Genomic DNA, 57,671 nt, shown 5'->3' with positions numbered 1-57,671 from the left:
GTAATTCAGGGTCAGAAACGGATTTTTGCAGGTATTTAAGCGCTTTTTTCTGCCCCCATTGTTGGATAGTCTTATTCCCCATAAATAAAAGTCCGCGTAGCTCATTGGCCCAATAGATGGCGTGGCGCAAAAGCCGTTGTGTCAACGGAAAACGCCGGAAGAGGCGTTGCTCCCAAGCCCGCACAGCACGGTCGGGCTTGGGCATAATCCAAGGAGCGCTGCGCTGAAACAGGTGTAAGGCCGATACCTTAGGCGCTATCTGAGGCACAAACTGGATGGCACTGGCTCCAGTGCCAATTACAGCGATGCGTTTGCCCTCCAAGTCATATGTGTGGTTCCATTTGGCAGAATGAAACACTTCCCCCTGAAAATCAGCTAACCCTGGTATATCAGGGTAGTGTGGGCGATTGAGCGGACCCAAGGCTGCTACAACAGTTCGAGCCGTGAAAATCTGCCCATCAGCAGCCTGTAGCTTCCAGTAGCCCCCGTCTTGTTCAAAATGAGCAGCAAGCAAGCTTGTCCCAAGGCGCAGGTGTTGGCGCAAACTGTAGTGATCCGTAAACCTTTTGAGATACGCCAGTATTTCGGGTTGTTGGGGGTACATACGCGACCAATGGGGGTTGGGCGCAAACGAAAACGAGTAGAGGTGCGACATAATATCGCAGGCGCAGCCAGGGTAGGTATTGTCGCGCCAAGTACCCCCTACTTCGTTGGCGCGTTCCAAAATCACGAAAGAGCGTTGCCCTGCCTCTTGGAGGCGAGCCGCCATCGCCAAACCCGAAAAACCAGCGCCAATAATGGCGACTTCGTATTGATAAGGAGGGGAAGAAACAGCCATAACTAGAGACTGGGGGGGGAGTAGTATGATGCTTGGCAAGTTCTTATTTTTGAAACAGCTTTCCAAATAAAAATGGGTGAAAAAACATAATACACTATCTTATTTGTGATGAAGTGTGTTGCGAATAAGGGGGGTATTCAAAAAAAGCCACCCAGAGTTAGCTAATTGTGTTTTTTGTAAACGGAGGATAGCTTATTTATTTTGGGTAGTCAGTCTCCAACGGTATTACCCCCTTCGGGGATTTGTTAGCAACGCAGTTGCGGTAACATAGGTAGAAAACAACATTTTTAAAAAAAGCAACGTATTTGCGAGACTATGAGAAGCCAAGGGTATGGCCGCACCACTGGTCGGTTTCCAAACCTCACTGAGGCTTATGTCTCATCCACGCCACTGGATATTTTTCAAACTCCATAGTTAAGAGCTTCTCTAAAAATTCTCCTCATCGACACCAAAACACTGCTTTTTGGCTGCTAATTCATTAAAAATGCTCGCCGTAGCCTTCCCACGATTAAAATCGTGGGCTAAACACAAGGCCTACGCTTTTTGCCTAGTATCAGCACAAAAAGCAGTGTTTTTGAGCGCCACGCTGAAAATTTAGACAAGCGCTAAAACTATGGGCTAAGTCTCATTGTATTCCCAAAATGAGGCCTCACTTGTCTCGGAGCTGGAGCTCCGAGCTACTTTCTCCAAAATGTTCATTGGCGTATAAATTTGGTATAATTTGGATAAGAACCTGAAATTCAGTTTCTTGCTTGTAATCATTATGGGCTAAATAACAATACCGTATGTTTAGAAGCACCATCTTTATACATCTTTGTAGTGTACTATTGGGCTTAGATGTGGTTGCCAGTGCGGCTACCCTAACTTTATCACCCCCAGACTCCTTGGTAGGTATCAGGCAGATAACCAAACACACTCCTGTTGCTTGGACAGACCTGCATCCCCAACCCAATACTGAGTCTGTAAAACAGTTACAGCAGCCTAAGAAAGATATCAAAAGAACAGGCAAGGGTAAAAAACTATTGCAACATAAGTTCTGGTTTAGGGCGCTAATTCTTTGTGGGTTTTTTGGAATGTTTGGATTCCATCGTTATTATCTCGGATATACTTGGCAAGGAGTCGTGCAGACCTTGACCTTTGGGGGTTTACTTATTTGGACGATGATTGACTTTGTCCATATCTTATTCGGCAGATTACATCCCAAAAACGGCGCATATGTGGAGAGTACTTTGAAAAAACTTTTGAAGGAATATAAGGACAGTAGGCAGCACCGACCTTAGATGCCGATGATGAAGGGCAGGCGCAAAGAGCCCTATAAGAACACATCAAACCCACAATGTTTGCGTTCTTTGCTTCAATAACAAAGGGGGAAAATGAGTACAACAACGACGAAAGTCAAAAATGCCCAGCGGCATACAAGAATATTAAATTCTATCCATCTTCAAACCAAGTAAATCGTAAATCTTGATATAAATGTATATCGAGAATCCTGTGCGTCAAAACAAGTACATTAGTGGCAAAAACCAGAAATGCCCCGATGGATGCACCAATTGGCCTCGATTCTTGTTTTGCCTCCACACCTTGAGTTGATTTTATGGCAAAAAGAGAAAAAGTACGTCCTGAGCAGCCCGCTACCGATGCACCCAACTGGCGAGAGAGCCTCGAAGCCTTGCGGCTGATTGTTCCGTTTTTGAAAATGGTATGGCAGGCCTCACCTAGTTTGGCAGGGGCGCATATGTTCCTGCGTTTGTGCAAGTCGGGTTTGCCCTTGGCCATTTTGTGGGTGGGCAAGTTGATTATTGACGAAGTGGTGCGGCTCAGCCCACAAGCCGACTGGACACAAGCCACGGCGCTGTGGCAGTGGGTAATACTGGAAGCCGTATTGGTCGCTTGCTCGGAGTTGCTCAACCGCGCCATTACCCTCACCGATGCCCTGCTGGGCGATTTATTTGCCAATCAAAGTTCAGTACAGCTGATGGAGCACAGCGGCAGGCTAGACTTGGCGCAGCTTGAAGATGCGGTTTTTTATGACAAATTGGAGCGTGCCCGTCGTCAAACTGTTGGGCGGACAGTCTTAATGGGCCAAGTTTTTGGGCAGGTACAGGAGTTGGTTACAGTCGTTTTTCTGTTGGGAGGGCTTTGGGCTTTCAGCCCTTGGTTGGTAGGCCTACTATTACTGGCCGTAATGCCGGCTTTTTGGAACGAAAACTACTTCAACCGTTATGGCTACTCACTGGCCCGCAGCTGGACACCGGAGCGCCGTGAGCTGGACTATCTGCGCTATATCGGTGCAAGCGACGAAACGGCCAAAGAGGTCAAAAACTTCGGCCTATCGGAGTTTATCACGGCGCGTTTCCAGCACCTAGCACATAACTATTACCTCGCCAACCGCGCCCTCGCCATCCGTAGGGCAGCATGGGGGATGCTCTTTAGCTTGCTAACCTTGTTGGCCTACTATGGAGCCTACCTTGTGATTCTGATTGCGGCCTTGGGGGGGAGTATCAGTATCGGCACACTGACTTTTTTGGCGGGGGCTTTCAGCCAAATGCAAACCTTGCTACAGGGTATTTTGAGCCGCTTTTCGGCGATGACCCAAAGCGCTCTATACCTACAAGATTTATTTGATTTTTTGGCCATCGCTCCTACAATGCCTGCTGAAGGAGATTTTTTACCCCTACCACAGCAGATTGACGAAGGGTTTGTGTTCGAAAACGTGGGCTTTTGTTATCCCAACAGTGATATTTGGGCGCTCCGAGGGGTGTCGTTTACACTCAAAGCTGGTGAAAAGCTGGCGTTGGTAGGGGAGAACGGAGCCGGCAAAACAACCCTCATCAAGCTACTCACACGCCTCTATGACCCCAGCGAAGGGCGTATCTTGCTCGATGGGATAGACATACGGCGCTATCAGCCCGATGCATACAGGGCGCTGATAGGGGTTATTTTTCAGGACTTTGTCCGCTTTCAGCTTAACGCTGCCGAAAATATTGCCGTTGGGAAGATTGAGGCGCGTACCGAACAGCCGCGCATCGAAAATGCCGCCCAGCGCAGCCTTGCCGACGAGGTCATCGAGCACTTGCCACAAGGCTATAGCCAGCGGCTGGGCAAACGCTTTGACCAAGGGGTAGATCTCTCAGGGGGGCAGTGGCAAAAGATAGCCCTCGCACGTGCCTATATGCGTGATGCGCCTGTATTGGTGCTCGACGAGCCTACTGCCGCTCTCGATGCTAGAGCTGAGTATGAGGTGTTTGTGAGATTTACTGAGTTAACCAAAGGAAAGACAGCTGTACTGATTTCGCACCGCTTTTCGACGGTTCGGATGGCAGACCGCATTCTTGTTTTGAGAAAGGGAAGTCCGGTAGAACTTGGCTCACACGAAGCCTTGTTGGCACAAAATGGATTATATGCCGAGCTATTTCAGATGCAGGCGCAAGGCTATCAGTAGGGTTCAAGGAGGGCGTAGTGCCTACCATTAGTTGAGAACGCAAAATGGAACAGGCGCTGTGATTTGCCCCCTTCTAAAACAATCAGACTGGCTAGATTCCCCCTGATGCGTGGTTAGGCAAGTAAACACTGACACGTGTACCCTCAAAAAGCTTGCTTTCAATATGAAGCGTGCCGCCTAGCTTTTCGAGTGCCACACCGCTCAGGTAGAGGCCCAGCCCCGCGCCTTTGGAGCGCTCATTGCCCCTATAAAACATATCCGTAACCTTGGGTAGGTGTGCAGGGTCTATTCCCAAGCCGTTGTCTGTGATGGTGATGTGGGCTTGCTCGCTATGCACCCGTAGTTGGATGCGGATATGGCTTTCGTTTTTGTTGAAATCTTGGTATTGGATACTGTTGGCGATAACGCTTCGTAGCGCTATTTCGAGCCGGAAAACATCGCTGTAAAGAGGTAAGGATTGTGGGTCTTCTATCAGCTCTACCCGTATGCGGGTGGCGTAGGGCAGGTATTGCAAGTCATTGACCACACGTTGGACTAGCTCGGCAAAATCAATAGTTTGGTAATGAAGTTTTTTATTCAAGGACTGGGAGTAGGCCAAAATAGTACGGATAAACTTGTCAAGGTTTTGGGCACTCTCCGTGATCATTTTGAGGTATTGGGCGATGCCGGGCTGCTCGTTCTCTTCGCGGGCCAACTCCAGCAGGCCAATGATAGATGCCAGCGGCGCACGCAAGTCGTGGGAGACTTTATATACGAAGTTGTCTAGCTCAAAATTGCGCGATTTAAGCGACTGTAAGGTACGGTTGAGTTTGGCCTCCGACTCGTGTCGTTCGCTTACGTCGCGACTCACCATAATGATGAGGTCTTGGTCATTGAATTTTTCGTGTTTGAGCGATATTTCTGTTGGCAGGCGGCTGTCATCTTTGCGGCGGTGTATGCCATCTACGACCCAGATAAAATTGTTGAGTCTTTTGATATGAGCGACCTCTTGCTGCCATTGTTCGGGGCTTTGGATGGGGTAGGAGACCTCTATTAGGCCGATGGGCTGGTCTAACAGCTCTTCGTGCAAGTAGCCTAAAACTTGGCAGGCGGTTGCGTTGGCATCAAGGATACGGCCAGTTTCTCCATCAATGACCAAAAGCATTTCCCCGATATTGTCCATCACCTTTCGGAAGCGGGAGAGGTTTTGCTCGCTGGCGTGTCTTTGAGAGACATCACGCATAAAAATCAAGGCTTCGCTAAGGTGTTCTTCTTGCATTTCGAGGCAAACCCCACTCAACTCTACATATTTTACATCGCCTTGGGGCAGGCAAAGCCGCGCAAGGTGTACAGGAATTGCTTGACCGGTTTGTTTGATTTCTTGGCAGTGTTGGAGCAGGTTTTGTTGTGATTCGGGGCAGAGCAAATCCAAAAAGAGTTGCCCTGTTCCCGGCAATGGAAATATTAGTTGGTCGAAATAAGGATTACTGCTTTTGATGTAACCTTGGGCTACGTGCAAGATACCGATAGGGGCGTGTTGATGGAGGTAATGCAGAGGCGGCGGGGCTTCCTGAAGTTGTTCGAGCTGCTCCGAGAGGTCTTGGCAAGACACAAACACCCAACGTTGTAGCGGTGTGAGCACACTAGCGGCTTGATACGAGGCGTGTACGAGTACTTGGGTCTTGCCTATCAAGGCGATATGTTGCGGGGTTGTCTCGGCGTTTTCGGGATAGTTTTGTAGGGCTTCGAGGTGGAGCTGTGTCATACTGCGCCCTTGGGGGTGTACAATCTCGCGCCAAGCGCAACCCATTATCTCTAATTCGTGGCTATAACAAAGCAACTTGAGCGCGGCTTCGTTGAGGTATTGAATAACGCCATATCGGATTCCAAAAACAGGGTGTTGCGCAACATCTGCTTTTTGTATTTGTTGCTGAATGGCTGGAGGGATATGGGTCATTGGCTCAAAGCGCAACAACAAAAATCCTTCGGGGGTGGGCTCGCAATGGAAGTATACTTGTAACCAAGCCCCTTGTTTTTGGCGCAGCAAGCCCCGCTTTAGCGCCAATAGAAAGGCTGTGCTTCGTGCTGTGGGCATCCAATAGTGCCAAGCTGTCCCTAGCAGTGCTTCGGCTCCCAGATATGCTTTGGCCAAGGCATTGGCATACACCACCCGGTGCGCTTCTAGCGCTACCACGGCCTCCGTGGCCTGGTCATAATCCGTAAAATAAGGAGGGGTGGGGCTTATCAAGGTCATCGAACACAACGTAAAAAAAGAAAAGCGATAAATCTAGGGGTATGTCTTACCAGCGATGCGGCCAAATTACGCACAAAAAAAGAAATATACTTGCTTGTACTTGCATTTTGTGTGCCGAAAAGTTTCAAATACCTTACTTTTGCAAAGGGATAGACAAAAAATATTTGGACTATACCGACAGCAAGCCTGAGCCCAAAATCAGGGCAAATTCTCATAAAAGACCTTTTTCGTTAGAAAAATGCACAGCAACTCCGCCCTCAAATCACTTGTCGAAGCAGAGCAAAAAGCCGCCCTGCTTTTTACCGAAATCGAAACACGCGGCCTGCTCAGCCCCGGCTTGAGCGAGAAAGAACTCAACACGGCCATCTACTCATTGGCTGATGAGATGTTTGGTATCCAGAAATATTGGCATAAACGCATTGTACGAGCCGGAGTCAATACCCTATGTCCGTACGACGAAAACCCTCCTAATCTTACACTGCAAGATGACGACCTTGTTTTCCTTGATTTTGGCCCTATTTTCGATGAATGGGAGGCCGACTTTGGGCGTACTTATGTATTGGGAGATGACCCTTACAAGTACTGGATTAGCCAAGCGGTGGAGGATATGTGGTATCAACTGCGCGATTTTGTCCATCAACAAGAGCAACTTACCGGCGCGGCCTTGTATGCGCAAGCCCTCACTATGGCCAAAGACTACGGCTTGGAGTTTGGAGGTGAAATAGCCGGACATATCATTGGCCACTTTCCCCACGAGAAACTGCCCCCGGAGCTCAAAAATCATTATATCCATCCCGATAACCACCAAGATATTTTTGAACCCGACAGCAAGGGGCAAACACGCCATTGGATTTTGGAAATTCATTTAGTAGACCGCCAACGACAAATCGGGGGCTTTTTTGAACAGTTGCTGCTCCCACACGGCTTTATGGCCTGAACACAGGCGTAAGGTTGTTGGAAAAGAGCGCCTCCACAAAAGCAAAGCCCTGGCTAGAGGAGAAAATGTTACATCAAAAATAATTTTGTCGTGACCTTTTTGCGTTCTTTGTTGTTTACTTCAAAACTGTAAGGATGTATTCATCCCCAAAAGACACTGTATCAAATTTTATCACACCAAAATTAATGCAACCTATGGCACTGTTTGCGAATATTTTATTTCTCTTTGCGGTTATTATCGGCATTTTGGTGATGCTGCCTACCGTTCCCAAAGCTGTCAAAACTTCTGCCGAAGGTATCAAAGAAGCAGGTGAGAAAATCAAAGAAGTAAAACAACAACTCGACAAAATCAAAATCAAGCGTTAGGCTATCGACTAAAACATCTAACGTTTAGAGGCGTAAACAAGGTTTTGCGTCTCTTTTTTTATGTGCAAAATATACTACCTTTGTCAGCCTAACATTGTCTGAGCGAATTTATGAAACGCATCATTAGCTGGGTCATCCGCTTTATCCCCCGCAAATACCTACAACTCATCAGCCCGCTAGCCTTGCGCATTTTGGGGCTTTTTTATAGAGGCAAAGGCGTACAATGCCCTGTATGTGAGACAGAGTTCCGCAAATTTTTACCCTACGGGCGTGGCAAGGCTGCCCGCGAGCAAGCGCTATGCCCCAGTTGCCAAGCGCTAGAGCGCCATCGGCTGATGTGGCTTTTTTTGAAACAAGAGACCCCATTTTTTGAAAAACCACTGCGTGTACTACATATCGCGCCAGAAGTCTGCTTTATTCACCGATTTGAGCGAATGAAAAACTTAGACTACATCACCGCTGATTTGGAGTCGCCGCTGGCGCAAATCCATATGGATATTCATCAGATGCCTTTTGAAGCAGGGGCTTTTGATGTCGTATTTTGCAATCACGTTATGGAGCACGTAACCGACGACCTACAGGCTATGGGTGAAATTTTGCGTGTGTTGCGTCCACAAGGCTGGGCAATCATCCAATCGCCTATGGACTATAGTCTTGTTACTACTTTCGAAGACCCTGCTATCCAGAGTGCCCAAGCGCGTTTTGAGGCTTATGGCCAAGAAGACCACGTCCGGCTTTATGGGCTAGACTACCCCGAGCGCCTCCGAAAGGCTGGCTTTGAGGTTACCGAAAGGCAATATGCCCAAGAGCTACCCCCCGACCAAGTACAGCAGTATGCCTTGCCTAAGGATGAAATCCTGTATTTTTGTCGCAAACCGGCGTAATGCAGCGCTCACATTCCACTGAGCATTTTCTAACTCGGCTGGCACTTTATCAATAATAAGGAAGGGTATATGACTTTAGCGACAAAATCGCGAAAGCGTCAAAAGGTATACCAAGACTCACAAGATTTGAGATTGACAGGATTTGATTTTCAGTGGATATATTCCCCAAACCAATTTTGTTTGGGTATAATAATTTGATAATCAGGTAGTTAATCAAAATTTATTTTTACTACAAAAACCCTATTGTGGGCGTATCAAGGCCGAGAGCGAAAAAATGCCTACCTTTGTAGGCTTATTGCTGCCCGACCAACCCCCAAGGTCAAGCGCCCGCGTGTATATTCTTGATATTCCCACCCTTATAGTCGATGTTAAACAGAAGATATTTGCGCATCAAAGTGATGCAAGCCTTGTATGCCCTCGCCCAAGCCCGTAAAGCCGATTATCAGATGGCTGCCGATTTGATTGCCCAAAACCTTACTCCTGATTGGGACGAAGATCGCAAGGATGCCGAACAGCTCAAGGCCGAGATAGCAGCGGCTACAACACTTTTTGCCGAAAATTTTGAAAAATCGCAACTCCAACTTGCCCCAGATACCCCACCGGCCATACGCGCCGCAGCTATCGAGGCAATGCAGTTTTATAAGGCTGAACACCGTCAAGGCATCAGCCATTTTGAAAAGCATCTCTCCCGACAAATAGAGCAAATCTACGATATCTACTTGCTTTTATTGCAGCTACCTTTGGAAATTGCCAACTTGGTAAGCGCAGAGGGCGAACGCAATCAAAACAATACGCTGCTCTATACCTACAATCCCAGCGATTTTAAGTTCCAACACAACCCGGTGGTGGCAGCCTTGGCCAAACACAAGCTCCTCAAAACAGAAATCGAACGCCGCCAAGTTACTTGGAAAGCTCAGATGGAGTTTGTCAAGGATTTTTACCGTGTGGCCTTCAAAACCGACGAAGAATACAAAAAATACCAAGCTCTGATACAACCCAGCTTTGAAGAAGAGCTCAATATTGTGTTACACCTGCTGCGCAAGATTGCCTTCAAAAGCGATATAGCGGCCAAGTTTTTCGAGGAAAAAGACCTCTACTGGAGCGAAAACGAAAAAGTGATTCAGAGTATGGTCATCAAGACGCTCAAAACACTTACTCCCGAAGATTTAGAAGATTTCGCCCTGCAACCCTTATCCAAAAACTGGGACGAAGACCAGTTTTTTTATCAAGACCTCTACCGACAGTGCATTAGCCTAGAGAAAGAAATAGACCAGAGTATCAGTGCCCACGCTGCCAACTGGGATTTGGATCGCTTAGCGATGATAGACCGGATTATTGTGCAAATGGCTGTGTGTGAGATGATTCAATTTCAGAGTGTACCCATTAAGGTCAGCATTAACGAGTATATCGAGCTCTCCAAAATGTATAGTACGCCCAAAAGCAAGCAGTTTGTCAATGGACTTTTAGATGCCATCGCCCAAACCTTACAACAGGAGGGGAGAATCAAAAAAAGCGGTCGAGGCTTGATTGACAACAAATAAATCGTTATCTATCTGCTGCAAAAGCAACAAAACCTATACCTCATACCCATCAGTACTTTTCTCTTACAGATATGAAAAAAGCAACTGCTATCATTACCGCATTTCTGGCCGGTACGGCTACCGGAGCTGTGCTCGGTATTTTATATGCTCCTGACAAGGGTCGACAAACCCGCGACAAGCTGAGCTTTCAGCTCTCTAAATCACGGGATAAATTGGCCGACTTTATCGAAGACCTACTCCGCGACAAGGAGGAGGTTATGAACGAAGCCAAGACCGAAGGGCAGAAAATCATTGACGAAACCCGAGAGCAGGCCGAACGCCTGATAGAGGATATCGACGTGTTTATGGATAAAATCAAACAAGGGAAACCCCAAGTCTAGAATCCTTGACAAGAGCCGCCTCTCATACAGGCGGCCTAACTTATCAAAGGCTTGCAAAAGACGGTTGTAACAGCTAAATTTGTCTGTCATCAATAAGTACTTGACAGCACTCTTTGTGGCAACCCAATGTCCAGACCTTATCGTTTATCGTTATTAGATCCTCTTATGAAGAAGTCCTTTGTATATGCCTTGGCCTTGGCCGCCCTGTCCTTTACTTGGCAAGCTTGCGGCAGCGAAGCCCAAAGTGGCGATAACACCCAAGCAGTTGCTAACTCAGAAGCAGCTGATACACAGTCGCCTGCCAACGGAGTAGCAGCTATCAGCTTTGCCGAAAGCAGCCACGACTTTGGCATGATTGGTGCTCAAGACGTAGTCAAACATGTTTTTGTGTTTACTAACAGCGGTGATGCTCCCTTGATTATCAACAATGCGCAAGCCGACTGTGGCTGTACCGTGCCCAAGTGGCCACGTGAGCCAATTGCACCCGGTGCTAGCGGAGAAATAGAGGTAGAGTTTAGCGCCGTAGGCAAGAGTGGCAATCAGATGAAGCGTATCACACTCTATGCCAACACAGACCCTGCCACTACCCAACTGACCATCAAGGCCAACATCAACACTACTGCCGATATGAAAGGCCCTATCAAGGTGGAGTAGTATCTTGTGTAGACCAATTTGATACCCCAAGACCTAAAACCCTGCCCCATATAGCGGCAGGGCTGGTCGTTTGTTCATACTTCATCATTCACTCTTAAAAAATATGACCCTTACTTCTTTACTACTTCAGGCGGCTCCCAATGCCACTCAAAGCCTCATTACCAATTTCGTTTTTATTGGTGGCATCATCTTGGTGTTTTACTTCTTTATGATTCGCCCGCAATCTCAAAAACAAAAAGCACAACAAAAATTCTTGAGTGAATTGACCAAGGGCACTATGGTGATTACCATTGGGGGGGTTCATGGCAAGATTGTAGAGTTGGCAGAAAACACCCTCACCCTAGAAGTAGACAAGGGTACGCGACTGACTATCGAGCGCTCGGCTGTGTCGATGGAAGCCACCCAAAAACTCAATACAGAGAAAAAATAACGTTGCCTATGCGCCAAGTGCTTGTCTTTCATATTACAGATAGGCAAGCACCAGCCTTTTGGAAGGCAGCAAGGCATTTTGGCTGCGTGCCACATCGAGGAGCTTTATGGATAGCGGCGGTTAGTTTATAGCCCATCAGACTTGATTTCGTATGAAGCAATTTTTCAAAAATACCGGCCAACTGCTGGCCTTGTTGCTTCCACTCAAAAACGTGGATTACAGGGCCTTGAGCATCTCCATCTTGGTGGCGGCAGCTCTTTGGATGCTCAATGAGTTGAACAAAAAGCGCGACCTGACCATCCGGTTCCCGATAGAAATCAGCTTCAACAACAATAAGTTTGTGCCTCTACAGGACCTCCCCACCAACTTCGAGGTGCGGGTACAGAGTAGCGGCTGGGCTTTTTTGCGCTATCAAGCAGGGTTATACCTCAACCAAGCAGCCTTGGAAGCTACCATAGACTTAGAAAACTATGGCAAAAAACCTAACAATCACCAACACTACCACCTTTCGCGCAACCCCAAAACAGGGCACTACTTGGTCAAGTTAGACAAGGCAGAGCTCAATGCTGCAATGCTTGGGGGAATGCCCAAGGATATGGTTGTGCAGGATATTCTGAATTTTTCAAGCGTAGAACTACTGACCTTTGACCGGAAAGCACGCAAGTCCCTAGAAATCAAGCTAAACCCCGCTTCTTTACGCCTGTCTTCTAACTATGACATCACCTCCAGTATCCAGATAGACCCCAAGGAAATCACGCTGAGCGGCCCGGCTTCGCTGGTGGGGCAGTATCCCGATGAGCTGTATGTCAACCTGCCCAAACGCAAGATTGACTCTGTCTTTAATGAAGAAGTACCGCTGGAGATATTGTTTGATAACGACAAGAAAAGTTTGCTCCAACTAGAGCAGCAAAGTGTCAAAATCTACTTTGAAGTCGACGAGTTTATTGTAGGGCAGTATACCGTGCCGGTAGTCAAAAATGCCGTCCCTCCCAATGCTACCTTCGAGCTTGAGCGCAACGAACTGCCTGTGATATTTGAATACCGCAAAAAGAATAAAGATAAGATAGATTATGCGGCCTTCAGAGCTGTAGCAGACTTTGAGCGCTACGACCCTGAAAACAAGCAAGTCGAGATCAAACTTCAAGTGCCCTATGGTGTGCGCAACCCGCGCAGCGCTACCTTTATCAAAGTAACAGCTTATGACAAGCGTTAAGAAAATAGGCATCACCGGCGGTATAGGTGCCGGCAAGAGTATCGTTTGTAAGGTATTTGCCGCTCTAGGTATCCCTATCTATAGCGCCGATGAGCGTGCCAAATGGTTGATGAGCCACGACGCAACCTTAGTAGAAGGGGTCAAAGCAGCCTTTGGCACAGAGAGTTACTTCCCTGATGGCACGCTCAACCGTGCATATCTGGCCAAAACGGTTTTTGTAGACACCCAGCACATTGCCACACTCAATGCGCTTGTACACCCAAGGGTAGGGGAAGATTATCGGGCTTGGGTGCAAACCCAAAACAAGGCTCCATATACCCTCAACGAAGCTGCTTTGATGTTTGAGTCGGGGCGCTATCAAGACCTCGACAAGGTCATTACGGTATTTGCTCCCGAAGCGTTACGGATTCGCCGTATTCGCCACCGAGACCCACAGCGCAGCGAAGCCGAAATAGCAGGAATCATTGCCAAGCAGATGAACGAAGCCGATAAGTGTGCGCGTGCGGATTGGATCATCCACAATGACGACCAGCAACTGGTCATTCCTCAGGTACTGGCTATACATCAAGCAATCCTTGCCCTATGATGACGGAACTGCAAGTGCTCTTTGCCAATCACTTGATGGCCACCTTGTTCACGGGGTTTATCTGGTATATCCAAGTAGTACATTATCCTATTTTCCTCAAAATCAGTCCCAAAGATTTCCCCAATTTCCACGCCTTTCATACCCAAGGCACGGGCTATGTCGTAGCCGTTCCGATGGTGATAGAGCTAGGGCTTTCGTTGTTGTTGGTATGGCTGGCAGGCGCTCAGGTGTCTTTAGTTGCGGCACTAGCCTTGTTGGCGCTTACTCTGTTTATTTGGGGTGTTACTTTTTTCTGGGCTATTCCAATACACAACCTACTGGAGACTGAAGGCTTTCACGAAGGGCGCATTCGGGAGTTGATTCGCGCAAATGCTTACCGGACAGCTGCTTGGACTATACGATTTCTGATGCTAAGTGTATTGTTGTACCATTGTCTGCGCTGACCTAAGAGCTTGTCTAAACTTTCAGCGCGGCACTCTCAAAACAGCTGGTTTTTGCGCTGATACTAGGGCAAAAAGCGCAGGCGCGTTATATATAGCCCACGATTTTAATCGTGGGATGGCTACGACGAGTATTTTTAACGAAGTAGCAGCCAAAAAGCGGCGTTTTGGTGTCGATGAAGAGAATTTTAGACAAGCTCTAAAGGCGTACTCAAAAAAGGCTGTATCCCAAGGAAAATACCTTTTATCGGTACAGTGCGTGGATAAGGGCTTCCCGAAAGTTTTCTAAAGCCTGAATTTGTTGGGAAGCGGCTTCATTAAACATAATAATTATTCCAAAGCCCTCATCGGGATACAAATAGGTTTGGCAGAAAAAAGTACCGGCACTACCATTATGAAAACTTACACGGCTGTCGTGTTCGAGCAAAAAGTTGGCCCATCCGAGGCTGTAGGGGCTTAGGCCATAATGTTGATAGGTATAATGTGCTCTGCTGAGGTAGTCATCTTTGTCGTCAAGGCCTAACAGGTTTTGCTGTATAAATCGGGCATAATCGGCGAGGGGCATTGCCAAGTCTCCAGCAGGAGCTACTACCGGAAGTAGGGCATAAAGATGGTCGGGGGCGGTAGGGTTGCCATCGGCAGGCCAATGCCCCCAAGGGTGTACTTGCGAATCGAGCTTGTTGGGAAACCCCCACGTATACCGCCAATTCAGGGTGTTGAATGTGTGCGCTAGCAGTGCTTCATAGTTCATTCCGGAGGCTTTTTCGAGCATCAAAGCCGCCAAAGCGTAGCCTGCGTTGGAGTAAGTATCGGGAGCAGCAGGAGGCTCTTGTAGTACGAAAGCTGCAAAAGCTTGGCGCGTTTGTCGAGCCTCCTCGGGGAGTTTCAAAAACGCCAACCCAGCGGTGTAGGGTTGTATGCGGGCCTTGTGTGCAAGCAAATCCTGTAGGCTGATGTGATGGTAGGCCGTATCGGCGGTGGACATCATTTCGGGGAAAAGCGACAAAAAGCGTGTGTCGAGGTTTATCTTTTGTGTTTCTACTAGTTTGAGTGCCAGCCAAGCCGTGATGGCCTTGGTATTAGAGCCTAAGTGAAACATAGAGGCATCGGTGAGCGGCTGCACGCTTCCTTTGTACAATACGCCGCTTTGGTGCAGTACCAAGTTATTCTCCGTAACCCAAGCGACGGCTAGAGCCGGAATCTGATGCGCTTGGCGAAATTGCTCGCAGAGGCTGTCAAGACTGGCCTTGGGTGTTTGGGCAAAGAGGCCATTCCCCAAAAGCAGCACAACAGCCAGACAGAAGGGAGTAAAATGAAACGGGTAGGCAGTTTTCATAAGCAATGAACACAGATTTGTTGTGAGAGACATATGATGAGAGGTTCTAGAGTGGTGTCGCCTTTGTCAAAAGTAGGCTTTTGGCAGGGCAAAACCAAACAAACACAGCCTGTCGAACGAGGTGCGAAAACCCCGTGTGCTCAGGACATTTATTTTTGCTTGGATGTTACTTTTGCCCTTTAGAGGCTTTTGGTTATCTTTGACTTCGACCGATAGAGAGGCGCTAATACAGCCCACCTCGTCAATTAGGTTGGTAACACTGACTTCTTTGTCATTTCACATAAAACGCGAGATATTTTGACTTTTACAGATTTAGCCCTTCACTCTGAGCTGCTACAAGGACTGGAGGCCATTGGCTTCAAAGAAGCGACTCCTATTCAGGCCGAAGCCATTCCGGTAGTGCTAGCCAAGCACGATTTGGTGGCCTGTGCCCAAACCGGCACAGGCAAAACGGCAGCCTTCTTGCTGCCCATCCTTCATAAGATTGTTACTGGGCGCGACCAACGGCCACAAGGCGGCATCAATACGCTCATCATTGTACCAACGCGGGAGCTGGTCATTCAGATAGACCAAATGCTCGAAGGCTTGTCGTATTTTACCCCTGTCAGTACCATTGCAATGTATGGCGGGAGCGATTCGGCTTCCTTTAGCCAACAGAAAAAAGCTCTTAGCGAAGGGGTTGATATTGTGGTTGCTACGCCGGGTAAGCTCATCTCTCACCTCAACCTAGGCTATGCCCGCTTCGATACCCTAGAGCACCTCGTCTTGGATGAGGCCGACAAGATGCTCGATATGGGTTTTTATGAGGATATTGTCCGCATTATCTCGTTTTTGCCCAAAAATCGCCAGACTTTGCTCTTCTCGGCGACGATGCCCCCAAAAATTCGCACGCTGGCCAACGAAATCCTACAAACACCTCAAGAAATCAGCCTAGCCATCGCCAAGCCTGCGGAGAGTATCACACAGGCCAGCTATTGGGTATATGACCAACAGAAAACCCCGCTGTTGCATCATATCCTGCGGGTACACGAGCACTTCAAGGCCGTCATTGTGTTTAGCAAACGCAAAGAACAAGTCAAGGCCTTGGCTTCGGCCTTGGCTAATCTTGGGCATAGCGTGCGCGGCATTCAGTCCGATTTGGAGCAAAGCGAGCGCGAAGACATTATCCGTGAGTTTAAGAACAAACAGTTTCGGGTATTGGTCGGAACAGACATCATCGCTCGGGGGCTCGATGTGCAGGGCATCGACTTGGTCATCAATTATGAAGTGCCTACCAATATCGACGACTACGTCCATCGTGTAGGGCGTACGGCTCGTGCAGAATCAGAGGGCTATGCCTTTACCTTTGTGGGAGAGCGTGAGCAGCAAGACTTTTATGCCATTGAGGCTTTCCTTGGTAAGGAAATCACCCGCTTCGATTTGCCTGAGTACATTGGTGAGGCGCCGCCTGTACAAGCTCCGGGAGAGCGCCGTAGGGGAGGCAATAAAGGGCATTTTAAGAAAAAGCGCTCAGGCTCGAACGGGAAAAAACCTGGCAATTACCCTCGAAAAAGCAGCTGATGATGCGTAGTATACACCGGCAGACACTCCAGAGAACCAAGCTCGGCACGATGGACTGGTTTCGAGACAGGATAATGGATTGGGGTGCTGCCGGCACAGCCTATGCGCCCGATGGTGCTTCGGAGCAACTACAAAAGTACCACTTTGCTTTTGGCTTCGATAGCGCCATCAGTACGACGGCAGGCAAGTACGTTTTTTTGTACAAAAAACTCGGCACCAAAGGGCTGCTGCTCAAAGAAGGAGAGGTGTTGCGCGAAATCAACCGGAGCTACTACCAAGCCGAGGTATATGAATATCCGGCGGCTTTTATTACAACGGATACTGGGCAGGTGCTGCTCGCACATTGCCCTAAGGACTATAACCGCCTCGATTTTGAGGATGTAGAAACAGGTGAAATCCTGACGGATAGCGTGGAGCGCCAGCCACAAGATATTTTCCACTCACGACTAGAACTAAGCCCCAATGGACGTTACCTCCTCAGCAAGGCTTGGGTATGGCAACCTTGGGATGTAGTAGAAGCTTTTGAGGTGGCGGCCTGCTTGGCCAACCCCTGCCTGCTCGACCAAGGGTTGTTTGTTCCCAACAGCTTTGGCTCCGAAATTTGTACCGCCAGCTTTATCGATGATGAACGTGTGGTGTTGTATGCCTCCGCAGAGGAGGGTTTTGATGATGAGCAACTGCCCACAGTACCGCCTGACCATCTCGCTATCTGGCATTTGCCTACCAATACGGTGAGTGGTGCTGTGCCCGCAGCCTGCCAATTAGGAACACTTTATGCCATCAACGAGCGTTATTGTTGGGATGTATTTGGGTATCCCAAAGTGATAGACCTACACACAGGTGAGGTGGTGGCCAAGGTTGAAGATATTTTCAGTGGCCAACAATGCTCGGCCATCATCCATTATATTGAGCACACGCTTCCGCTCTTGGCCTATAGCCGCCCATTGGGCAAGCTAGCAGTGCAGGGGCCTGACGGATTGGAGATTTTATCGTTTGTTTGAGTACACCTTATTCCATCATATTTTATGATTCGCATCCCCCTTCATATGGTCGCTGTCTTGTGGTGTTGTTGGGCCTTGGGGCTTCAGAGCGCCTGCCAACCATCAGGCCGACAGTCAACACAAGATGATTTTGAACAAGTTGCTTTTCAAGTATTGGAAGCTTTCCGCAACAAAGATACGGTGGCCATTCAATCTTTGGTTGCTGCGGATCAGGGAGTGTATTTGCTTTTCAGGGCGGGGGTATTTGATGAATATACCAAGATGGTCAGCCTCGACTGGGAGAATGTATACCTGCGTGCGGTGTTGTCTTATGAGCTAACCGATGATTTTACCCTACGCTACGAAAGCCTTCCTGCCTTCGACTGTGATAGCCTGTTGTGGAGCAAACAAGGGTTTTATTGTGACACTACTGCTGTCGACAGACTGCTTTCTACCACTACCCGTAATTTGGTAACTTATCGCGAGGACCCTATTAAGCCCAAAACCATAGAGGCGCTCGCCGCTACCGAAAAAAGCGCACGACGCTTGGTATGGGCCTCTAAAAAAGGGCATAGCTTGGTGTTTTACCTAATCAAACATCAGCAAAAATGGTATTTATGGATGATTGATACCGTTACGACAGATTGTAGTGCGTGATGTTATGTTCCAAGCCTTGGGATTGATTATCAAAGAGACATAGAGTTTTTGATTAGGGATAATAAAACCCGTGGCAAGCAACCATTGGCAACCTAAAAGACAGGCTTAGAGGTGTGAAACAAATGCCAAAACGTATAAAAAGCCCCATTTTGGGGTGAGCCCTTGCCTTCGATGGGTCTTGGCAATAGCTTTACGGGTCAAAACTATTTTCCTTAAATCATACTATAATGTCTGAAACTAAGATTTTTTTTGCCGATGGCGAGCATCCAAAAATGTTGGCAGCCTTCCAACAAGCCCAAGATACGTTCAAATATTTTTGGAGAGAGCTGTCGTGGGAGTATCGCCGAATTGTACCAGGGCTGACGATAGCCTGTGTGAAAGTAGCCTTTCAACAAATCCTTGACGACCCCACACCTACTGTAGAGCATATGTGGATTAATGAGATAGATTTTGATGGATTCAATATCAGCGGAACGCTGATTAACGAGCCACAATCTATCGACAATGTCCGATTAGGTGACCGAGTGGCGATACCGCTGACACAAATCAGCGATTGGTTGTTTGCGATTGGCAACCAAACATATGGCGGTTTCAGCATTCACGCAATGCGCTCGGAAATGGATGAAGCAGAGCGAATAACCCACGACGAGGCTTGGGGGTTTGAATTTGGGGATTATGACAATGTCTTGGTGGTGTCTGGGCAAGATATCAATCCCGAAAATCTAGTAGAGCATCCTATGAGCATCAATATGCGTGAGTCCTTGGTGGAGTTTATCCAAAACTATCCTACCGAGCTGACCGCCCGCGATGACTTGGGTTACACTTTGTTGCATCGGGAGACCATCGCCGGCAACAGAACCTCTATAGAGGTATTGTTGGCAATGGGAGCAGACAAACATGCTCAGACTAACAGCGGCCATACCGCCCGTGATTTTGCCGCCCTGCTGGGGTGGAATCATTTGTTGCCTTTGTTGTAAACAGGCATAGCCCACACCAAATACTAAAAAGCATCTCATTGTTCCGAAACTAGGACAATGGGATGCCTTTTTGTTATATACTTGTGTTATTGAACTAAGCTTTATGTTTATCAGAAAGACGGTCTGGGTCATACTGTACATCTCCGAAGATATAAAGCATCAGCGTGCGGGAGTAGCGCAGCGAAAAACGAGACCAAAACAAGGTCGCCATCGTTACAACCAACATATACACCCAAACGGGTGGGTTGGTGCCAAATATGACCATCCCGATGATATATGTAGCCAAGCTAAAGCTAACAAAAGTGGCTACCGAAAAAGCATAACTTATATACATAGCTCCATCAAAAAAGCGAGGTTCTCGCTCATAACGCAATCCGCATTCGCTACAGTGGGTGTGCATCTTCGCAAAATGCGTAAAACTCCAACCGGTATGGGTAAACATATTGCCTTGGCGACAGCGCGGGCATTTTTGTTGCCATAAGGCCGGCAACAAGCCTACACGAGGAGGGTTGTTCATAGTATTTTGGGGAATGAGGTAAATCGGCGTGTAAAGGTACAAAGAAAGCGGTTTTACCAAGGATGTTTGTAACAATACGCACATAAAAGTAGCCCACCCTACAAATTTTGGGTAGTAGGGTGAGCAAATGGGTTTACAAAGCCTCTTGTTTGAAGTTTTGATGAATCCAGCCGCCGCCAACGAGGTCATCGCCTTCATAAAACACTGCAGCTTGTCCCGGAGCAATGGCCTCTACGGGTTCGTGGAAGAGCACGGTCATCTCGTCTTCATCGGTTTGGCTGATGATGGCTGGCGTGCCGTCATCGTTGTAGCGTACCTTGGTGATGGTTTCGAGCTGTCGGCCTTTGAGGTCTGCATATTTGACCAAATTGAGCTGCCGAGCCACCAAACCATCGCGTTCTAGCCCTTGGCGTGTCCCCAATACCACGCGGTTGTGCACCTTGTCAATGGCCGTTACGAATACGGGGTAGCCTAGGGCAATACCCAAACCCTTGCGCTGACCAACAGTGTAGAAGGGATACCCTTCGTGTTTGCCTACGACAGTGCCATCTTCGAGTACAAAATCGCCTCCGGCCACTTCGCGTTCTAAGTTAGGTAGGCGGCGCTTGAGAAAGCCCCGGTAGTCGTTGTCGGGCACAAAACAGATTTCGTAAGATTCCGGCTTATTGACCAATTCCATAAAGCCATGGTCGGCAGCCATTTGGCGGATTTCGGTCTTGCGAAACTTACCCAGAGGCAGTATAGTACGGGCGAGGCTTTCTTGCGAAACACCCCAGAGCGCATAAGACTGATCTTTGTTTTCGTCCAACCCTTTGGAGATAACATAGCGTCCGTTTTCTTGGCGCAGATTGGCATAGTGCCCTGTGGCAATCCATTGGCAATCGAGCTTGTCTGCTCGGCGCAAGAGCGCATCCCACTTGATATGGGTATTACACAATACGCAGGGATTGGGCGTGCGCCCGTCGAGATACTCGTTGGTGAAGTGGTCGATGACATAGTCGCCAAACTCATTCCGAATATCCAAGATATAGTGTGGAAAACCGAGCGAGACCGATACGTTGCGTGCATCGTTGATTGAATCGAGGCTACAGCAACCTGTTTCTTTCTTTGTCCCCCCTGAGGAGGCATAATCCCAAGTTTTCATCGTCATCCCGATGACTTCGTAGCCTTGTTCGTGCAACATTACGGCTGCTAGGGAGCTGTCGATACCGCCGCTCATGGCTACCAACACTCTTCCGTGTTTGCTCATAAGAGAATGTGGTAAAATGATGTGTAAAGAGAATTTGGGGAAATAAAAAAGGGTTCCAAAAGCCCTCGCACATTCCCGTGCTGCTTTGACTTTTCGCCAAAGCTTATCTCTTAGAACAAGTATCGGACTGCTAGGGTTCGTTAGAAATGTCTTTTTTTATCAAGTGTCTGTGGGCATACAGACACAGGCGTGTGTAGGCGTTGGCAAGTGGTCTGGAGCTCAGGTCTCAGGCAGCCAACAGAGAGGAGCTTTGCAAAGGTAATCAGAAGTTTGTAAGTTTGGCCTAGCTAACCTATGCCGTTTCTTTATGTTTCAAACCGAACTACACCACGCCCTACAAACCTTGGCTCATCCTTTTGTGGTGGCTTTTGCCAATGGCATCAATGCTCTAGGCTACAAGACCTTTTATCTACTGATACTTTTTGTGTTGATTTTTGGGGTAGATTTCAAACGAGGCTTTGTGCTCCTACACGTAGTTGTTTGGAATGCCACCATTACGGTATGGCTCAAAGATTGGCTGCGTTTGCCCCGCCCGATAGATGTAGACTACAGCTTGAAAGTACTCGAAACAAACTACAACAATCCCAACACCCAGTTTCTGCGTTCGGGTGCTCCTAGTTTTTGGGCACCGCTCCCTCCCGAGGTTTTGGCGTATTACCAAGCACAAAAGATGGCCTCCTACGGTTTTCCGTCGGGGCACGTCAGTGGCGCTACTGCTTTCTTTGGCGCTTGGGCCTTGGCTTTTAGACAATGGCGTTGGCTGATTTGGCTGGCATTAGGTGTGATTGTACTGATGCCTTGGGCGCGGATGTTTGTTGGGCAACATTTTCTGGCCGATGTATTAGGTGGTTTGGCCATTGGAAGCCTCATTGTGGCCTTGGCTTATACCTTATGCCTTCATCCCAAGGCACAGGAAAGATTGAGTCTTTGGGATAGAGTCAATGCGCTCAAAATCAGTGATATATGGGTTTTGTATCTGCTACTATCTCCTCTAGCGATTGCGCTTTTGGGTCAGGTGGTTATTGGCGGGCAGTTGATGGGAGCCAATTTGGTGTTTTTGTGGTTATCTCATCGAGGGTTTCCGCAAGACAATGCTACTTGGGTACAACGCCTGTTGCGGGTGCTGCTGGCGCTGCTATTGTATGGAGCTTTGGCGCAAATATTCAAGCGCTTAGATGGCCTTGACTGGCTTCAACATCCAGTATGGCAATTTAGCCTCCATGGGTTAAGCTTCGGGCTCCTGTGTGGGCTGGGGGTAGCGTTGGCGCAACAATGGGGGCTATATGGCTACGTAAAAACCACACACGCAAATTAAAACAAGCAATGAACAACACCACCTATACACCTGATACACTAGCTCAAGAGGGGTTTGAGCTCATCGACAAACTCTCGCATATGGATATGCTCCCCTTTATCCAAACGTATATGCGCCAGCCTACTTGGTATGCACGTAGTTTTACGGCGCTCAATATTGGTGCGATTGCTCTTTGGGGAGTGGCGATTGGTTGGAGCGCGGTATCCCTTCACTGGAGTATTATTTTGCTCCATATCGGCTATGGTATTGGCCTATGCTTTATCCCGATTATCCCCATACACGAATACATCCACGCCCTAGCCTATAAAAGCCAAGGCGCACGACACACCTCTTTTGATGTGGATTGGAAAAACTTCATTTTTATGGCGCTAGCCGATAAGTTTGTCATCAATGGAAGGGCATTTCGGGTTGTTGCACTTGCACCTTTCGTATGTATCAGCATCGCTTTACTCCTGTTGTTGCCTTGGGTCAGTGGGCCGTGGGTTTTGACCCTGATTACCATCTTGGCAGCCCATACTTCTTGTTGTGCTGGCGATTTTGGCCTACTCAGCTACTTCGAATACCAACAAAAACAAGGTTACGAAATAGTAACTTATGATGACAAGATACTGAAAGAATCGTACTTTCTAGGGCGCAAACAAGGATAGGACTGCCAAGCTGTTTTTTTGAAAAATAAAATTTCACAAAAACGGCACTTCGCTTGATGTTTGTGTATATTTGCATGCTAATCATACATCTGTATGAGCAATACACGCATATATGAGCAATACACGCATCGTTATTTTGGGAGGTGGAGTTGCAGGGATGAGTGCCGCGCACGAACTGATAGAACGCGGCTTTGAAGTGCTTGTTTATGAAAAACAAGCCCAATATGTAGGCGGTAAAGCTCGCAGTGTCGATTATTTTGGAGAGGGCTCCAGTCCATATGCGTTACCCCTGCCAGGGGAGCACGGATTTCGCTTCTTCCCAGGGTTTTACAAACACATTACAGACACGATGCAACGTACACCTACTGGCAGAGGGGGGCATTGTGCAGATAATTTGGTGTTCTCCCAAACAGCTATGATGGCCAGCTTTGGCAAACCTCCCTTACTAACCTTGGTCAATTTCCCCAAGTCCTTGAAAGACTTGGAGCTGATGCTCTTTGCTTTTGTAGAAGCCCCAGAGGTTACAGGGCTTACACATGAAGATGCTAGCTTTTTTGCCTCCAAACTGTGGCAACTGATGAGCAGCAGCTTTGAGCGTAGAGCTGATGAGTATGAACGCATTTCTTGGTGGGAGTTTACAGAAGCCGCTGCGCGCAGTAAAGCATATCAACAATACTTTGTGGGTGGGCTTACACGCACATTGGTAGCCGCTAAGGCCGAGGAAGTCAGCACCAAAACAGGCGGTAATATCCTGTTACAGTTGTTATTTTTAATGGCCAATCCTAAAGCTCATGCGGACAGGGTGCTCAACCAACCTACCAACGAAGCTTGGCTTTATCCTTGGAGAGACTACCTGCTACAAAAAGGGGTACAGTACCATCACGGCTGTGAAGTAGTTGGGTTGAAATACCAAGATGGCCAGATTCGCTCAGCAACCATCCAAGATAGTGAGGGAGTCAAAGAGGAGATAACCGCCGATTTTTTTATTTCAGCTATGCCCGTAGAGCGCATAGCTGCGCTTCTGAATGAAGACCTGCTGCAAGCTGATCCTAGCCTAGGGCAATTGACACAACTGGCGCAAGATGTAGCTTGGATGACTGGAATACAGTTTTTTTTGAACAAAGACCTGCCTCTCAATAGAGGACATACTATCTATACAGATTCTCCTTGGGCGCTGACTTCTATCTCTCAGTTGCAGTTTTGGCCTAGTTATGACATTAGCAATCGAGGAAATGGACGAGTACGTGGTATTCTTTCTGTCGATATTTCTGATTGGTTTACTCCAGGGTTGAATGGTAAAAAAGCCGCAGATTGCAGCAGTAAAGAAGAGGTTAAGCAGGAGGTGTGGAATGAGCTGAAACTCAGCCTTAATGTAGAAGGTAAAACCCTATTGAGTGATGACATGCTTGAAGACTATTATCTTGACCGAGACATAGGCTTTAATCAAAATAATAGTGTGGCTATGGGTACAACCAACGAAGAACCACTACTAGTCAATAAAATCAATACTTGGGGCTTGCGCCCAGAGGCATATACTGCTATAAAAAACTTTATGTTAGCCTCGGATTATGTGCGCACACATACAGACCTCGCTACTATGGAAGGGGCTAATGAAGCTGCCCGCCGTGCTGTAAATGCAATTTTGAGCCGTCTCAATTACAAAGGGACATATTGTGGGGTATGGCCTCTTCAAGAGCCAGATGTTTTGCGTGTGTATCGTTGGTACGACTATAAACAATACCAAAAAGGCCGTCCATGGGCTGGAGGAAAGCTGCCCTTTCCGTATAATGTGCTTAATTGGGCGAATTTTGTTTGGGATTTTTTAAGAAGTATTTTTAAGCCTAGAAAATCAAAATAACTATTATGTTGCTAAATATTTGGTTTAACCTTCTAGATTACACGCTTACAGAGCACATATTCTTTGCTATTGGTTGTATCGGCTGGGTCGTTGTATATGCCATTGTCATTAGCAATATCCAAAAACATCGATTTGTCGAAGTGCCTTTTATAGCCATTACGGCCAATTTTGCGTGGGAGTTCTTGTGGAGTTTCGTCTTTATGACAAATATGGGGCTAGCCTATGTATGGGGGTATCGTATTTGGTTTTTTATGGACTGTTGGATTGTATATGGAGCATTTAGGTATGGTGCTTCGCAAATGTCTATTGAGCGCTGGAAGCCCTATTTTCATTACATATTCTTAGGCGCATTAGCTGCGTGGTTTGTAATGTTATATGGTTATATCAAAGTGTATGATGCGCCTGTTACCCAAATGGGTGCCAACTCGGGCTATATCCTCAATGTAATGATGTCAGCCTTGTATATTCCCTTGATGTGGCGTTTATTCGGCACGGAGCGCTTCTCTATTCCTGCGGCCTGGGCCAAAGGCTTGGGCACCTTGCTTATCAGCGTGTTTTGTTTTTTAAAATTTTTCGATTTGTTCTTACTCAGTATGTGTGTAGTTACGGCCATACTTGACGGCATCTACATCTGGCTGATTACCCAAAAGCAGCAAAACTAAGACCTATGAAACCAAGCCCAAACCTCCGCTCTTGGCACCCTTTAGGAAGCGCAGGGCTTTTTCGTAAAGACCCTGTGGCGTTTTTCAAAAAACTGGAGGCACTTGATATGCCTTTGGTGGAGTTTCGGCTGGCCATTCTCCGCTGTACCTATCTCAACAGTGCCTCAGCTATAAAGTATGCCATGCAGACCAATCTTCAAAACTTCAGCAAGGGAGGTATTTTTTACCAAACCGCTCAGGAGATTGTAGGAGATGGGTTGGTTTTTTTGAATGGGGAGGTCTGGAAAAATAGGCGTATGGCACTTAATCCGCTGTTTTATAAACAAAGTATCGAAAGCTATTTTGAGGTGATGTGCCAACAAGCCAGCGCATTGTGTCAAAAATGGGATACCGCAGCAGCGCAAAATCAGCCTGTCAACGCAGTAGAAGACATCCACTACAGTGCTTTTAGTATCGGCGCTCAGACATTGTTTGGCACAGGACTATATGAACAAGAGATACAGACTCTTATCCGCGAAATGGATTTCATGTTGGTGGAGGTCAAACGACGAACAGAACAAGGTATCTCGCTGCCCTTATTTGTTCCTACGCCCAAAAATATACGGCTAAAACGCAGTATGCGAACCTTTGATAGCCTAGTAACGGAGCTTATTGCTAGGCAGTCCTCTGAAAATCAACAATATACACTTATATCTTTACTGCAACACATCAAAGATGAAGCAACCGGAAAGCCGGCCTTGTCAGAAAAAAATATCAAGGACGAAATCAAAGTTTTCTTTGTGGCTGGTACCGATACAAGCACTCATTCTTTGGCTTGGACGCTTTACCTTCTGGCCAAACATCCAGTGGTCTTGCGCAAACTACAACAAGAAATAGATACCGTCGTAGGCGCAGAATCCCTTACTTTGGCGCATACGGAGGCTTTGGAGTATACCGAACAGGTACTTCAAGAGGCGATGAGGCTCTACCCACCGGCTTGGTTGATTAGCAGGTCTGTCGAAACCGATGACCAAGTAGAAGGTTTTAGTATTCGTAAACACACCAATGTCTTTATTTCTCCTTATATGCTGCATCGGCATCCCAACTATTGGGTAAACCCCGACGCATTTGAGCCAGAGAGGTTTGCCGCCGAGCAAAAAGCCTCGATACCCAAAGACGCATATATTCCTTTTGGTATCGGCGGGCGTAAATGTATTGGATTTCGGTTTGCAATGTTAGAGATGAAGACTATCTTAACGCTCCTTGTGCAGAGGTTTGAGTGGCAAATCCCTTTGCCTGACCAAGTAAAGGCAGAGTTTTCATCTACATTAAAACCTCAAAACTTACAATTATTGATTCAGTCTAGATTATGAAGCTAAGTATTTCCAAAATATTTCGACTAAATACACTTGACTCCGAAGAACGTATACAGCGGGTTAGCCTGATTAGGATCATCCTGCTTACTTGTTTTTTTGGCATCCCTTATTCTATTATATACATTACAGCTTTTGGTATTTGGGCTGGTTCCTTAGTAGTGGGTACTTACATTACGCTTTCCTTCCTTAACCTCGGTTATTTTTATTTCACCAATCAGTACAATACCTTCCGCACGATACAGTTGGTACTTATTCTACTACTGCCTCTTAGCACACAAGTAGCCTTGGGAGGGTTTATGAGTTCGAGTGCTGTAGGAATCACTTCTTTGCTTGCGCCAGTAGGAGCACTGATGTTTCATCGTGTCCGTGTTGCAAGGATAATGTTTTACCTATACCTTATTTGTTTGATAACTGCGGGGTTGATAGAATACTTCTTGTTGAGTCAGCAAACGTTGGTGAGCAGGGAAATACAGATTATGTTTTTCGTATTCATTATGCTGGCAGCCAGCATCATTATTTATTTTTTGCTAGAATATGTAGTTAGTCAAAAAAACCAGAGTCAGGCAATCGTATTAGCGCAAAATAAAGATTTACTCATCAAGCAAGATGAAATATCGGCTAGCAATGAAGAGCTACAACAACAACGCGAAGAAATGCAGGCCTTGCTTGATGTAGTACAGGGTCAAAACGAGGTTATCAAGCGTAATAATGAAGACCTAACGGCTAGCATCACCTACGCAAGCCGCATACAAGGAGTTTTGCTACCCACCGAGCAAAAAATGCTAGACTTGTTCCAACAACAGTTTTTTGTACTTTACCATCCTCGCGATATCGTTTCTGGAGACTTTTACTGGTGTGAGCAAGTCGAAGATAAAATTATTCTGGCTGTAGGAGACTGCACCGGCCACGGAGTACCAGGCGCATTTATGTCTATGCTTGCCATTGCAGGACTTAACAGTGTGATATTTCAAGAAAAAATAACTTCGCCAGAGTTGATACTCAATGCCCTACACCGATATATCTACCAGTCTTTGCGCCAAGACAATAAGATGAATGTTGATGGGATGGACATCTTGCTAGTATCTATCGAGCCAGAGCAGATTTCGTTTGCAGGAGCGATGAATAGCTTGTTTTATTTGCAAAAAGGGGTTATTTCAGAGATAAAAGGAGATAAAAAACCTATCGGTGGTGAGCAGTATGGCAAAGTCCGCGAGTATACCAAACATCATATTCCCAAACTTGATAGCCCTACCATCTTGTACCTTAGCACAGATGGCTATCGCGATCAATTTGGAGGCCCTCAGGGCAAAAAACTAATGAAAAGTACTTTTGTGGAGTTGCTCGCAAAGCATCATACGCATCCTTTTGATACACAAAAAATCATTCTAGATACTACTATTCAAGAATGGATGAAGGAATCTAACGAGTCTCAGGTGGATGATATCTTGGTGGTTGGCTTATGTGTTTGAGGGCTTTCAAAAAGACTTCCCCCGCCACAAAATCCCGCAAATATTCCAGACACTTAGCTGGTTATGTGGCCAGTGGTGAAGGGTAGATAAAGACTCTTTGAGAAGAGGTTTTTTAAAAGCTTGTGTTTCAGTTGATTACAAAGGAGTACCGCTAACAATATTTTTTTTGCCCTAACACCGCCCAACGCCCGAAAAGTTTGTATAATTGCAGCCTGAAAGCACAGCCAAAAACGCTTATTCCCCTTAATATTCTAACACTTTTCAATTTACCATGAAGTACAGCAATCATCTTGTGCAGCAGTATTATGTCGCAGCCTTGCAAGCCGTGTATATGCGCTTGGTCGTGATGGGCTTGGACGATGAGTTTGAGGACGAGGACTTCGACGATGCCTACGAAGATGCCTATGACCTAGACGACGAGTTTGACTTTGACGACAGCAGCTTTGACCCAGAAGACCTTGAGTCCGAATTTATCAATGATATGGACGAAGATGAGTTGCTGGGCGAGTTTGAGGATGAGTTTGAAGATGAGGACTTCGACGAAAGCTTCAACGACTGGTAAGACTTTTTGCGGAGCATAGGGAATTTCCCTAGCTCCAGCTCTTGTGGTTATTGTCCTATCCGAGCGGCTTCTTCAAATAGAGTGAGCGCTTTTTTGAAAATCTCATCTCGCTCCAACCAAATCGGGAAAAAGCCTTCTTCTTTCCAAACACTGCGGGCTATCCAAGCCTTGAGGTGTTGGGCTATCAGAGTTTGGCTTTGCCGATATTCTCCTGCATCAATCTTGATTCCAGCATCCAAAGCCATTTTTTGTAAAGCTTGGTGCATTTTCTCATTCACAACAAAGCCCTCATAATAAGCGCTATAAGTCTGTGTGCTGAGTGCCTGTTGGTGGTCTTCATAATAGCTCAAGGCGTAGGCCCTGATGATATTAAACTCATAGAGTTGGTTGAGCAGGCGGGTATCTTGGGTGGTATCTAGTGGCACAAACACATCCGGCATAATACCACCGCCGCCATACACTGTGCGGCCTGCTTTGGTGGTATATTGGAGGCCTGGGTCAAACTTGATGCTATCGGCAGTAAACAGCTCGCCGTGGTTGTAGCGCTCGCGCAAGTCGTTTTTGTATTGGGAGCCGTCGGGGTCGTTTTGGTAGGGCTTCTGGATACTTCGCCCACTGGGTGTATAGTACCGAGAAATGGTCAGGCGTAGCTCTGAGCCATCGTTTAGCTCCATTGGAACTTGCACGAGGCCTTTGCCAAAGGAGCGGCGACCGACAATCAGTGCACGGTCATTGTCTTGCAAAGCGCCGGCCATAATCTCGGAAGCAGAGGCACTTCCTTCGTTAATCAGTACTACGATTGCACCGCTTTCAAAAAGCCCCTTGATGTGCGCACGAGACTCTACATCATACTTTGAATTTTTGCCCTTGGTGTATACAATCTTGGCATTGCCCGGTATCAACTCATCGGCCATATCTACAGCCCTATCGAGATAGCCGCCGGGGTTGTCTCTGAGGTCGAGCATCAAGCGTGTCATCCCTTGTTTTTTAAGCTTGCTGAGTGCATCGCGAAATTCCTTATAGGTATTGGCCGAAAAGCGGCTGACTTTGATATAGCCCGTTTGTGCATCAATCATATAACTGACATCAACAGAGTAGCTAGGTATTTTGCCTCTCGTAACAATCACTTTGAAGATCTCGGAGCGTCCTTTGCGGCGAATGTCGAGGGTTACTTTGCTACCTTTCTTGCCGCGCAGATAGCGATATACGGTGGCGTTGTCAAGTGTATGGCCCGAGATACTCTGCCCATCGACGGCGACAATCTTATCGCCGGCGCGCAACCCGGCTGTTTCGGATGGCCCCCCGGGGATGGTAGCCACAACAACCAAGGTATCGCGGTAGATATTGAACTCTATCCCAATACCCTCAAAATCACCTTCTAGCTGTGCGTTGGCCATCTGAACATCCTTAACAGGGATGTAAGAGGTGTGTGGATCCAGCTTTTCGAGCATCTTGGTAATCGAATAGTCTACCAATTGCTCCGTATTGACGGTATCGACGTAGTCGCGATCAATATAAGTCAGAATTTGTTTGAGCTTGGCGTGGCCATTGAGCAAATCTTTTACTTGTTGGCTTCCACCAAACATCGTAGCACCCAAAAGCAATCCACAAGCCAAGGTGATGCCGATAAAAAATGGCAATCGGACTTGTGAGGGGCTGTTCTTAATTTCGGGTTTAGGCTCAATAGGTTCTTCGTGAGGAGGGGGTAGGGCGTTGGGTTCCATTAATCTTTCAGCAAGGCTTGGGTCATTTGGGGTGTTATTGTGCGTAAAAGTTTACAATTTTACAATCTTATGTGCTGACTGACAAATATAATTGGTTTTTTTTGTGTTTTTCTTACTTCAGCACCGCAGATACGCCATAGCTTGGTAAGAAAAGCCGACGCTGCCAAGTCTTCGATAGCGCTGGCAGTGTTGGCGACAACTTTGTGGCTGCCAATGCACAAATGTTGCGTGTATTCGTACATCAAGTGGCTGATTTTGATGGAGACCAAAATTTTTGAGCATCAAAGGTTGTCGAAAAAAAATTAGGCACGATGACCTAAGTATAAGACAAAAAAGTTATATTTGTACAAAACTAACCTGTCAAGCCGCTCCCGAGGCGGCTATCTAGCCACTACAATTCATTATCTGTATGAAATCACAGTATTTTACCGAAGAACACGAGCTGTTTCGCCAGAGTGTTCGTCAGTTTTTTGACAAAGAGGTTGTTCCCAATGCTGACAAATGGGAGCAAGAGCGCCGTATCCCTAAAGAGATTTTTCAGAAAATGGGAGAGCAGGGCTATCTGGGTATCAACTTTTCGGAAGAGTTTGGGGGAATCAATGCTGATTTTTGGTATTCGGTCGTTTTTCTCGAAGAGCTTGGGCGTACCAACCTCGCCGGCTTTACGACTGCCGTCAGCGTACACCAATATATGGCCATCAACCACATAGCCGAAGTTGGTAGCTATGAGCTTAAACAACAATATCTCGCCCCGGCTATCCGAGGGGAGAAGGTGGCCGCTCTCGGCATTACTGAGCCGGGCACAGGCTCTGATGTAGCCAATATCACCACCAAGGCTGAGCGCGACGGCGACCACTACGTCATCAATGGTTCTAAAACCTTTATCAGCAATGGTACCTATGGCGACTTTATCACCTTGGCCTGTAAAACAGCCCCACAAATGGGGATGGGAGGCATCAGCCTTATTGTGGTAGACCTTGACGCACCAGGCGTAACCCGCACTAAGCTCAATAAAATGGGCTGGCATTCTTCTGATACTGCCGAAATCAGTTTTGACAATGTTCGCGTACCCCTCAGCAATATCATCGGGCAAGAGAATATGGGCTTCTACTACCTGATGGGCAGCCTGCAATTAGAGCGCCTTGTGGCGGCTATTATGGCGGTTCCCGGAGCACAAGGCATCGTAGACCATACCCTGCAATACCTCCACGAGCGCCAAGCTTTCAACCGCCCGTTGGCCAAATTTCAGGTCATTCGCCATACCATTGCAGAGCTCAGCACCGAAATCGAAATGGCTCGCCAGATGGTATACAACAGCTGCTGGCTCCATAGCGAGGGTGAGGTGATTGTAAAAGAAGCTTCTATGGCCAAACTCTATGCCTCAGAATTGGTAAACCGCACAGTAGACCGCTGCTTGCAGTTCTTTGGCGGCTATGGATATATGGAAGATTACCCTATATGCCGTATGTACCGCGACGCACGCGTGGGCACAATCGCCGGCGGAACTTCCGAGATTATGAAGGAAATCATCTCCAAAGTCGTAATCGACGGGGTCAAGTTTGGCGCTGTTTACCAAGGCAACAACAAAAAAAGTACAGCCAAATAATCTATACCAAGATTTACAAGCTTTGAGGATTCATAGAATCTGACATTCTTGATTATCGAGGATTTTCAGCACTTATGCTTTCCCAAACCAATCTGAATGTATAGTGCCTTTCTCGCCAAACAAGGCTACACGGGAGCCCTGAAACATTACAATGGTATCAGGGCTTCTGAGTTTTTTCTATAACCCAAAGCTGCTTCAGAAGCTCACCGCGCCTAGGCGGTATCCCATACCAAACTCAAGGTTGTCCACACTGCCGCCCTGTGTGCGCAGGGCAAATAGCCCAAACCAACGCTTATGCCAATAATACTTCCAGCCAAACCGCTGATAAAGCCTAGAGTCGAAGGGCTGGGGTTTGTATATATATAGCCCGAGCGCAATGGTAGTGCTGAACCGCCCCATCACCACATCGATGCCTTGCGTAATGCTTACCCGCCAAGGGCTGTGTCGGCTCTGCTGAAAATCTTCTTGATAAAACAAAAAGCGCTCGTTATACATCCAATCAAGGCCCGAATGCCAAGCCAGTTTCTCGTTGAGGCGGCGCGCTACTATCCAGTGTAAGTTCCATACCGGATATTTGTCTCCTTCGGTAGGATATTGCTCTGTCCAAGCGGCAGCACTATACAGCTCCTGATACCAATAAGGCAAGGTTTTTTCTGCTGCACCAAGGCTGGCGTTGGTCTCCTCCGAGGGCTTGGGGCGATACTGTAGCCCTGCGCCCAGCTGTACGACATTGATACCCCAGTTGGGGAGTTGTGTAGCGCCATTTGAGAAGTGCCTTAGCCCTATACTCAAAGAAGCCTCCCATTGAGAATCCAGCCGGTAGTGGTAGCTTAAGGTACTGATAGACACAGCATTGAGTGAGCTTCCGGTCATCAGGTTTTTGTGATTGCCTACCCTGCGGTATGGGTTACTCACCCATCCCAAACCCATTCCCAGCTCTGTATGAATAGCTTGCTTGCGCCCTCGATATATCACAAAATCACCGGTATAGGTCATAGACAAGCCCTGCCCAAGAGCCTCTGTCTGAAAATCAGTATAGGCCAGCATCAGACCATAGCGTGGTAGGCCATACGCCTGTTCCCAAGCCTTAGCGCCAGCAGTTTGTCGGAGTATTTTCCCCGTGATAGTCCAAGGCGTAGCTTCTGTCAAGTGTGGAGTCAAGACTTTGTCAGGAATCATAGGGCCTATTCCCCATTTCAACCCATAGACCCAATGAGGGCGTGCTTGAGCAAGACCCATAACAGGATAGGCAAGAAAACTCCACAATAAACAAAGCCCCAACAAATGCTGTATTTTGGGGCAAAAGGATGAGTGATATAACGATTTTTTCAAAATATGGCGTGTTTTGTTGTGGGTTTTGCTCCACAAACACTGCAAATATACGCTTTAGTTTGAAACTAGCACCTTATAGTAAGCCCTTCTGTTGGGAAGCAAAAGCAACGCCTGCCAACACAAAGCGCGGCAGGCGTATGCAACCCTACATCAGCAAAAAACAAAGGTTAAGCACGGCGAGCGTCAGGCGGACTTGGAGGGAGTAAGCCCTGAGCGGCTTTGAGCTTTCCACTGCGCCAGCGTGCTTTGAAGGCGTTTAATTCGGCGTTGATGTTGCTTAACTCGGCGTGGAAGTCGCCAAAGATAGTGTTCATCCTCTGTTCCAAGGCGAGCAGTTGATTCGGGGTGAGTGGTGGGTTCATAAGCAGACATAACTTGAGCAATTAAGCAAGGTGATTAAATAATAGGTTTAGTAGGTCAAAAAGCCTTTAGGCCTCTGTTTGTTGGATTTGGTAGTAGTCTAGCAAATCATAGATTTTTTTGTCCAGCCTTTGAACCCGAGCCAAGCGTTGTTGTTGGCGTTGGGTCGTTTTCTGGCTGCGAAGGTGTTTGCTATAATGGAGTAGTGCGTCTGAGATGTGTTCCAAGTCGGCCAAGGTGATGCGTAGTTTCTGCATAGCCAGCGCTTGTGTCTCATCTGAAGTAGTGGACTGATGCGCAATAAGCTCTTCTGGTTCTGGCTCGATTACTTGTGTTGGGTGGCGATCAATGGCCGGAGAATGTGCCCATTCTTGTGCGACCTGATAAAGTACGGTACTTAGTCCTTTCCAATTCAATGTGATTCCGTTCATCTTAGTATATGGTTTAAGAAGTGAATAACAATGCCTGTCTTTACTGCTGTTTTGTTGATACAAAGTAAAGCAAGAGACTGCTAATTTCCTAAACAATTTGCTAAAAATTTTAGCAATCATAACTAAATAGCTGATTTACAAGTAGTTTTTCTTTAATTAAAAATGACTTTGCTCAAAAAATTAACAAACTACTCGTATCACTGAATACTTTCAACCTGCTGGACATTTTTGGAAAAATAGCTCGGAGCTTCAGCTCCGAGACAAGTTGAGGCCTCATTTTGGGGGTACCCTAAGACTTAGCCCATAGTTTTAACTGTGGGAGTTAAAAAGTGTGTAGCGGTGTGATTTCCAACAATACCCATCCTTGAGGCTATTGTTAAGACAGACTGTCTCTGAATTCTTGATCGGAATCAGACATAAAGGCAACGTAATTAATAGCCTCACTTAAATCTTGGTTGGTATCATAATCCCACTTTCCGCACCCCTTAATTTCGGATTACGGAATTAAGATAAAAATAAATTAAATTGATTTTTAATTGTGTTTTCAAATACAGCCCTACAGATGAGTATTTTTTAAAAATAGGTTTTATTATGATGAAACACTGAAAAATACTAATTTACTTGACAATACTTAATCTTGAAAAACAGGGTGCGGAAAGTGGAATAGGTATTAGCCTATCTCCAATTTCAAGTAGTCTCATTTAATACGTTATTTTAAAATTATTGCTACGACACACTCATACCTTCTCCACATTCAGCAATTATTTATTTTTAAACATAAAATAATAAATAAATATTATCAGGTATCCAAACTCTAGCAAGTTTTTTACCTGTTGAAGGTTCGGGGTAGGGTAGGCATCCAACAAAAAACCGCTCCCTGTTAAAAGGAGAGCGGCTCAATCAGTGGGGAAGGCTATTTTTGAGTTGGGGTAGTTGCTTAGGGCTTCTGGTTGCGGGCCTGCAATACTGCGATGATATCTTGCAACCTCATTTCTTGACTTTGGAGCAGTACCAATAGATGGTACAGCAGGTCGGCGGCCTCCTCACGCAGGCGTTCGGGCGTGCCGTTGGTTGCTTCAATAACGGTTTCTACAGCTTCTTCGCCTACTTTTTGGGCAATCTTATTGACTCCCTTTCTAAAAAGCTCTACTGTATAAGACTTGGAGTCTAGGCCTTGGGCGGCCTCTAGGGCGCGGCTGGCGATGAGACCTTGGAGTGATTCGAGAAACCAGAGGTTTTCTTGGTTACTTTCTTTGAAGCAGGTGTCTGTCCCTGTGTGGCATACCGGCCCTACGGGGCGCGCCAAGACAAGCAGGGTGTCCTCGTCGCAGTCGAGCATCATATCGACTACGTGTAGGTAATTGCCAGAGGTTTCGCCTTTTACCCAAAGTCGTTGTTTACTACGACTGAAGAAGGTAATAATACCAGTGGCCTTGGTTTGAGCATAGGCCTCTGCGTTCATATAGCCCAACATCAAGACCTTGCGTGTTTGAGCATCTTGGATGATGGCTGGAATCAGCCCATCCGCATTTTTATCAAAGTTCATATAATCCGTTAATTTTTGTACATCATCCAATACCTCCTGTATTGGGCTTTATCAATTGGCCGGGGGGTAGTTATAGACCAGGGTATAGTCAATCAGCTTGCCCATATCGGCCATCCATCCGCTGATGATGCGGGTATGTTGGGGGGGAACTTGTTGGCGTTCGGCCAGCCCATCCAAAAACTCTTGGTACTTGGGAGCATCAAAAATAAGCACTGTTTTCTGAGGGCGCGCATATAGGTCAAATACTTGGGCAAAGTCTGCGTGTGCTAACCCACGATAATGGCGCGGCACTTGGGTAAGGTAAAAAGGCAAGCTCGGATAAAACGGGCGAGCCATTACTACTTCTGTATCCTTTGTGCTTTCGCTGGCGATGCTCTGAGCGATGCGCTTGGTAGCGCCGCGTGGCTGCTCAAACGAAGGTACTATCAAGAGCCAAGCAAAAAAGACAAACAAGAGCACCTGTAGGGCCGAGGCTTTGATGCCGCGTTCTAAGGCACCACGACGGTATGCTTGCCAAGCGACCAAGCCCAGCCCTGTCCAGAAAACAGCCGTAATGACAGCCATCCCAATGCCCCAAGCATCGAGCAGAAGGCTTGCCCCTACAATCAGACCAACCCCTATCAAGAGGGTGAAGATAAGCAGCAACCATTGCCCCACACGCAAGTCTGTGGTTTGGACAAACCCTTCGGACTCTGTGTCGAGTATCGTCTGAGACAACAAAAGGGCAAAGCCTGCATAGGCTCCCATAGCATAAGAGGGCAGCTTGCTCGGAATAAGCTCATACAAAAACCAACCTGCTACAAACCACACACCTAGGTAGAGGTAGGTTGGCTCGGGCTGCCAACGCACCGCACGGCGGAAAAAACGCCCGATGGCCTTGGGGAAAAATACCGCCCAAGGAAGGAAGGAAATGAAAAACACCAATAAGAAATATCCCGGAGGACCCCATTGCCCAAAAGCAACGCCACCTGAAGCGCGTTTGAGGATATACCAATCAATCATCCAACGGATGTAGACTCCGCCATCGCTGAGCCAAGCCGCCCGCCCCCAAAGCCAAAGCGGCAGAAGGGCCAAGGGCAAGCCTAGCCAAGGGTGTAGTGAAACAAAACGCCAGCGTTTGGGATGAAACAAGACCAACAAGCCCATCATCCCAAAGGTCAAAATCAGAATAGGAGGGCCTTTGACCAGCACTCCCAGCGCTACGGCTGCCCACAACAGCCCTGCCCAGCGCCAACTGGGACGCTCGTAGTGCCGAATGATGGCCAACGCCGCTACGGTCTCAAAAAAGGTCAACAATGCGTCGGTTACGGAGATTTTCCCCAAGTTGGGCAATAAGATAGAGCAGGCCATCAGAAGGGCGGCTCCAAGGGTTACTTCGCGACCAAAAACCTCACGCCCAAGCCAGTAAAGTGTCAGACAGGTCAAAACTACTGACAAAGCGCTGGGAAAACGCACTGCAAATTCGTTTTCGCCAAAAAGCCAATAACTGCCCGCAATCGCCCAAAAATGTAGTGGTGTCTTGCGGTGGGGTTCTGACCACAAAAAGTCAGGAACAACCCAGTTGCCTGTAGTCCGCATCACGTGGGCAAAGCCAGCATAGGCGGCCTCGTCTTCGTCCCAAAGGGAAGTATTGTGATTGTTGAGGAAGACATTGAAAAGGGCTAATCCAAAAAAGACCCACAGAAGGGTGCGGTTGCGCAAAATGGCCTGCATAAATGATGTCGATAGCGTAGTATTTGTTTTGGAATGCAAGTAAGCAATTTTTGACCAAAAAGCCTTTTCAGATTAACGATTTCAGAGTTACGAGTTTGGATTGACGATTTCAGAGCTATGATTCGTGAATCGCAAATTGTCAATCCCAAATCAATATCTCGGCATAGAGTGGTCTATTTGGCTTGCCCAAGCCTCAATACCGCCCGTGAGATTGAGCAATTGCCTAAAGTCCCCTTGTTGGCGGAGGTATTGCAGAGCCTGCATACTGCGGATGCCGTGGTGGCAAATCAAGACTGTGGGCAACTGTGGGTCGAGCGAAGGATGGCGGCTGGGTAACTGCCCAAGAGGCAGGTGTATGCTGCCCGCGAGGTGGCAGATGTCCCATTCAAAAGCCTCCCGCACATCGACCAGCTGTAGCCTCACACCAGCTTCCAATTGAGCTTGGAGCTGTGTAGGGCTGATTTGGACACCATCGGGTAGGGCAGGAGCTAGCCCACAGACGGCGGCATAGTCTGCTTCGAGAGCTTGGCGCTGGAAGTTGTCCTCGTTGCGGCGGATGGAAAAGCTGCGTTGCTGGCCGCTGAGGAGGTCGATGCTGAGTAGCTGGCCGCTAAGTACTTGGCCGATACCCAAAATCATCTTGAGACACTCCGCCGCCATCAGCGTGCCCACCAAGCCCGGCAACACACCCATCACACCGGCTTGAGCGCAGTTGGGCGCTTCTTCGGGCGGGGGTGCTTGGGGGAAGAGGCAGCGGTAGCTAGGCCCTCCCTGATAGTGAAATACGGCCACCTGCCCCTCAAACCGATGGATAGCCCCAAAGACCAAGGGTTTTTGGAGAAGTGTGCAGGCATCGTTGATGAGGTAGCGCGTGGGGAAATTGTCTGTCCCGTCGATGATCCAGTCGTAGTCTTCCATCAAGGGCAGGATGTTGTGTGTGTTGAGGCGCTGCACAATAGGTACTAGGCATATCTCAGGGTTGAGCGCCGACAACCTAGCAGCAGCGACGGCGGCCTTGGGCTGTCCGATGTCGGCAACTTGGTAGAGGACTTGGCGCTGGAGGTTGCTCAGCGCCACGGTGTCGTCGTCTACGATGCCGACAGTGCCCACGCCGGCGGCAGCCAAGTACTGCAATATGGGGCAGCCCAGCCCTCCGGCACCTACTACAAGCACCCGGGCTTGTTTGAGTTGGAGCTGTCCGGCCATCCCTACTTCTGCTAGGGAGAGATGACGGGCATAACGAGTTTGTTCTGAGGAGTTTAACAAGGTATTGCGTAGTTATGGGTTTGGAGTCTGAGTTTGTTAGTGCAATGGGCAATCACATTAACCACAAAGGTCGCAAAGTAGACGCAAAGCACGCAAACTGGAGCTTCGCCTACACCACTCTGGACATTGTTGGAAAAGTAGCTTGGAGTTCCAGCTCCGAGACAAGCTGAGCCCTCATTTAGGGGGTAAAATGAGACTTAACCCACAGCTTTAACTGTGGGATTTGGAAAATGTCTAGGGGTGTGAGCTTCGTCTATGTGAGGACACCGAGCGAAGAGGCTCAGAAATCCCCAATACCTACAGCATTTTTAAAGACCGGCTCATAGCCTTGACGGCGGATGCTTGCGACCACTTCGGTGGTGGGGCGCTTGTCGTCTATTTCAAACTGTTCGAGCGCCATATTGGGATTGGCATAGCCTCCGGGGTCTGTTTTGGAGTCGGCACTCATCGAGGTAATGCCCAGCTTGAGGACATGATCACGGAAATGGGGCGATTCGCGGGTCGAAAGCGACAACTCTACCGTATCGCTCAGCAGGCGGTAAGCACAGATTAACTGCACCAGTTCGCGGTCGCTGAGCTGTACCTTGGGGTTCAGCCCTCCGGCACAAGGCCGCAGGCGGGGAAACGAAATCGAGTACTTGCTTTGCCAGTAGGTCTTTTCGAGGTACTGCAAGTGGGCCGCACAGAAGAAGCTGTCTGTACGCCAGTCTTCTAAACCCAGCAGTACTCCCAGCCCCATTTTTTGGATACCGGCACGCCCCAGACGGTCGTGGGTATCGAGGCGGTAGTCGAAATTAGATTTTTTGCCCTTGGGGTGGTGGGTTTTGTACTCCTCTCGGTGGTAGGTCTCTTGGTATACCAACACGGTATGCAGTCCTTCGCGCCTGAGCAGCGCGTACTCGGCCTGTTCGAGGGGCTGCACCTCCATCGCAATATGGGCAAAGTGTGGCCTGAGTAGGCGGATAGCACACTGTAAGTACTCCACCCCCACAGTTTTGTTAGCCTCACCCGTTACGAGCAGCACGTGCTCGTAACCCATTTGTTTGATGACGGACATCTCGGCCAAAATCTCCTCTTCGCTCAAGGTTTTGCGGGCTATCGGCACATCCAAGCTAAAGCCGCAATAAGTACAGATATTCTGACACTCATTGCTCAAGTACAGGGGGATGTACATCTGTATGGTTTTGCCAAAGCGCTGTTGTGTTTGTTGGTGGCTGCGCTGTGCCATTGGCTCCAGATAAGCCGCCGCCGCAGGCGATACCAAGGCCTTGAAATCTTCCAAATCGAGCCTGCCTGGTTTGGCCAGCGCTCGCACTACATCAGCAGCACTTTTGCGGTAAATATCGTCTTGTATCGCCTGCCACTCATAGTTTGCAATCAAGTCTTTAAAGCTTTGCATAAGGCATTGAGGGGTTTTGAGGGGGTATCATTACAAAAAAGCCGTCAGGGGGCTGCTAGCCACGGCGTGAGCCGTGGGCTGCGCCAGCTGTGCTTCGTAGGCTGTGCGCCCGGCCTGTACAGCTTGGGCAAAAGCCGTGGCCATCGCCACAGGGTCTCCGGCTACGGCGATGGCCGTATTGACCAGCACTGCATCAGCGCCCAGCTCCATCGCCTGGGCGGCGTGCGAAGGCGCTCCCAAGCCTGCATCGATGATGACCGGAACGCGGCTCTGCTCTATGATGATTTCGAGAAAATCGAGTGTACGCAGCCCTTTGTTGCTGCCAATGGGTGCACCCAGAGGCATTACTGCCGCCGTGCCGGCCTCTTCGAGACGCTTACAGAGTACAGGGTCGGCGTGGATATAGGGCAAGACCACAAAGCCTCGTTTGGCCAGCGCTTCGGTAGCCCGCAGCGTTTCGATGGGGTCGGGCATCAGGTACTTGGGGTCGGGGTGGATTTCGAGCTTCACCCAGTTGGTCTGTAGTGCCTCACGCGCCAACTCTGCCGCCAATACGGCCTCTTGAGCATTGCGCACTCCCGAGGTGTTGGGCAGCAGTCGCCACTGGGGGTGTTGGAGATGGGTGAGCAGGTCGTCGCCTTGCTGTTGATGCACATCTACACGCTTGAGGGCTACTGTTACCAGCTCCGTGCCCGAGGCCTGGAGGGCTTCGCGCATGAGCGGGGAGGCACTAAACTTGCCCGTACCAGTGAACAGACGTGAGTGAAATGTGGTATCGGCGATGGTTAGTGGATTTGTTTTCATAGATTGAGTGTGGTGATGATTTTTGATACAAGGTGCTGTTTATCGGGGGGGTGGGTCAGCAGACTCGATACGGCAATGCCATACACTCCTGCTTGTAGCAAGGGAGCAATATCAGCCAGCTGAATGCCCCCAATAGCAATCAGTGGAATGTCCAACCCTTCTTGCTTTAGCGCCTGACTTATTTGGGCATAGCCCTCAACGCCCAGCAAGGGGCTGAGCTTTTCCTTGGTGGTGGTAAAACGCAAAGGGCCTAGCCCTACATAGTCTACCCCGTTGGCGATGTGTCGGCGCACTTGTGCGAGGGTATTGGCCGTTCCGCCGATGATAAAACCGGGCGGAGCCAGCCTTCGGGCCTCTGCCGTGCAGAGGTCGTCTTGCCCAAGGTGTACGCCATCGGCCTGCGCACCAAGGGCGACCTCCAGTTGGTCGTTGATGATGAGCTTTGCGCCATAGTGTTGCGTAATTTCGCGACAGCGCTGCGCCTCCGCCAAGTAGTCGGTGGTGGAGACTTGCTTCATCCGCAATTGTACCCAAGGCACTCCGGCCTTACAAAGCTCCTCACAGTGTTGGGCAGGGCGGTGGTGCGGATGGGCTTGGGTGATGTATTGTAGTCGGGCTATCATTGTTAAGGTTGTAAGACGTGTGATGGGTCGATGGTATACACCACTCCCACAGTTAAAACTGTGGGTTAAGTCTCATTTTGTCCCCAAACAAAAATGGTTTAGGAAATGTATCTACCGAAGAGCCTTGAGAATCAAGAAAATCAAATCCTGTGAATCCTCAAATCTTGTGAACCTTGGTATAAATCCAACAGTGCTTTTAGCGGGTTGGGGCTTTGCCAAACGGCCCCGAGTACGGCTACGCCGTCGAAGCCTAAGGCGGCGCATTGGGCGATGTTTTGCGCATTGATTCCCCCCAAGGCCAGTAGCGGCGTTTGGCGCGGCTGTGCCAAAAAGTGGCGCAGGTCTTGATGGGCAAACCCGGCGGGGTAGCCCTCTTTGGAGATGGAATCAAACACAGGGCTGAGCATCAGGTACTCAAAGCCTTGGCTGTCAAAAGAGCGTACCTCCTCGAAACTATGGCAGCCCGTGCTGACAAAACCCTTGCTGCGTCGGTCTCTGTCGCTGCGGGCGTGGATGCCCCTGAGTGCAAAGTACTGTGTGAGGGCATCGTGGCTGTGCAGCACTATCCGGGGGTGGTACTCTGCCGGAATGTGGGCAAGGTATGCAGCCAGCTGTGCGACTGTCCAGTGGGGTTTGCGCAGATGGAAGCGCTCCAGCCCAAGGGCAAACATTTGTGTCAGGTGCTGCTGCTCTTGGGGCAGCGCCTGCTCCGGCGATATCAGAATCAGTTGCATAGGTTTGTTTGGGTTTGGCGCTTGTCTAAAATTCTCTTCATCGATACCAAAACGTTGCTTTTTGGCTGCTACGTTGTTGAAAATGCTCGCCGTAGTCTTCCTATGATTAAAATCGTGGGCTAAGCATCAGGTCTGCGCTTTTTGCCTAGTATCGGCACAAAAACCGGCTGGTTTGAGTGTCGTGCTGAAAATTTAGACAAGCGTTTAGGGGTTTTTGCGTGCGTAAGCGGCTTAGGGACAGAGCCAAGTAGCTCCCCGCGCCCGCCTGCACGATGAGAAAGCCTACATCGTTGTTCGGGCGCGGGGACTACAGGTGATGGCCCGACCCCGCGCTTGCGCGGGGGAAGCCCCTCCTCTCAGGTCTGACAGGGCTAAAGGTCTTGGGGGTCGAGGTATATCTGCGTACCCTTTTCGACAAACTCCCGCGCCTTGTCGGCCATTCCCTTGCTCAGGGCTTCGGCGGCGGTTAGTCCTTGGGCTTTGGCGTACTCCCGCAAATCTTGGGTGATGCGCATAGAGCAGAAGTTGGGGCCGCACATAGAGCAGAAGTGCGCCACCTTGGCATTGTCGGCGGGGAGGGTTTCGTCGTGAAATTCCCGGGCGGTGTCGGGGTCGAGGGAGAGGTTGAACTGGTCTTCCCATCGGAATTCAAACCGCGCCTTGCTCAGCGCATCGTCGCGGTACTGGGCGCCGGGGTGCCCCTTGGCTAGGTCGGCGGCGTGGGCGGCCAGCTTGTAGGTAATGACCCCTGTTTTTACGTCGTCGCGGTTGGGCAGGCCTAGGTGTTCCTTGGGCGTTACGTAGCAGAGCATCGCACAGCCATACCAGCCTATCATAGCCGCCCCGATGCCCGAGGTGATGTGGTCGTATCCGGGGGCGATGTCGGTCGTGAGCGGCCCGAGGGTGTAGAAGGGTGCTTCGCCACAACTTTGGAGCTGCTTGTCCATATTGACCTTGATGAGGTGCATAGGTACGTGCCCGGGGCCTTCGACCATCACCTGCACGTCGTGCTGCCAGGCGATTTTGGTTAGCTCGCCCAAGGTCTCTAGCTCTGCAAACTGTGCTGCATCGTTGGCATCGGCGATGGAGCCGGGGCGCAGGCCGTCGCCAAGGGAGAAGGACACGTCGTAGGCCTTCATAATCTCACAAATCTCCTCAAAATGGGTATAGAGGAAGTTTTCGCGGTGGTGTGCTAGACACCATTTGGCCATAATAGACCCGCCGCGAGAGACAATACCCGTTACGCGCTTGGCCGTGAGGGGGATATAGCGCAACAACACGCCGGCGTGGATGGTAAAATAATCGACTCCCTGCTCGGCCTGCTCAATGAGCGTATCGCGGAATAGCTCCCAGGTCAGCGCTTCGGCCTTGCCGCCTACCTTTTCGAGGGCTTGGTAAATGGGCACTGTACCGATGGGCACAGGGGAGTTGCGGATAATCCACTCGCGGGTTTCGTGGATATTCTTGCCCGTAGACAGGTCCATCACCGTATCAGCGCCCCAGCGGGTAGCCCAGACCATCTTCTCTACCTCCTCTTCGATGGTAGAGCTGACGGCAGAGTTGCCGATGTTGGCGTTGATTTTAACCAAGAAATTGCGCCCGATTATCATCGGCTCGCTCTCGGGGTGATTGATATTGGCCGGGATGATGGCTCGTCCGGCGGCGACCTCCTGCCGTACAAACTCCGGTGTAATCAGGGGTGGAGTGTTGGCACCGAAGCTTTGGCCGGGGTGCTGTGGAGCGATGGCCTGTTGTGCCTCCAGCCGTTGGTTTTCGCGAATGGCGATGTACTCCATCTCGGGCGTGATGATGCCCTTGCGGGCGTAGTGCAGCTGCGTAACGTTGTGGCCAGCCTTGGCGCGTAGGGGCTGCTGTAGGTGCTCAAAGCGGAGGTGGTCGAGGCTGCGGTCGTGGAGGCGCTGCTGCCCATAGCTAGAGCTGATTTGTGGCAATGCGGCTACATCGGCCCTGTCCATAATCCACTGTTGGCGCAACTTGGGCAGCCCCTTGCGCACATCGATGGCTACGGCAGGGTCGGTATAGGGCCCCGAGGTGTCATAAACGGTAATGGGCGGATTTTCGGACTGCTGCAACGCCCCTTCGGCAAAGATGGGCTTCGAAGCCGTTTGGCTTATCTGACGCATCGCTACGCGGATGTTTGGGTGCAATGTGCCGGGCACATAGACCTTCTGCGAGGCCGGAAAAGGCTCCCGCGTAATGCGCGAAGCTTGGGTGGGGATGTGTTCGTGTTTGGCCATAAGTCTGAAAAATAGTGGGTTTGAGGAAGCTTTGTAGGAGATAGACGGTTTTGTGGGGCTTACCCTGCGCCTTTTCAAGGGGGCTTGCATCAGGAAAACTGGAAAGCGTGGGGGAGAGAAGTATCAGCCGCCCTGTGTGGCCGTAATGACCAAGACCTCGGCATTGGGAGGTAGGGGCGTGTGTGGCCAGTCCTTTTTGGGGATGACCTGCTCATTGAGCGCCACGGCGATGCCCCGCTTGTCGGTCAAGTGCTGCTGACGGAGTAGGGCTTCGAGCGTAGACGCAGCCGTAACCAGCGCCACACCGTTGAAGTGTATCGTCGTCGTTGTCATAAAAAAACTAAGTTGTGGGAATGCCGGCGCAGCAGGAAAAAATGGCCTCAAAGGCTTTTATAGGCAACTACAAACGGGACAAAGCCCTTACCCAAAAATAGCATCGCGGCGTACTTTTCCCTCCGCCCGCATTACCGGGTTCAGGTTCAAAGGGTAATATCTCAGCCCCGGGCCAATAGCCCAAGACACCCCTAAAGTGTGGTACAAATTTAATAAAAATAAATCAAACCCCACAAACACCCAACCGCTTTTCGAAGCCAAACCCACGGAAAAGACGTATTTTTGGGTACTGACAACTAGTAGCTAGGTTAAATGGATGATTACTCGATACAAAATTAGACAATCATATCGGGGCTATCAAGTACTTCGTTTGCCATTATGACCTCCTGAGAAAAACATTATATTTGTAGGACTACCCAAAATTGGTTTGGGGAATATGTCTGCTGAAAATCCTTAATAATCAAAAAAATCAAATCCTGTAAATTTTAGCATAAAAATACCTACTGAGGTAGTGTGCGGCAAAGAACCATTCGTGTTTGACGGTTTTCATTGGCCAGCCTAGAGCGACAGGTACAGTGCCTGTCGCATGTGCTAGGGAGGTTGGTGATTATTTGGGGGGTGATTTTTGGATATTTTTGAGGACGTGGTCTTGGAGTGGCCCAGCTTCGGCAGCGGCTTCGGGGTCTGCCACTATTTTTTTAGACTCTAATTGACTGATGAGCACATCAATGGAGCGTTTTTGTTGTTCGAGGTTTTTGGCCGCGTGGAGCTCTGTTTTTAGGGCTTCCAGAAATTGGTTGTACAAGCGTACTCTTTGGTTGAAGCGCAGTATCTCTTGGTCTTCTATTTCTTTCCCTAGCGAATCCATAGGCAGGTTGCGCTCAGCACGGGGGGTACGGTTGGCATAGAGTGTCTGCATTTGGTTGTAGCTGGGGTTTTCGAGTACAAGCTCATCGTCGAAGCCTTTGAGGAGGGCGAAGTTTTCGGTGATGCGTGTTTGAGCATCTTTAAACTGCTGCTCTAGGGCCGTGCGTTGGCGTTGTAAGGCGGTACGTTGTTGTTGGGTAACCCGCTTTTCGTACTCATTCATCAGGAGTAGTGTCAGGTCTAAGACCTCAAAGCCGATGTACAAATCCTTGAAGCTATCCAGCTCTTCGAAGCTGCTGGTACTATAAAATCGGTTTCCGGCTCCTACTTCTATAAATGGCACTCCTTTGGTAACCATTTGAAAGTCGTTGTTGAACTGTCGGAAGACCCGTCGTCGGAGCAACACGCTGTCTGCCATTATTTTAGAGGTTACAAAATAAAGCCTGTACTGAGGGATACGCTCCGTATTTTTGTCCATCAGAGCATAAATAGCGTCAAGCCAGCGGTCGTTTTTGTTGTCAAAGATGGCCGAGGGGGGCTTGAGGTAATTCTTGATGCGGCGTTTGCTCAAGCCTTTGATGGAGATGCTATATTCCATAAAGCTGGTATTATTGACATCGAGCTTGGCCGCTACCCCTCTGAGGAAGGCTCCTAGTTTGGCATCTGCTTCGGCGTTGAAGCCTTTTTCGATGCGCACCAAATCTTGTATAAGATAATTCTGGACATTGAACTCCTCTTCTTGCCCATCTACAATCCCAAAAGAGGGATTATAATAGGAGGCATTACCATCAAAGAAAATCAGTGTACCCACAGCGAGTTCATTGTCTACTGTCAGCTCGTTGCGGTTGTCTTTGAGTAGGCTTTGCGCATATTTTTCTACCCTTAGGCGTTCTACCATCTGTCCGATGGTTTGGTAGTCATTTTCGTCTTTTTTGTCATAAAATACAAGCTCTATCTCATTGACTCCCTTTCTGTTGAGGTCTCGGATATTGCGTTGTACCATCATCGAAACACGTTTGTCATTGTTTCGGTATTCGGCACGGAAGGCGACGTTTTGGTTCTTATCCAGATTGACACTGATGGCGGCGTTGCTGTTGAGTGTTGTTACGCCATAAGTATTGCCTCTGAAGCCCATCGGTTCTTGGAGGTATACTTCGTAATGGACGACGACCTCGACCCTGTCATCTTCGTTTTTGGCTCTAAAAACAAACTGATAGGGGCGGGGCTTGGCTTCTGTAGCCGTGCTATAGTGGTAGGCTGCGGTAGATAAGGCGGCCTTGGTAGTATCATCGCCTCCCAACCAAAAGGTCAGCAGGCTTAGCAGGGAGAGTAAACATACATTCATACCGTGTGTGATGTGTGGGGGTTTGAGTGCTAAAGAAGTAAAAATACAAAAATGCGCTCAAAAACAAGCGCATTTATGAATTAGTTGATGCCCTCGCTAAAACCTTGGATATTAGCCTTGTTTGAGGGCTGCGATGGTGGCCTTGGGATCAATAGCATTGAACACAAAGCTGCCGGCGACGAGCACGTCAGCACCTGCTTCGATAAGCTTGGGTGCATTCTGTGCGTTTACGCCTCCATCTATCTCGATGAGGGTGTTTGTTTTTTCTACTTGAGAGATGATGTTGCGCAAGGCGGCCACTCTGTCATAGGTTCGTTCGATAAACTGTTGCCCTCCAAACCCTGGATTGACAGACATCATACAAACCACATCGGTCAAGTACAATACATCGGCCAAGGCTTCTACGGGGGTATGGGGGTTGATGGCTACGCCGGCCTTACAGCCTAAGTCTCTGATTTGCTGTAGGGTACGGTGGAGGTGTGGGCAGGCTTCATAGTGTACTGAAATCACCTCTGCGCCTAGTTGTTTGAAGGTTTCGAGGTAGCGCTCTGGCTGTACAATCATCAGGTGTACATCCAAGGGTTTTTGTGCGTGCTTTTGAATGCTGGCTATCACAGGCATCCCAAAGGAGATATTAGGTACAAACACGCCGTCCATTACATCAATATGAATCCAGTCTGCGGCGCTGTTATTGAGCATCTCAACAGCGGGTTGTAAGTTGCCAAAGTCTGCGGCCAAAATCGAAGGGGCAATAATGGGAGTTTTCATCATCAAGGGTTGGTTACCAAATACAGCGTAAAGCTACACAAAAAGCTTTTCTGCTCCGAAAAAGCACGAGAAAGATACACTCTGTGAATATTGTTATACCCTAGCCAAATTGGTGTGGGCAATATATGTGTGCTAAAAAAGCTTGATAATCAAGGCATCTAACCCTGTGAATTCTCAATCCTTGGTAAAAAGTACCCGGCGCTGTATCGAGCCAACCAGCGCACAGAAGCCTCTGTATTGTTTTTCTAGGGCGAAGGTGGTGATGTCATTACGGGTAGGCCAATCAAAATTAACTGTCAACTTCATCGTTTTCTTCTTCGGGCACTGCTGCACGAACGCTGGCCCAGTTTTCATTCCGTTTGATACGGGTGATTTGCATTTCGCTTACACAAAACATATACGCGATTTTGTTTTGCGGGACACCTCGGCGCAGCATCTTACGGATGTGGGACACATCTTCTATACTCAGCTTGGCGTTGGCTGTGGTATTCTCTACAAAGCCTTCTTGCATTTTTTCGGAGTGAGATAGTTGGTGTTCAAAGGCTTCTTTGGTAGTTACCCACTTGAGGTTATCGGCTCGGTTGTTGTGTTTGTCATTATCCAGATGAATGACAATTTTATGTTTGTTGGAGGGTTGTTCACAAAATATCGCTGCTACCAGCTTATGGATGTAGTAGCTTTTGCGCTTACCATCAACACGCAAATCGAGGGCGCGGTATTCGTTGCTGAGCCTACCCTTGATGAGCTCTCCTTTTTCTTTGTTGTGATAAAAGCTCTTGACACGCCCCCAGTTACTGACCTCATAGTGGCGGTCAGTAAAATCGATACGCTTCCAAACTTCGTCTGATGGGTCATGACTCATTTCCATAATTCTTGTGGCGGGTAAGAATGAAAAATGCTTTTTTGTATGAGCGTTTTTTATCTAAATCATCCTATATGTACGCAATATCGAGACAATGGTTGGCTTTAGGAAGAAATTTGTATGTGAATTTTTTGTGTAGTGTATATGTAGGGGAGCCGCAGCCCCTACAACAAAGCTTGGTATATCAAAATGCTATCCATCTGCAAATACTAATCCGCTGAGCACTTTGGGGAAGAAGTAAGTCGATTTTTCTGGCATTAGGTGGCCGCTTTCGCATACTTGGGCTATTTGTGTGAGTGGGATGGGGTGTGTGAGGATAGCTATTTGTGCTTCACGTCGTTTGACTCTTGCGATACAGTCGCCGGAATATTGGGCAAAGTCAAGGTGTTCAAACTTTTGTGTACCTTCCAAACCCAATACTTTTTCGATGATGAAATGATGCATCACCGATATATCCAAGCGTTTGAGAGGTAGGGGCAGCGCCCAAGCGGGGTTTTGTGCTTCGTTATCAAAAGCCAATGGTTTGAGGCGTAAGTAGTAAGCTTGTGCTTCAAACACGAGGCCGAAATTCCAGGGCTCGGTATAGGTGATATCGAAGATAGCTTCGTGTGAGGGCAATGGCTCAAGGTCAAAATACTTGGCCAAGCGGGCAAGCACCCGGCCTTGCTCAAAGTAGGGCAGGCCTTGGATGAGGCGGTGTGTGGCGAGGATGCCGGGGTCGCCTTGGGCGGCGTTGCTGAGCCACATTAGGTGATAGTTGTAAGGCTCATCGCCTTGGTGGTTGGGGTTATGGTGTCGATGCCAGCGCTTATGGTTGAGGGAGGCTGTATAGCGGTGGTGTCCGTCGGCAATGATGATGCTCTTGTCTGCCAAGGTTTGGGCAAATAGTGCTATCACTTGACGGTCGTGGATCACCCCTAGTACGTGGCGCGTGCCATCAGGGTCAGTTACTTCATACAAAGGTGCTTGCATAGCCTCATCCATATAGGCTTCTAGCACCTCTTGGGGAGCAAAATAGAGACCGTGGGTAGGGGTAGTCATCAACTCGGCATGTTTGAGGACATTTGTTCGATACTCTACAGCTTGGCTAAAGGTCTTTTCGTGAGGCAAAATTACCTTAGCTGCCCATTCGCAAGTTTGTACCAAACTGATAAAGCCTTTTCGACACAATTCTTCGGGCTGCTGTGGTAGTCGAAAATATTGATAATAAACATACAACCCTTGCAAGGGGTCTTGCTCTATCACACGGTCGAGCTTCCAATTTTGCACCCTACGTGCTACGTTTTCATAGGGAGGCACGTCGCTAGGGGAGGCAATGTGGAAGTTATGGAACGGCTCTTGGTACAGGGCTGCTTGTTTTTGGCGGAACTTGGTCTCTGATAGGGGCGCGGTCAGATCATACAGTTTTTCGCGCAAAAAATGATTGTACTTCCAAGCTTTAAAGGGTTTGATTTCTGCCATTATTGGGATAGTATGGTATTATTGGAGGGCAAATGTACGTAATCAAGGTAACTTCAGCCTACACCCAAACGGCAAAAATCTCCTTTTCTTGGTGCTGGGGTTGATTGTGTTCGTTGACAGGTCTTTTTTTACAAAGATATGAAATTCTTAGACCTCTGTATACTTTCAAGAAACAGGCTCTGATTGCGAAATAGTGCCCAAGGTTTCTAGTTTTGAGAGCACAGAAGGCTTTATTTTGGCATAAAATGAAAAGCTTGGCGAGTCTAGGTGTATTGCTTTAGTTTGCGAATTATTGAATTCAATAAATCTTTGTTTTATTATATTAATTTTTATAAAAATTATGAAAAATAATGTATAGTACTGATATAAAAAGACTTTCCCAGCTTTAGCTAGGAAAGTCCAGATAGCGATGCTTTATTTTGGTTGTAGAAGCTATTTTGCCTTACGTGCAATAGCCTTTTTAGCAGCTTCTACGATACTGGCAGCGTTGAGACCATATTTTTCCATCAGGGCTTCAGGTGTTCCACTTTCACCGAAGCTATCTTTCACACCTACGAGCTCTAGGGGAGCGGGAGCATTGGCCGAAAGCACGTGAGCGATACTTTCCCCCAATCCACCGTAGATTTGATGTTCTTCGGCACTAACAGCGCAACCAGTTTTGGCTACAGAGGCCAATATGGCAGCTGTGTCGAGAGGTTTGATGGTATGGATATTGATGATTTCGGCGCTGATGCCTTGTTCTTCAAGGATTTGGCAAGCTTCGAGGGCTTTCCAAACCAAGTGCCCGGTAGCGAAGATGCTGACATCTGTTCCTTCGCTGAGCATCAGGGCTTTGCCAATTTCAAAAGGCAGGTCTTCAGGGATGAAGATAGGCACTTTTGGGCGACCAAAACGCAGGTATACCGGGCCATAGTGTTTGGCAATGGCAATCGTAGCTGCTTTGGTTTGGTTATAATCGGCAGGGTTGATGACCGTCATTCCGGGTAGCATTTTCATCAAGCCTATGTCTTCGAGGATTTGGTGGGTAGCGCCATCCTCGCCAAGCGTGAGCCCGGCGTGCGAAGCGCATATTTTGACATTCTTGTGCGAGTAAGCCACCGACTGACGGATTTGGTCGTAGACTCTACCGGTAGAGAAGTTGGCAAAAGTACCAGTGAAGGGAATCAGGCCGTTGATACTCATTCCGGCAGCCACACCAATCATATTCGCCTCAGCAATGCCGACTTGGAAGAAGCGTTCGGGGAATTGTTTTTGGAAGGCATCCATTTTCAGCGAGCCGGTCAAGTCAGCACAGAGGGCTACAACGTTGGGGTTTTGCTCGCCTAGCGCTAGCAGCCCGGCGCCGAATCCGGAGCGGGTATCTTGGTTACCTAACACGGGGTATTGTTTCATAATTTTAGAAAAAGTCAGACCGAGGGTTGGCTCAAACAAAAGGGGGCAGCCCATAGGGGCTGTTTTGCAAAATTAATCAATCTTGTAAAACATTGGTGATAAAAGTGCTTTTTAGCGCCAGCCAAGCTAAGAAAAACAGCAAGGCCCAGCGTAAGTAGACGTGGTAGTGGTCTTGGGTAGCTTTGAAACGTGTTTCGATGATTTCGCTTTTTTCGAGTTGGTCTATTTCTTCGAATACTTTCTCCATTGCCTTGTTGTCTTGGGCGTGGTAAAAGTTTCCTTGTCCTATGCGGGCTATTTCGCGCAGTGTCTCTTCGTCGATGGTATTATCCTCATAGATTATGTTGCCCTCTTTATCTTTGCCAACAGGCACACGGCCTTCTTGCCCTACGATAATGGTATAGAGCTTGATTCCATAGCCATAGGCCAGCTGCGCTGCCGTAATGGGGTCAATATTGCCTGCATTGCTATCCCCATCGCTAATCAGTACCAATACCTTGCTGCGGCTATCAAGCTCACGCATACGATTGGTAGCTACGGCCAAAGCGCTGCCGATAGCGGTGCCGCCTTGCTGAATCATTTCCCAATGGATGTCTTGGATATAGCTACGGAGCATGGCATAGTCATTGGTTAGGGGGGAGAGTGAGTAGGCCTCACCCGAAAAAATGACCATCCCGATGCGGTCAAACTTCCGCCCCTCAATAAAGTTGATAGCAATACGTTTGGTGGCTTCTAGGCGATTAGGTTTGAAATCTTCTATCAGCATCGATTCTGATATATCGAGTACAAGCATAATATCGATACCCTCAGAGTTTTGCTCTACATACTCATTGGTACGCTGTGGGCGGGCGGCGGCTATTAGGAGCAGCATCAAGAAGATACTAAACAACAACGAGGGTAGGTAGCGTAAGCGCGTGAGTGGGTCACTTTGAAGCTGTTCTTCCATAAAGGCTACTTCTATCTGAGAGCTAAAGCGAGCCGCAAAAAGCCAACGAATAAGGGCCATCAGGGGTACTAGTAGCAGAAAATAAAGAAAAACAGGGTTTTCCCATTCAAAATCAGCTAACACAAAGGGCGAAAACCATACCGGCGAGTACCACACAGTCAAAAATACATGGGGCAATAAGTTAAGCATGTTGCAGGCGGGTTTGTTGGTGGCTGAAGCGCTCGACAGAAAAATTGCGCAACACCTCTAGTGCATCGGCCAGCTCTTCGGTAAACTCTTGGCCATAGATAGCACGGTCAATGCGCTTGAGGGATGCAGCCAAGGTTTCGTTGGGGACTTTCTCCCGGATTTCTTTGGAGGTATAGGTGCTGAATGGCTCTGATTCGAGGTGTTCTAGGTGTTTTTTCCAAAGAACGAGGGCTTTTTCCAAGTCTTCGGGTGATTGTTTGATACGGATACGGGTGCTGATGCGGCTGAAGTCTTTGACAAACTTACTATGCTGGGTGCGGAACTGATATAGCCGATAACGCTTCAAAATCCCCTGCCCGAATATGCGCCAACCTCCCCACAACAGCAGCACAACACCCAAGGTGGCAGCGATAAGGTAGGGGTAGTTGAATTGTTCTTCGAGGGTTTGGATATCGGTATAGGCTTTGTATTGCAAGCTATCAAGGTGGCCATACACTAGGGGTTTGAGTTTGACTTCTACTGTATTGGAATACACCTGAGTACAATCAATGGTATTGACCATAAAAACAGGCAAGGCAAGCGCCTGCGATGCGTCCAATTCATAGGTGGTCAGCTGATAGACTACACTATCACGGCTGATTTGTCCTTGGGTTTGGGTAACAAAATACTGCCTGCTGACCCAAGTAAAGGGGCTGAAATTGTAGCTAGAGTCAGGGAAGAGCACGGCTTTATCGGCTTCGTGGCAATAGCTTAACGACACACGCAGGACACTACCGATGCTGATGCTGTCGTGGTGAAAGTAAAGACGAGGGTAGTCGTCGAGGCGCAGCTCTTGTGCGGAGAGTGCTTGGCCGGCCAACAAGATGCCGCCGAGCAAGACAACACCAACAAAGCGCCTCAAAATAAAAAAGGCATAGATAACCTGTATGATGTATTTAGGAAGCATTGGCATTGCTGCGCACTTTTTTGTTGCGTACTTTAAATAGTTTGATAAGCTTGGGCACAAAATCCTCACCTGTTTGGAGGCTCAGGTAGTTGGCGCTATATTGCACACACAGCGCCTCTAGCTCGCGTTTTTTGTGGTTGAATCGCTCTTGCACTTGTGCTTGGAAGCTTGCCGAAGAGGTATTCATCCAAACGGTACGCTGTAGCTCCTTGTCAAATACGGGTACAATACCAAGCCTAGGCAAGTGTGTTTCTTTTTCATCCAAAAGGTGAATCAAAATCAGGTCGTGTTTGCGTGCCAATGCTTTGAGGCTTTGCTCATAGTCTTGGTCAATGAAATCACTGATGACAATGACAATACTGCGGCGTTTGATAAGGTTGAGGGCAAATTTAAAAAATTTGTCTAAATCGGTACGCAAGGAGCGAGGTTGGAGCTTGAAGAGGTTGAAAATAATTTCATACGCCTTTTTTACCCCCTTGTCTGGTTTGATATAGCGCTCCTTCTGGTCGCTAAAGCAAATCAAGCCAATCTGGCTGTCTTCTTTGGCTGCTGATAGCGCCAAAACGCCACACACCTCCTTGCCTAGTTCGAGCTTGGTGTCGTTGCCGCTGCCGATGTCTTGGGAGTGGCTCACATCGAGCAAGAAAAACACGGTTTGCTCTTTTTCTTCTTTGAATATTTTTACAAAAGTACCTGAGCCTTTGGCGCTTACGTTCCAGTCTATGCGCCGTACATCATCTCCATACTGATACAGCCGTACTTCGTCAAACTCCAACCCTGCCCCTTTGAAAATAGAGTTGTAATTGCCCCGCATCTGGCCGTGAACAGCCTTGCGGATACGAATTTCGTAGTTACGGATTTTGGCTAATATTTTTTTCATTGATGATAACCCAAATACGATTTATGCCAAGGGTTACTTGGCCTGATTTTTTTGATTCTCAAGGGGTTTTAGAAAACCAATTTTCCCCAACTAACTTCCATTGAGTGTAGTAAGAAAGCAACACAAGCCGCATCATTCAGTTGATAGTTTTGGTATAGTTGATAAGGTCTAAGAGGAGGTCTATGAGCGTTTCTGGTTTTATTCCTTGGTATTCAGCAAATCGGAAGCTGATAACTTGCTCGTTGTGAGGATAAAAAGAGATTTGGCCTTTGAGTTTATTCGATTGATATTCATAAAACAAAATATTGTAAACCATACAGCCGTGGCTTTCTTCAAATTCGCCTTTGATTTGCCAACGCAGTCGTGGCTGCTCAGCACACAACTTGACGAGTAAGTTGAGTATGGTGATGGAGATTTTCATTGTGCGCACTTGATTTGGGGAGTGCGCATTTTGGGGTAAGCAGTTTGGCCTACATTGATGAGGGGGCAGCACACGCGCTCCGTAGATAATTCTTGATTTTATGAGTTCAAGATACACATAAATCAACAACCTTGCAAACGTAATAGCTTGCAAGGTTGCCTATTTAAGTGCTAGAAGCGAAGTACTGTGTTGGCGGAGAGCTAATCACGCTCTTCGTCCTGTACTTGCGCGAGTTGAGTGCGAAGCTCGTCTAGTTGTTGGTATTTTTCCTCCACCTGTTTTTCAAAGCTTTCCTTGAAGCTGTTGGCTTTTTTGGTGTTGGCAAAAAACTCCAAGTTGTTGCGCAAGATGGCGATGTCATTCTCGATATCTTTGATGCGTTTTTTGAGCTTTGCGCTACGGTCTTGCACTCGTTTGCCGGCTTGGGGATTGCTACCCGTGCGGGCAGACTGCTTGTCCAATGACAAGCGCAAGCGTTGTTTCTCATCATCGGAGACCGGCATACGCAAAATGGTCTCGTTGAGTATGGTTTGAAAACGCTTTTCGATATACTTTTTCTTGTTTTTAGGTACAAAGCCAATCTCATTCCATTGAGCTACAGCCTCACGCACAAGCGCCTCATCGGCGAGTTGCTCGGCGGTATAGGCGGCTAGCTGGTCACAGATAGATTCTTTGGCCTTGAGGTTTTCTTCATAAGAGCGCTCGGCAGAGGCATATTGTTTGCGTCGTTGTTCAAAGAAAGAATCACAAGTAGCTTTGAACCGGTCATAAATACTTTGTCTTTGTTTGGAAGGAGCCGGTCCTATTTCCTTCCACTCCTGCTGTAGGGTTTTGAGCTCGGCAGCGATTTGTTGTGGTTCGGCATCACTATTAACGATTGCCTCGGCGCGTTCGCAGAGTGCTTCTTTGGCTTTGAGGTTTTCTTCTCGTTGGCGCTCTATTTCTTTGAAAAACAAGTTTTTGTTTTGGAAGAAAGTCTTAAAAGCTGTCCAAAACTGCTTGCTAACCTCTTTTACCTTTTCTTTGGGAATCATTCGAATGGCCTCCCATTGGTTTTGGAGTTCGAGTATTTCCTTGGTTTTGGCGTTCCAAGCCGTGATACGGTCAGATTCAAAAGTAGCAAAAGCTTCTACTTGCTGGCAAAGTACTAGTTTGGCTTCGAGGTTTTGTTGTTTTTCAGCCTTGATGGTTTCTACGATAGCGCGTTTTTTATCATAGAGTTGATCAGAGGCGGCTTTGAATCGTTGCCATACGATTTCTTGTTCTTCTTTCGGAACAGGGCCTATGTGTTTGTACTCTTCGTGTAGCTCTTGTAGTTCTTTGATAGCATCGCGTACAGGCTCCTTATCGAGTAGTTTTTCGGCGCGTTCGCAGAGTTCTAGTTTGAGGGCTAGGTTTTTGCGGCGATCAAGTTCTTTGAGTTCAAAGTAGATGCTGCGTTGGTCATAATACATCTCGACCAAGGCGTTGTAGCTTGCCCAGAGGGTGCGGTTGTGTTGGGCGGGCACGGGGCCTACACCGCGCCATTCGGTTTGTAATTTTTTGAATTCCTCAATACTGGTTTCGCTTTCTTCGGCATCAATGAGTTGGCGCAATTTTTCAAGGATAAGCTCCTTGGTTTTGAGGTTTTTCTCCCGCTCTTGTTCGCTTTGTTGGCGTTGGCGGTTGTATTTTTGCTGCACCTCTTGGTAGAGATCAAAAAACTCCTTGGTTTCTGGCTCTTGCTTATAGTCAAAGTCTGCTGCTTCGCCTCCATCGGCCAGAAAAGCTTCGAGAGCTTCTTGGCGCTCTTTTTGGGCTATTTCCTCAAAAAAAGGCTTGAGTTCTTTCAGGATAGCGAGCGCTTTTTTGAAGTTATCTTCTTTTTGCTGGGCTTGGGCGTGTTGGAGCAATTCAGACTTAGTGAGTTGGCTATAATCTACAGCTTCTTCTTCTTCGGCCTCTTCCTCTTGGTTGGCCTCCTCACTGTCCTCGGCCTGTTCGTCTTTGGGCTGAGGGGAAGCCACAGCGTCAGCCTTGGGGGCTTCAGTAGGGGCGGGGGTATGGTCGGCATTGTGCTCATCAGCCGATGCTAGAGGGGCTTCTGAAGAAGGGGTCGCCAGCGTCTCGGCGCTTTTGTTTTCTTCAGAAATGGCTGCATCGGTACGGGTTTCGTCCTTTTCGCTACTCATGGCTACGATGGTTTACGTTTGGCTTGTTTAGAGGTTTAGGAAGGGCTGCCAAGGCAAAATTTGGAGACTCTTCTTTCGACTACTTTTGGCGGTGCTTTGAATAAGCAAATTAAATGTAATTCAAAGATATATCAAAATTATTTGAAAACCTAAGCCAAAAACAAAGAACAGAACCAAGAGGAAAGGAGCATACAGTAGCGATTTCGT

Annotated in this window: 53 protein-coding genes and 1 riboswitch (1 of these 54 only partly in view); of the genes, 24 read left to right on the top strand and 29 right to left on the bottom strand. The window is 48.1% G+C overall.

What is annotated here, in order from left to right; genetic code table 11:
• On the bottom strand, positions 1-838 hold the 5' portion of the coding sequence (locus tag G499_RS0114155; RefSeq protein WP_051296279.1) for a flavin-containing monooxygenase. It extends 671 nt beyond the left edge of the window; 838 of the gene's 1,509 nt are visible here — the first part of the coding sequence; the start codon lies at positions 836-838; its stop codon lies off the left edge, out of view.
• 785 nt (positions 839-1,623) lie between these two features.
• On the opposite strand from G499_RS0114155, the gene G499_RS21275 reads away from it, so the two are divergent.
• Together G499_RS21275 and G499_RS0114145 are read left to right on the top strand one after the other, a co-directional pair.
• On the top strand, positions 1,624-2,118 hold the full coding sequence (locus tag G499_RS21275; RefSeq protein WP_051296278.1) for a TM2 domain-containing protein: 495 nt from the start codon (positions 1,624-1,626) through the stop codon (positions 2,116-2,118).
• Positions 2,119-2,432: 314 nt separating this feature from the next.
• Positions 2,433-4,280, top strand: coding sequence for an ABC transporter ATP-binding protein (locus G499_RS0114145; RefSeq protein WP_027000482.1), 1,848 nt, complete (start codon positions 2,433-2,435; stop codon positions 4,278-4,280).
• A 91-nt stretch (positions 4,281-4,371) separates the two neighbouring features.
• Here the strand turns inward: G499_RS0114145 and G499_RS0114140 are convergent, their stop codons facing one another.
• Positions 4,372-6,513 carry a sensor histidine kinase gene (locus G499_RS0114140; protein ID WP_027000481.1) on the bottom strand — a complete coding sequence of 714 codons (2,142 nt, stop codon included), beginning with the start codon at positions 6,511-6,513 and terminating at the stop codon, positions 4,372-4,374.
• A gap of 238 nt (positions 6,514-6,751) precedes the next feature.
• Here G499_RS0114140 and G499_RS0114135 point away from each other — a divergent pair, with 238 nt between their 5' ends.
• From G499_RS0114135 to G499_RS21270, 10 genes are all read left to right on the top strand, one after another.
• Positions 6,752-7,450 carry a M24 family metallopeptidase gene (locus G499_RS0114135; protein ID WP_027000480.1) on the top strand — a complete coding sequence of 233 codons (699 nt, stop codon included), beginning with the start codon at positions 6,752-6,754 and terminating at the stop codon, positions 7,448-7,450.
• A gap of 194 nt (positions 7,451-7,644) precedes the next feature.
• The gene (locus G499_RS0114130) at positions 7,645-7,815 is read left to right on the top strand and encodes a hypothetical protein (RefSeq protein ID WP_154658471.1); all 171 of its coding nucleotides are present in this window, start codon (positions 7,645-7,647) and stop codon (positions 7,813-7,815) included.
• Between the two features lie 110 nt (positions 7,816-7,925).
• Entirely contained in the window at positions 7,926-8,699 is a 774-nt protein-coding gene (locus G499_RS0114125) for a class I SAM-dependent methyltransferase (RefSeq protein WP_027000478.1), read from the top strand.
• Between the two features lie 365 nt (positions 8,700-9,064).
• Positions 9,065-10,240, top strand: a complete 1,176-nt coding sequence (gene nusB, locus G499_RS0114120) for a transcription antitermination factor NusB (protein WP_027000477.1) — start codon at positions 9,065-9,067, stop codon at positions 10,238-10,240.
• Between the two features lie 71 nt (positions 10,241-10,311).
• Complete coding sequence (locus G499_RS0114115) at positions 10,312-10,620, top strand: YtxH domain-containing protein (protein ID WP_027000476.1); 309 nt, start codon at positions 10,312-10,314, stop codon at positions 10,618-10,620.
• A gap of 165 nt (positions 10,621-10,785) precedes the next feature.
• The gene (locus tag G499_RS20140) at positions 10,786-11,274 is read left to right on the top strand and encodes a DUF1573 domain-containing protein (RefSeq protein ID WP_035727684.1); all 489 of its coding nucleotides are present in this window, start codon (positions 10,786-10,788) and stop codon (positions 11,272-11,274) included.
• A 103-nt stretch (positions 11,275-11,377) separates the two neighbouring features.
• Positions 11,378-11,704 carry a preprotein translocase subunit YajC gene (yajC, locus tag G499_RS0114105; RefSeq protein WP_035727682.1) on the top strand — a complete coding sequence of 109 codons (327 nt, stop codon included), beginning with the start codon at positions 11,378-11,380 and terminating at the stop codon, positions 11,702-11,704.
• 151 nt (positions 11,705-11,855) lie between these two features.
• A complete protein-coding gene (locus G499_RS0114100) occupies positions 11,856-12,917 on the top strand; it encodes a YbbR-like domain-containing protein (protein ID WP_027000474.1) in 1,062 nt (353 codons plus the stop codon).
• Positions 12,904-13,503 (top strand): dephospho-CoA kinase, encoded by a 600-nt coding sequence (gene coaE, locus G499_RS0114095; protein ID WP_027000473.1) that lies wholly within the window; start codon positions 12,904-12,906, stop codon positions 13,501-13,503. Before G499_RS0114100 ends, coaE begins: the two co-directional genes overlap by 14 nt.
• Entirely contained in the window at positions 13,500-13,946 is a 447-nt protein-coding gene (locus G499_RS21270; RefSeq protein WP_154658469.1) for a hypothetical protein, read from the top strand. The genes coaE and G499_RS21270 overlap by 4 nt, the downstream gene beginning before the upstream one ends.
• Positions 13,947-14,187: 241 nt before the next feature.
• On the opposite strand, the gene G499_RS20130 is transcribed toward G499_RS21270, so the two are convergent.
• Positions 14,188-15,279: a serine hydrolase domain-containing protein gene (locus G499_RS20130; protein ID WP_051296275.1), complete on the bottom strand. Its 1,092-nt coding sequence runs from the start codon at positions 15,277-15,279 to the stop codon at positions 14,188-14,190.
• Between the two features lie 297 nt (positions 15,280-15,576).
• On the opposite strand from G499_RS20130, the gene G499_RS20125 reads away from it, so the two are divergent.
• The 4 genes from G499_RS20125 (at position 15,577) to G499_RS0114065 (ending at position 19,453) form a co-directional block, all read left to right on the top strand.
• Positions 15,577-16,839 (top strand): DEAD/DEAH box helicase, encoded by a 1,263-nt coding sequence (locus G499_RS20125; RefSeq protein ID WP_035727679.1) that lies wholly within the window; start codon positions 15,577-15,579, stop codon positions 16,837-16,839.
• The gene (locus G499_RS20120; protein ID WP_154658468.1) at positions 16,839-17,840 is read left to right on the top strand and encodes a hypothetical protein; all 1,002 of its coding nucleotides are present in this window, start codon (positions 16,839-16,841) and stop codon (positions 17,838-17,840) included. The genes G499_RS20125 and G499_RS20120 overlap by 1 nt, the downstream gene beginning before the upstream one ends.
• 24 nt (positions 17,841-17,864) lie before the next feature.
• Positions 17,865-18,476 carry a hypothetical protein gene (locus G499_RS0114070; protein WP_027000472.1) on the top strand — a complete coding sequence of 204 codons (612 nt, stop codon included), beginning with the start codon at positions 17,865-17,867 and terminating at the stop codon, positions 18,474-18,476.
• A gap of 227 nt (positions 18,477-18,703) precedes the next feature.
• Positions 18,704-19,453, top strand: coding sequence for a DUF2314 domain-containing protein (locus G499_RS0114065; RefSeq protein ID WP_027000471.1), 750 nt, complete (start codon positions 18,704-18,706; stop codon positions 19,451-19,453).
• Between the two features lie 94 nt (positions 19,454-19,547).
• Here the strand turns inward: G499_RS0114065 and G499_RS0114060 are convergent, their stop codons facing one another.
• Both G499_RS0114060 and mnmA read right to left on the bottom strand, forming a co-directional pair.
• The gene (locus tag G499_RS0114060; protein WP_035727785.1) at positions 19,548-19,970 is read right to left on the bottom strand and encodes a DUF983 domain-containing protein; all 423 of its coding nucleotides are present in this window, start codon (positions 19,968-19,970) and stop codon (positions 19,548-19,550) included.
• Positions 19,971-20,103: 133 nt separating this feature from the next.
• Positions 20,104-21,219, bottom strand: coding sequence for a tRNA 2-thiouridine(34) synthase MnmA (gene mnmA, locus G499_RS0114055; protein ID WP_027000469.1), 1,116 nt, complete (start codon positions 21,217-21,219; stop codon positions 20,104-20,106).
• 307 nt (positions 21,220-21,526) lie between these two features.
• Between mnmA and G499_RS21265 the strand changes: the two genes are divergently transcribed.
• The 7 genes from G499_RS21265 (at position 21,527) to G499_RS21890 (ending at position 29,087) form a co-directional block, all read left to right on the top strand.
• Positions 21,527-22,534 (top strand): phosphatase PAP2 family protein, encoded by a 1,008-nt coding sequence (locus G499_RS21265; RefSeq protein ID WP_027000468.1) that lies wholly within the window; start codon positions 21,527-21,529, stop codon positions 22,532-22,534.
• Between the two features lie 8 nt (positions 22,535-22,542).
• On the top strand, positions 22,543-23,181 hold the full coding sequence (locus G499_RS0114045) for a DUF3267 domain-containing protein (protein ID WP_027000467.1): 639 nt from the start codon (positions 22,543-22,545) through the stop codon (positions 23,179-23,181).
• Positions 23,182-23,293: 112 nt separating this feature from the next.
• Complete coding sequence (locus tag G499_RS20110) at positions 23,294-25,039, top strand: hydroxysqualene dehydroxylase (RefSeq protein WP_051296273.1); 1,746 nt, start codon at positions 23,294-23,296, stop codon at positions 25,037-25,039.
• Positions 25,040-25,044: 5 nt separating this feature from the next.
• On the top strand, positions 25,045-25,701 hold the full coding sequence (locus tag G499_RS0114035; protein WP_027000466.1) for a transmembrane-type terpene cyclase: 657 nt from the start codon (positions 25,045-25,047) through the stop codon (positions 25,699-25,701).
• A 5-nt stretch (positions 25,702-25,706) separates the two neighbouring features.
• A complete protein-coding gene (locus G499_RS0114030; RefSeq protein WP_027000465.1) occupies positions 25,707-27,053 on the top strand; it encodes a cytochrome P450 in 1,347 nt (448 codons plus the stop codon).
• Complete coding sequence (locus G499_RS0114025) at positions 27,050-28,525, top strand: PP2C family protein-serine/threonine phosphatase (RefSeq protein WP_027000464.1); 1,476 nt, start codon at positions 27,050-27,052, stop codon at positions 28,523-28,525. The genes G499_RS0114030 and G499_RS0114025 overlap by 4 nt, the downstream gene beginning before the upstream one ends.
• A gap of 271 nt (positions 28,526-28,796) precedes the next feature.
• Complete coding sequence (locus G499_RS21890) at positions 28,797-29,087, top strand: hypothetical protein (protein WP_051296272.1); 291 nt, start codon at positions 28,797-28,799, stop codon at positions 29,085-29,087.
• 47 nt (positions 29,088-29,134) lie between these two features.
• Here G499_RS21890 and G499_RS0114015 read toward each other — a convergent pair whose 3' ends face one another.
• On the bottom strand, positions 29,135-30,811 hold the full coding sequence (locus G499_RS0114015) for a S41 family peptidase (protein WP_027000462.1): 1,677 nt from the start codon (positions 30,809-30,811) through the stop codon (positions 29,135-29,137).
• A 409-nt stretch (positions 30,812-31,220) separates the two neighbouring features.
• Here G499_RS0114015 and G499_RS0114005 point away from each other — a divergent pair, with 409 nt between their 5' ends.
• Positions 31,221-32,417, top strand: a complete 1,197-nt coding sequence (locus tag G499_RS0114005; RefSeq protein ID WP_027000460.1) for an acyl-CoA dehydrogenase family protein — start codon at positions 31,221-31,223, stop codon at positions 32,415-32,417.
• A 195-nt stretch (positions 32,418-32,612) separates the two neighbouring features.
• On the opposite strand, the gene G499_RS0113995 is transcribed toward G499_RS0114005, so the two are convergent.
• The 23 genes from G499_RS0113995 to G499_RS0113875 all read right to left on the bottom strand — a co-directional run bounded on the left by G499_RS0113995 (position 32,613) and on the right by G499_RS0113875 (position 57,464).
• The gene (locus G499_RS0113995) at positions 32,613-33,656 is read right to left on the bottom strand and encodes an acyloxyacyl hydrolase (protein ID WP_154658467.1); all 1,044 of its coding nucleotides are present in this window, start codon (positions 33,654-33,656) and stop codon (positions 32,613-32,615) included.
• Positions 33,657-33,916: 260 nt separating this feature from the next.
• Positions 33,917-34,111 carry a hypothetical protein gene (locus G499_RS21885; protein WP_154658466.1) on the bottom strand — a complete coding sequence of 65 codons (195 nt, stop codon included), beginning with the start codon at positions 34,109-34,111 and terminating at the stop codon, positions 33,917-33,919.
• Positions 34,112-34,177: 66 nt separating this feature from the next.
• On the bottom strand, positions 34,178-34,540 hold the full coding sequence (locus G499_RS0113985) for a hypothetical protein (protein ID WP_027000458.1): 363 nt from the start codon (positions 34,538-34,540) through the stop codon (positions 34,178-34,180).
• A gap of 937 nt (positions 34,541-35,477) precedes the next feature.
• Entirely contained in the window at positions 35,478-36,086 is a 609-nt protein-coding gene (hisIE, locus tag G499_RS0113980) for a bifunctional phosphoribosyl-AMP cyclohydrolase/phosphoribosyl-ATP diphosphatase HisIE (protein ID WP_035727674.1), read from the bottom strand.
• Between the two features lie 51 nt (positions 36,087-36,137).
• Positions 36,138-37,799 carry an ArnT family glycosyltransferase gene (locus G499_RS0113975; protein WP_027000456.1) on the bottom strand — a complete coding sequence of 554 codons (1,662 nt, stop codon included), beginning with the start codon at positions 37,797-37,799 and terminating at the stop codon, positions 36,138-36,140.
• A 150-nt stretch (positions 37,800-37,949) separates the two neighbouring features.
• Positions 37,950-39,065 (bottom strand): molybdopterin-synthase adenylyltransferase MoeB, encoded by a 1,116-nt coding sequence (gene moeB, locus G499_RS0113970; RefSeq protein WP_027000455.1) that lies wholly within the window; start codon positions 39,063-39,065, stop codon positions 37,950-37,952.
• A 280-nt stretch (positions 39,066-39,345) separates the two neighbouring features.
• Positions 39,346-40,464, bottom strand: coding sequence for a 2-iminoacetate synthase ThiH (gene thiH, locus G499_RS0113965; RefSeq protein WP_027000454.1), 1,119 nt, complete (start codon positions 40,462-40,464; stop codon positions 39,346-39,348).
• Between the two features lie 30 nt (positions 40,465-40,494).
• Positions 40,495-41,268 (bottom strand): thiazole synthase, encoded by a 774-nt coding sequence (locus G499_RS0113960; protein WP_027000453.1) that lies wholly within the window; start codon positions 41,266-41,268, stop codon positions 40,495-40,497.
• Positions 41,265-41,891, bottom strand: a complete 627-nt coding sequence (thiE, locus tag G499_RS0113955) for a thiamine phosphate synthase (protein WP_027000452.1) — start codon at positions 41,889-41,891, stop codon at positions 41,265-41,267. Before thiE ends, G499_RS0113960 begins: the two co-directional genes overlap by 4 nt.
• Positions 41,892-42,031: 140 nt before the next feature.
• The gene (locus G499_RS20105) at positions 42,032-42,625 is read right to left on the bottom strand and encodes a thiamine phosphate synthase (RefSeq protein ID WP_051296271.1); all 594 of its coding nucleotides are present in this window, start codon (positions 42,623-42,625) and stop codon (positions 42,032-42,034) included.
• A 371-nt stretch (positions 42,626-42,996) separates the two neighbouring features.
• Positions 42,997-44,883 carry a phosphomethylpyrimidine synthase ThiC gene (gene thiC / locus G499_RS0113945; RefSeq protein WP_035727671.1) on the bottom strand — a complete coding sequence of 629 codons (1,887 nt, stop codon included), beginning with the start codon at positions 44,881-44,883 and terminating at the stop codon, positions 42,997-42,999.
• A gap of 123 nt (positions 44,884-45,006) precedes the next feature.
• Positions 45,007-45,216, bottom strand: a complete 210-nt coding sequence (gene thiS / locus G499_RS0113940; protein ID WP_035727669.1) for a sulfur carrier protein ThiS — start codon at positions 45,214-45,216, stop codon at positions 45,007-45,009.
• A gap of 100 nt (positions 45,217-45,316) precedes the next feature.
• Positions 45,317-45,419, bottom strand: a riboswitch (TPP riboswitch).
• A gap of 404 nt (positions 45,420-45,823) precedes the next feature.
• The gene (locus G499_RS0113925) at positions 45,824-47,428 is read right to left on the bottom strand and encodes a hypothetical protein (protein ID WP_027000448.1); all 1,605 of its coding nucleotides are present in this window, start codon (positions 47,426-47,428) and stop codon (positions 45,824-45,826) included.
• Positions 47,429-47,539: 111 nt separating this feature from the next.
• Complete coding sequence (gene rpe, locus G499_RS0113920; protein WP_027000447.1) at positions 47,540-48,196, bottom strand: ribulose-phosphate 3-epimerase; 657 nt, start codon at positions 48,194-48,196, stop codon at positions 47,540-47,542.
• Positions 48,197-48,370: 174 nt separating this feature from the next.
• Entirely contained in the window at positions 48,371-48,502 is a 132-nt protein-coding gene (locus G499_RS22425; RefSeq protein WP_281171873.1) for a hypothetical protein, read from the bottom strand.
• On the bottom strand, positions 48,486-49,064 hold the full coding sequence (locus tag G499_RS20100) for an NUMOD4 domain-containing protein (RefSeq protein WP_051296270.1): 579 nt from the start codon (positions 49,062-49,064) through the stop codon (positions 48,486-48,488). Before G499_RS20100 ends, G499_RS22425 begins: the two co-directional genes overlap by 17 nt.
• A 186-nt stretch (positions 49,065-49,250) precedes the next feature.
• Positions 49,251-50,519, bottom strand: coding sequence for a DUF1015 domain-containing protein (locus G499_RS20095; RefSeq protein WP_051296269.1), 1,269 nt, complete (start codon positions 50,517-50,519; stop codon positions 49,251-49,253).
• Between the two features lie 432 nt (positions 50,520-50,951).
• Positions 50,952-51,911 (bottom strand): transketolase family protein, encoded by a 960-nt coding sequence (locus G499_RS0113900; protein WP_027000446.1) that lies wholly within the window; start codon positions 51,909-51,911, stop codon positions 50,952-50,954.
• Positions 51,912-51,987: 76 nt separating this feature from the next.
• Positions 51,988-53,046: a VWA domain-containing protein gene (locus tag G499_RS0113895; protein ID WP_051296268.1), complete on the bottom strand. Its 1,059-nt coding sequence runs from the start codon at positions 53,044-53,046 to the stop codon at positions 51,988-51,990.
• Positions 53,039-53,998 carry a hypothetical protein gene (locus G499_RS0113890; protein ID WP_154658465.1) on the bottom strand — a complete coding sequence of 320 codons (960 nt, stop codon included), beginning with the start codon at positions 53,996-53,998 and terminating at the stop codon, positions 53,039-53,041. Before G499_RS0113890 ends, G499_RS0113895 begins: the two co-directional genes overlap by 8 nt.
• Entirely contained in the window at positions 53,982-54,872 is an 891-nt protein-coding gene (locus tag G499_RS20090) for a DUF58 domain-containing protein (RefSeq protein ID WP_035727667.1), read from the bottom strand. Before G499_RS20090 ends, G499_RS0113890 begins: the two co-directional genes overlap by 17 nt.
• Before the next feature lie 136 nt (positions 54,873-55,008).
• Positions 55,009-55,293, bottom strand: coding sequence for a hypothetical protein (locus tag G499_RS0113880; RefSeq protein ID WP_027000443.1), 285 nt, complete (start codon positions 55,291-55,293; stop codon positions 55,009-55,011).
• 200 nt (positions 55,294-55,493) lie between these two features.
• Positions 55,494-57,464, bottom strand: a complete 1,971-nt coding sequence (locus G499_RS0113875; protein WP_027000442.1) for a DUF349 domain-containing protein — start codon at positions 57,462-57,464, stop codon at positions 55,494-55,496.
• Positions 57,465-57,671: the final 207 nt, after the last annotated feature.

Source organism: Eisenibacter elegans DSM 3317 (genome assembly GCF_000430505.1).
Lineage (GTDB): Bacteria > Bacteroidota > Bacteroidia > Cytophagales > Microscillaceae > Eisenibacter > Eisenibacter elegans.
The sequence above is the reverse complement of the archived record's forward strand: the minus strand, read 5'-3'. Positions and strand labels throughout refer to the sequence as shown.

Excerpts from the sequence above, each read along its gene's own strand:
- G499_RS20110 (WP_051296273.1), top strand. The coding sequence starts at position 23,294 with ATGAGCAATACACGCATCGTTATTTTGGGAGGTGGAGTTGCAGGGATG.
- G499_RS0114070 (WP_027000472.1), top strand. The coding sequence starts at position 17,865 with ATGATTCGCATCCCCCTTCATATGGTCGCTGTCTTGTGGTGTTGTTGG.
- G499_RS21270 (WP_154658469.1), top strand. The coding sequence starts at position 13,500 with ATGATGACGGAACTGCAAGTGCTCTTTGCCAATCACTTGATGGCCACC.
- G499_RS0113890 (WP_154658465.1), bottom strand. The coding sequence starts at position 53,998 with ATGCCAATGCTTCCTAAATACATCATACAGGTTATCTATGCCTTTTTT.
- G499_RS0114045 (WP_027000467.1), top strand. The coding sequence starts at position 22,543 with ATGAACAACACCACCTATACACCTGATACACTAGCTCAAGAGGGGTTT.
- coaE (WP_027000473.1), top strand. The coding sequence starts at position 12,904 with ATGACAAGCGTTAAGAAAATAGGCATCACCGGCGGTATAGGTGCCGGC.
- G499_RS20140 (WP_035727684.1), top strand. The coding sequence starts at position 10,786 with ATGAAGAAGTCCTTTGTATATGCCTTGGCCTTGGCCGCCCTGTCCTTT.
- G499_RS0113975 (WP_027000456.1), bottom strand. The coding sequence starts at position 37,799 with ATGCAGGCCATTTTGCGCAACCGCACCCTTCTGTGGGTCTTTTTTGGA.
- G499_RS0114125 (WP_027000478.1), top strand. The coding sequence starts at position 7,926 with ATGAAACGCATCATTAGCTGGGTCATCCGCTTTATCCCCCGCAAATAC.
- thiE (WP_027000452.1), bottom strand. The coding sequence starts at position 41,891 with ATGATAGCCCGACTACAATACATCACCCAAGCCCATCCGCACCACCGC.
- G499_RS0114115 (WP_027000476.1), top strand. The coding sequence starts at position 10,312 with ATGAAAAAAGCAACTGCTATCATTACCGCATTTCTGGCCGGTACGGCT.
- rpe (WP_027000447.1), bottom strand. The coding sequence starts at position 48,196 with ATGAAAACTCCCATTATTGCCCCTTCGATTTTGGCCGCAGACTTTGGC.
- thiC (WP_035727671.1), bottom strand. The coding sequence starts at position 44,883 with ATGGCCAAACACGAACACATCCCCACCCAAGCTTCGCGCATTACGCGG.
- G499_RS0114100 (WP_027000474.1), top strand. The coding sequence starts at position 11,856 with ATGAAGCAATTTTTCAAAAATACCGGCCAACTGCTGGCCTTGTTGCTT.
- G499_RS0113925 (WP_027000448.1), bottom strand. The coding sequence starts at position 47,428 with ATGAATGTATGTTTACTCTCCCTGCTAAGCCTGCTGACCTTTTGGTTG.
- G499_RS20090 (WP_035727667.1), bottom strand. The coding sequence starts at position 54,872 with ATGAAAAAAATATTAGCCAAAATCCGTAACTACGAAATTCGTATCCGC.
- G499_RS22425 (WP_281171873.1), bottom strand. The coding sequence starts at position 48,502 with ATGAAGTTGACAGTTAATTTTGATTGGCCTACCCGTAATGACATCACC.
- mnmA (WP_027000469.1), bottom strand. The coding sequence starts at position 21,219 with ATGAGCAAACACGGAAGAGTGTTGGTAGCCATGAGCGGCGGTATCGAC.
- G499_RS0114035 (WP_027000466.1), top strand. The coding sequence starts at position 25,045 with ATGTTGCTAAATATTTGGTTTAACCTTCTAGATTACACGCTTACAGAG.
- G499_RS21885 (WP_154658466.1), bottom strand. The coding sequence starts at position 34,111 with ATGAACCCACCACTCACCCCGAATCAACTGCTCGCCTTGGAACAGAGG.
- G499_RS20095 (WP_051296269.1), bottom strand. The coding sequence starts at position 50,519 with ATGGCAGAAATCAAACCCTTTAAAGCTTGGAAGTACAATCATTTTTTG.
- hisIE (WP_035727674.1), bottom strand. The coding sequence starts at position 36,086 with ATGAACTTTGATAAAAATGCGGATGGGCTGATTCCAGCCATCATCCAA.
- G499_RS20120 (WP_154658468.1), top strand. The coding sequence starts at position 16,839 with ATGATGCGTAGTATACACCGGCAGACACTCCAGAGAACCAAGCTCGGC.
- G499_RS0114135 (WP_027000480.1), top strand. The coding sequence starts at position 6,752 with ATGCACAGCAACTCCGCCCTCAAATCACTTGTCGAAGCAGAGCAAAAA.
- G499_RS0113895 (WP_051296268.1), bottom strand. The coding sequence starts at position 53,046 with ATGCTTAACTTATTGCCCCATGTATTTTTGACTGTGTGGTACTCGCCG.
- G499_RS0114060 (WP_035727785.1), bottom strand. The coding sequence starts at position 19,970 with ATGAACAACCCTCCTCGTGTAGGCTTGTTGCCGGCCTTATGGCAACAA.
- G499_RS0114140 (WP_027000481.1), bottom strand. The coding sequence starts at position 6,513 with ATGACCTTGATAAGCCCCACCCCTCCTTATTTTACGGATTATGACCAG.
- thiH (WP_027000454.1), bottom strand. The coding sequence starts at position 40,464 with ATGCAAAGCTTTAAAGACTTGATTGCAAACTATGAGTGGCAGGCGATA.
- thiS (WP_035727669.1), bottom strand. The coding sequence starts at position 45,216 with ATGACAACGACGACGATACACTTCAACGGTGTGGCGCTGGTTACGGCT.
- G499_RS0114065 (WP_027000471.1), top strand. The coding sequence starts at position 18,704 with ATGTCTGAAACTAAGATTTTTTTTGCCGATGGCGAGCATCCAAAAATG.
- G499_RS20100 (WP_051296270.1), bottom strand. The coding sequence starts at position 49,064 with ATGGAAATGAGTCATGACCCATCAGACGAAGTTTGGAAGCGTATCGAT.
- nusB (WP_027000477.1), top strand. The coding sequence starts at position 9,065 with ATGTTAAACAGAAGATATTTGCGCATCAAAGTGATGCAAGCCTTGTAT.
- G499_RS0114130 (WP_154658471.1), top strand. The coding sequence starts at position 7,645 with ATGGCACTGTTTGCGAATATTTTATTTCTCTTTGCGGTTATTATCGGC.
- G499_RS21890 (WP_051296272.1), top strand. The coding sequence starts at position 28,797 with ATGAAGTACAGCAATCATCTTGTGCAGCAGTATTATGTCGCAGCCTTG.
- G499_RS0114145 (WP_027000482.1), top strand. The coding sequence starts at position 2,433 with ATGGCAAAAAGAGAAAAAGTACGTCCTGAGCAGCCCGCTACCGATGCA.
- G499_RS0114005 (WP_027000460.1), top strand. The coding sequence starts at position 31,221 with ATGAAATCACAGTATTTTACCGAAGAACACGAGCTGTTTCGCCAGAGT.
- G499_RS0114025 (WP_027000464.1), top strand. The coding sequence starts at position 27,050 with ATGAAGCTAAGTATTTCCAAAATATTTCGACTAAATACACTTGACTCC.
- yajC (WP_035727682.1), top strand. The coding sequence starts at position 11,378 with ATGACCCTTACTTCTTTACTACTTCAGGCGGCTCCCAATGCCACTCAA.
- G499_RS20105 (WP_051296271.1), bottom strand. The coding sequence starts at position 42,625 with ATGCAACTGATTCTGATATCGCCGGAGCAGGCGCTGCCCCAAGAGCAG.
- G499_RS0114030 (WP_027000465.1), top strand. The coding sequence starts at position 25,707 with ATGAAACCAAGCCCAAACCTCCGCTCTTGGCACCCTTTAGGAAGCGCA.
- G499_RS20130 (WP_051296275.1), bottom strand. The coding sequence starts at position 15,279 with ATGAAAACTGCCTACCCGTTTCATTTTACTCCCTTCTGTCTGGCTGTT.
- G499_RS0113875 (WP_027000442.1), bottom strand. The coding sequence starts at position 57,464 with ATGAGTAGCGAAAAGGACGAAACCCGTACCGATGCAGCCATTTCTGAA.
- G499_RS21265 (WP_027000468.1), top strand. The coding sequence starts at position 21,527 with ATGTTTCAAACCGAACTACACCACGCCCTACAAACCTTGGCTCATCCT.
- G499_RS0113960 (WP_027000453.1), bottom strand. The coding sequence starts at position 41,268 with ATGAAAACAAATCCACTAACCATCGCCGATACCACATTTCACTCACGT.
- G499_RS0113900 (WP_027000446.1), bottom strand. The coding sequence starts at position 51,911 with ATGAAACAATACCCCGTGTTAGGTAACCAAGATACCCGCTCCGGATTC.
- G499_RS0113985 (WP_027000458.1), bottom strand. The coding sequence starts at position 34,540 with ATGAACGGAATCACATTGAATTGGAAAGGACTAAGTACCGTACTTTAT.
- G499_RS21275 (WP_051296278.1), top strand. The coding sequence starts at position 1,624 with ATGTTTAGAAGCACCATCTTTATACATCTTTGTAGTGTACTATTGGGC.
- G499_RS0113995 (WP_154658467.1), bottom strand. The coding sequence starts at position 33,656 with ATGGGTCTTGCTCAAGCACGCCCTCATTGGGTCTATGGGTTGAAATGG.
- G499_RS0113880 (WP_027000443.1), bottom strand. The coding sequence starts at position 55,293 with ATGAAAATCTCCATCACCATACTCAACTTACTCGTCAAGTTGTGTGCT.
- G499_RS0114015 (WP_027000462.1), bottom strand. The coding sequence starts at position 30,811 with ATGGAACCCAACGCCCTACCCCCTCCTCACGAAGAACCTATTGAGCCT.